Here is a 57,671-nt window from a genome sequence, read left to right as displayed (position 1 = left end):
TCATCTATGGTAATGCTTCCAACATAATGTAATTCTGCTTGGGTAATCTTTACCCTGTGGATTTTAGATTTTAAAACCTGAATGTGCATGTGGGGAAATTTTGCGCGAATTTAATCAAATATGGAAATGTTGTCGATCAACCTGACGTCACCGAAGTAAGCCGCAGTACAGATTGACACATTTTTCTCTTCTCCTATATCCTCTAATACGTAAAAGGAATCAGAAGTTACCAATTCAAAATATTCCAATTTCGCTTTTGGCTCAGATTCAAACATCTGGTTGATCTTTTTCCGGATGCTTAACCACGGGCTACCACCCAAAAGTTCTGATTTTGCAAAAAATAATGTTTTCGAAATTATTCGGGCTGCTTGTCTCGACTCAGTATTCAGTCTCAGGTTCCTTGAGGACAGGGCTACACCATCTTCTTCTCGCACGGTCGGAATAACATTGATTTTGACATCGAATGAAAGGTCGTGGACCAGCCTTTTGATGATCGCCACTTGCTGTAAATCCTTCTGACCGAAGTAGGCTTGATGGGGTTTAACAATATTTAACAGTTTGGAAACGACTATTCCCACTCCATTAAAATGACCTGGACGAAAGGATCCTTCCAATATTTTATCCAAATGTCCAAAATCTATGGAAAGCATAGGATTTGAAGGATATATCTCCAAGGTATCCGGCATAAAAAGGTAATTTACCCCGGATTTATTCAATAATTCCAAGTCTTTATCCAATGTTTTGGGATATTTTTCAAAGTCCTGCTGGTTGTTGAATTGAGTAGGGTTGACAAAAATCGATACTACCACAATATCGGAATATTGTTTTGCGATTTTGACTAATTCCAAATGACCTTGATGTAAAGCACCCATGGTGGGCACCAAACCAATGGTTTTATTGCTGTTACGGAAAATTTGAAGGTTATTGTTTACCTCTTCTTTGGTCCCAAGGATATACACTATTGTTGTACTTTGCGAATGTAAAATAGAGGCAAAACTATATTATTCCTTAGAAATACAATGGATTTACCGCTTTTTTTTGTATCTTTGTGCGTTTATTATCACTCATCTAAACACAACAAGGTATGTCCAAACTCCGTATTCTCTACGTTGCAAGTGAAATCAATCCGTTTTTACAGACTTCTGAGGTGGCAAATTTCGTAAGGGCATTGCCCCAGGCGATGCAGGAAATGGGGATGGAAATCCGTATTCTTGTGCCGAGATTTGGACTCATCAATGAAAGGAAGAACAGATTGCATGAAGTAGTGAGGCTGTCAGGGATCAACATTGCCGTAGGGGAAGAAGAGAAACCTTTGATCATCAAGGTTGCCTCCATACCGAATGCCAAGCTTCAGGTTTATTTCATCGACAATGAAGACTACTTCCAGAGAAAAAGCGTGTTTCATGACAAGCATGAAAAATTCTATGAAGACAATGACGAAAGGGCAATTTTCTTTTGCAAAGGCGTCATAGAAACAGTGAAAAAATTAGGTTGGGCTCCTGATGTGGTACATTGCAATGATTGGATGACGAGTCTGATCCCCATGTACCTCAAAACTACCTACAAAAACGAGCCTCTCTTTAAGGATACAAAATCGGTTTTTGCTATTTACAATACCGGATTTACCCATAAATTTGGCGACGATTTGTTTGAGAAAGTCAAAATGGTGGATATCGATGACGCCATTCTTGCACCCCTCAAATCCAAAGATTACGAAGGCTTCCTAAAAATAGGAATGGAATATGCCGACGTAGTCATCAAAAGTGAAGACATATCCGAAAACCTCAGCAAACTCATCGAGGAGTGCTCTAAAGAAAAACAGTGTGAGATTAACAACGAAGAAGAGAAACTTTTTGAAAGTTATTACAACATCTATAATGACTTGGCCGGCTAAGCTGTCCGCTGTATTATTCATTGTTCTTACCATTGCAACTTCCTGTGAGGATCCTTCCAATATAGGTTTGGAGCTGGATCCGGAAAACAATCAGATAGGGGTATTCTACCAAGAAATATCCCTGTCTGCTTCTGTAGTGCTACAAGATTCCCTGAGTACCACCAACAGCGGTGTGTTAATTTATGGAAATGAAGAAAGTGATTTCTTTGGAAAAACAGAAAGCATAGGATATACCCGACTATTCTTCAACAGAGATATAGCCAGGCCCAAAGAAAACGCAGTGCTGGATTCGGTCAGGTTTCTGATTAGCATGCGGGAAGTTCTTACCGCTGACACCATCAATCCGAAAACCATCAATATCCACCTACTCACAGAGCAAATCCGTGATGTTGATTATTATAATTTTAGTAGCGTAGCCTATGAACCTACTCCTTCTTTCAGTGCATCATTTAATTTTACCAATAGACAGGATACCATCGTATCTACCAAAATCGATAATGCACTGACCCAAGAAATCTTTGCAGAGTTGAAAAACGGCAGGTATTTTCAGGATATCTTTTCATTCCGTGAGTTTTTGCCCGGCCTTGCTTTCAAAGCCGAAGAAGGTGAAAATGTAGGTTTTAGTACTGTGATAGGGAATAACACGGGATTCATTTTTTATTTCAAAAACGAAGGAGATACTATATCTCGAGCATATCCTATCGCGACTGGGATCAATTTTAACTTAGCCAGACATTTCAGCCAAGTCATCAACGATCCTACAGGCACACCGACTGAGGTTGTTACAAAACCCACAACCTCATATGATTTAGGCCAATTTGCAGGTGGCAAATCGACATTTGGAATGTATGTGAAATTAGACATGAGTCCATTAGATGAATTTTTGGATACATTGGTCAATGCAAATTTCAACCAAGTGACATTAGAAATGGGCCCCTTGGTCAACTATTCTCCTAATAGGCTACCCCCACAATTTCACATGATGTTTTTCACGAATGAAACCAATGAGGTTCTATTTAGGACTGATGGACTTCCGATGGCGGTTCAACCCGATGGAAGGCTTCAAGTAGACCCTATTACTTCAGAACCTAGTTTTTCTCAAACTGACCTGCCTGCTTTATTGACTTTCGTCAAGGACGAAAAGAATTACAAGCAGTTTATTACTTCGCACATGAATGCAGTTTATAGAAAGAAAATGGTTAGAAGAGACTTCCTTTTATACCCCGGTGTCTCAACTCAGGACAGAAGTATTATTCAATCATTGAGAGATTATGTTATTGACCAAAACACTATCAAACTGAAAATCTTTTATTCAAGAAGCAGATCTCTGTAGAGTAACCTATTTTAAAGAAGTGTAGATAAAAGTTGCTTTATTTTGTAAAAGTGTATTTTTTTAGCTTTAATTTTTACGATAATTCTAAAAAGTATACATTTGGAATGTTAAATTTTTATCTATGTGTGGAATCGTAGCTTATGTGGGGCAACAAGAAGCCCTGCCAATCATCATCAAAGGACTTAAAAGACTGGAATACCGCGGCTATGACAGCGCAGGGGTAGCCCTTCTCAACAAAGACGGCCTGAGTATTTACAAAAAAAAGGGCAAGGTATCAGAATTGGAAAACCATCTTGGTTCTTTCCAAAACCTGAATTCAAAAATCGGTATAGGACATACACGTTGGGCCACCCACGGTGAACCCAATGATGTCAATGCCCATCCCCATTATTCATCCAATGAAAAATTTGCAATGATCCATAATGGCATCATTGAAAATTATGATGTCTTGAAAACAGACCTGATTAACAAGGGGTACAAATTCCAAAGTGAAACTGATTCTGAGGTATTTATCAAATTCATTGAGGATATCTATTTTAATAATTCTTGCAGCCTTGAAGAGGCTGTGAGATTGGCGTTGCACAAAGTAGTCGGTGCTTACGCCATCGTGATCATGAACATTGAAGAACCTGACACGCTGATTGCAGCAAGAAAGGGTTCCCCGCTTGTGATCGGCGTTGGCGAGAACGAGTATTTTTTGGCTTCAGATGCCACTCCCATCATAGAATACACCAATCAGGTGGTCTATTTGGATGATTATGAAATTGCAGTCATCCGTGACAACAAACTTCAGATCAAGACCATTGAGAACGTCGAAACCAATCCGTATATCAATCAATTGGAAATGGAACTCGAAGCCATCGAAAAAGGCGGATATGAGCATTTCATGTTGAAAGAAATCAACGAGCAACCAAGGTCTATTGCCGATTGTATGCGGGGAAGGTTGGATGCCAAAAACGGCAGGTTGGTACTTGGTGGCCTGAGGGATTACATGAATAAGTTCCAAAATGCCGATAGGATCATCATTACTGCCTGCGGAACTTCATGGCATGCGGGTTTGGTAGCCGAATATCTCTTTGAGGAATTTGCAAGAATCCCTGTGGAAGTGGAATACGCTTCTGAATTCAGGTATAGAAATCCTGTTATTTCAGAAAAAGATTTTGTCATTGCCATTTCCCAATCAGGGGAGACGGCTGATACTTTGGCTGCCATCGAGTTGGCCAAATCCAAAGGAGCGACCATCTTCGGAGTATGTAATGTCGTAGGATCTTCGATCCCGAGAGCAACCCACGCGGGTTCGTACACCCACGCGGGTCCTGAAATCGGAGTAGCCTCCACCAAGGCATTTACTGCACAGATATCGGTATTGACCATGATGGCCTTGAAATTGGGATACCAAAGAGGCACTTTGTCCGAAACGAGGTACATGCATTTGTTAAATGAATTGGCAACCATTCCATCCAAAGTCGAAAAAGCACTGAAACTTGATGCAAAGATCAAAGTCATTGCAGCCGAGTACAAAGATTCCCGCAACTTCCTGTATTTGGGAAGAGGGTATAACTTCCCGGTAGCTTTGGAAGGTGCTTTAAAACTAAAAGAAATTTCTTACATCCATGCTGAAGGTTATCCTGCGGCGGAGATGAAACATGGCCCTATTGCCTTGATAGATGCAGAAATGCCGGTAGTATTCATTGCGACCAAAGATAGCTCTTACGAAAAAGTAGTTAGCAACATCCAGGAAGTAAAAGCCCGAAAAGGCAAAATCATCGCAGTAGTAACCGAAGGCGATACGACAGTAAGGGGTCTCGCTGACCACGTGATTGAAATCCCTGAGACAGAAGAAGCCTTTGTTCCTTTGATTGCAGTAGTTCCTTTGCAGCAACTTTCCTACCACATCGCAGTCATGAGAGGCTGTAATGTCGATCAGCCGAGGAATTTGGCAAAGTCGGTGACGGTGGAGTAAATGGGTTAATGGTTAGGGGTGGAAGGGTAAAAAAAAGTTGACAGGTATGAGGTGAAAGGTGAGTTCAGATTACCTCTTTAGATTTTGGTAAAAAAATTGATTTAAACCATGAAACTGCCCTTAGGTAATTCCGAAGGGCAGTTTTTTTTAGGACATTGACAAATCCATTTTTGGAAAATTTCTTTAAAAATTTAACCTCTATTTCAATAAAATAAATAGATCATATTTATTGAACCACAAAAAAACAAAAGCCCGATCTTTGTATCCTTTGTTCCTTTGTGGTTGATTCTTTTTTTCTTGAGATTTGCTTATTAATCAATTACCATTTTTTGGAAATTTTGTATTCTTATTCTCTTTGTTCCCTTTTGTTCCTTTGTGGTTTAATCTTTTACCTAGGATGCATCATGTTCTTTTTTCTTTTTTTCTTCTGCGTACTTGCGTGAGGTATATTTTTTACCGCAAAAGAATGGATGGTTTTGCAATGGGAGGCAAATGATTTTGAACTTCCCTGTTTTTGGCCGAAACTCTAAAAACTCTCTTCTCCTTGGTTCGGCCAAAAACCGGAATCGTATTTTTTGTCTTTATCCCCGAGTTGCTTTCCTTACTCGGGGTTATGATTATGTGATCCCTTCAGGATCATATCCCCCGCAGATGATAGTGCCTCCCAAACCATTATTCATTCAGCAATTTTAATTCCCATGCTTTTTTCCCTTTCCCTTTGTGTACTTGCGTGAGGTATATTTTTTACCGCAAAAGAATGGATGGTTTTGCAATGGGAGGCAAATGATTTTGAGCTTCCCTGTTTTTGGCGGAAACTCTAAAAACTCTCTTCTCCTTGGTTCGGCCAAAAACCGGAATCGTATTTTTTGTCTTTATCCCCGAGTTGCGTTCCTTACTCGGGGTTATGATTATGTGATCCCTTCAGGATCATATCCCCCGCCGATGATAGTGACTCCGAAACCATTATTCATTCAGCAATTTTAATTCCCATACTTTTTTCCCTTTCCCTTTGTGTACTTGCGTGAGGTATATTTTTTACCGCAAAAGAATGGAAGGTTTTGCAATGGGAGGCAAATGATTTTGAGCTTCCCTGTTTTTGGCGGAAACTCTAAAAACTCTCTTCTCCTTGGTTCGGCCAAAAACCGGAATCGTATTTTTTGTCTTTATCCCCGAGTTGCGTTCCTTACTCGGGGTTATGATTATGTGATCCCTTCAGGATCATATCCCCCGTCGATAATAGTACCTCCCAAACCATTATTCATTCAGCATTTTTAATTCCCTTCTTTTTTTCCTCTGCGTCTCTGCGTGAATTAAAAAATCCCTGTGTATAATCAAACCAAGCTTTTACACGAGGGGTATTTGAACAAATAAGGAAGCGTTGCATTTTGTGAACGAATTGGCAAAAAATAAAATTTCTTCCTTATTTTCATTTCCGCCTTCAAAACCACCTTCCAATGAAAAAAATACAAAGCCTTTTCCTGTTTTTCCTTTTGTCCACCCTCTCTGTTTTTGGACAAAAAAGTCCTGCCGGAACCGCAGACATCTCCCTTCAATATTACCTCCCTTCCGGATTTACTTACAATGAAAAAATTCCAAAGCCAAAAGACATTTTGGGGTTTGAAGTCGGCGAATGGAATGCAGGGTACGATCAGGTCATCCGGTATTTTGAAAAACTTGCAGAGAGCTCTCCCCGGGTAAAGTTTGAAACCATCGGCTACACGTATGAAAAGCGACCCCAAATCATGCTGACGATCACCTCTCCCGAAAACCTCGCCAACATTGATAAAATCAAAACAGACAGACAGCAACTCCGCGACCCCAATGCCAAGATTGATTTTGACAAAATGCCCTTGGTCATGGCTGCAGGATATTCTGTCCATGGCAATGAAGCAAGCGCAATAAATTCCTCGATTTTGGCGGCCTACCATTTTGCAGCCGCTAATGAAATCGAGGCAGATCTGAAAAATATCATTGTCTTAATAGATCCCGCACTGAATCCTGACGGAAGCAACCGATATTCCTCTTGGGTCAATACCCACAGGTCTTACAACCTCAACGGCGATCCTGCCAACCGTGAACACAGCGAAGCTTGGCCGGGAGGAAGGGGAAACCATTATTGGTTTGACCTCAACAGGGATTGGTTGCTCGTGCAGCATCCCGAATCACAAAACAGGGTCGCTAAATTTCAGGAATGGCTTCCCAATATTTACTTGGATTACCATGAAATGGGCACCAACAATACTTTCTTTTTTCAACCGGGAATCCCAAGCCGAGACCACCCGCTGACTCCAAAGAAAAATATAGAACTGACTGAAAAAATTGCCCAATACCATGCCAAGGCCATGGATGAGATGGGTTCGCTTTACCATTCGAGGGAAAGTTTTGATGAGTATTATTTTGGCTATGGCTCCACTTATCCGGATATCCAGGGTTCTATCGGGATCTTGTTTGAACAGGCTTCTTCAAGAGGTCACTTGCAGGAAAGTATCTACGGTCCGCTGCCTTTTTCCTTTACAATCAGAAATCAGTTCCGCACAAGCGTGAGTTCCTTTGAGGCAGCCAAAAACATGCGGGGAGAAATCAACAAGTTCATGCAGGATTTCTATGCTGAATCCTTGAAAGAATCTGCCGTGGACACCAACAAGGCGTATATCTTTGGTGATACCGCAGATGCCGCGCGAGGTTTCCATTTGGCTGAAATGATCCAACAGCATCAGATCGATGTCTACTCCCTCAACCAAAACATCACTGTCAACGGTGTCCCTTTTGAGAAAGAAAAAGCGTACATCGTCCCACTCAATCAGCCACAATACAAGCTAATCAAAGCGATCTTCGAAACCCGAAATACATTTCAGGACAGCCTTTTCTACGATGTCTCCGCCTGGACATTACCGATGTCCTTTAACCTTGACTACACCGCGCTGAGTAGCAAAATCATGAATCTTGCTGACGTCACACTTCTCGAAGAGGGTTTTGGCAAAAAAGTCGGAACCCTGATCGGTGAAAAAAACGCCTATGCCTACGCCTTTGAATGGGCAGATTATTATGCGCCAAAGGCTGCTTACAAGTTGATGGATGAAGGATTTTTGGTTCGCCTGACCCATGAACCGATCACCCTTGCTGACGGAAAGTTACTGAAAAGAGGAAGTATTCTAGTCAGTTCCCAAAGGGATGCAAACGAAGATTCTTCGCCCAAACTCCTTGCTTCCTTAGCTTCCCTCGCTGCCGAAACGGGAATCACCGTCTACGGCATCAGCACCGGATATACCGCAGGTATCAATATCGGTTCACCAAGCATAGATGTACTGAAGAAGCCTGAAGTCGCCATCTTGGTCGGTACAGGTGTTGCAAGCGGAGAAGCCGGTGAAATGTGGCATTTGATGGACCAAAGATTTGACATGCCGATAACCCTTCTGCCTGTAGAAAGACTTCGGAATACAGACCTCAACAGGTACAATGTCATTATCATGCCTAATGGCAATTATTCAAGTTGGGGAAAATCCGAAGCCGAAGAAATCAAATCATGGGCAAGTGCCGGAAATACTTTGATCGCCCGGGGATCAGCCATGACTTGGCTCAACAGCAATGAGCTGGTTTCTTTTACTTTCAAAAAAGACCCGAAGGAAGAGGAGAAAAAGCCTGACCTACCCTATGCCGACTATACCAAAAATACCGGCGCCAGGATGACAAGCGGGACGATTTTCCATGCAAAGCTAGATGTGACCCATCCAATTGGTTACGGATATGGCAAGGCTGAACTTTTCACTTTCCGAAACAGCAACCAGGTGCTCGAACCGGGAAAAAATCCTTACTCCAATCCCATGGTCTATACCGACAAGCCTTTGGCAAGTGGCTATGTCCATCCCGAAAACCTCGAATTGGTAAGAAACAGCAGCGCCATTCAGATCAAGCGCCTCGGCAGGGGACGTGTCATCGGCATGGTGGACAATCCCAACTTCAGGGCGATATGGTACGGAACCAACAAGCTTTTCCTCAATGCCATATTCTTTGGGCAGGTGATCGAAGGCGGGACTGCGGATTGATCTATAAATATCCAACCCTCCAAGCGTTGAAAACTTTCCAAGGGTTCAGAACCCTTGGAGGGTTTCTTCTACCCAAGTGTTTTCAAGAAATCCTTTTTGTAAACCAAAGGAGTCACACCGATCCTTTCTTTGAACTGCCTGTTGAAATTGGAAAGGGTATTGAAACCGCTCTCATAACAGATTTCACTGATATTGGCGTCCATCTCATGGAGCAGTTTGCAGGCATGCCCGATCCTGACATCGGTGAGAAACTCAGAAAATGATTTGTTCATCCTCGAAGAAAAGTACCTGCTAAAGGCACTTTCAGTCATATTGGCCATGGAGGCAACCTCCTCAAGCAGGATTTTTTGGCGGAAATTTTCCATCACATACTCATATACCTTGCTCATTCGGTCCTTTTCCGATTCTTTGTTGGTATTGATGTAGCCGGCCTGAGTGATCGGATGGCAATCGGAGGATTCGGACAGGACCCTCAGGATTTCCAGCAATTTCAGGATGCTGTCAATTCCTTTTGATTCCGTCAATTTCTCAAATTGAGGGCGGAGTAATTCATTGGTCTTTCCGCTTATTTCCAATCCCCTTTCTGATTTTTGGAGCAGGGTCTTGATGCCTTCAAACTCCTCCTTGTCATGAATGGCATTCCCCAAAAAGTCCTTGCCAAAGTACACCACAATCCCTTTGGTCATAAGACCACTTTCTTTTTCAAAGTACTGCGGATCGTTCCGCCATAAATGCGGGAGATTTGGACCGGTAAAAACCATGTCAAATTCACGGAAAGGCTTCATTTGATCGCCGATAAACCTTGTCCCTTTTCCCTCCAAAACAAGGAAAAGCTGGTACTCATTGTGAAAGTGCCAATGTTTGTCAAAATTGGGTGCAACAAGCGCTTTGGCGACGAAAGCTTTGTCCTCAGGAATCCTTGATTTTTGAAGTGCCTGTTTCATGATTAGTCAATTATGCCATAATTATACATGAAAATAAATTTTTTGAGCAAAATAAAGTCATAATCAGCAAAAAAAAAGGAAGATTGCCATTTGATAAATACGGAATTTGAATCTTCCAATAAACCCTAAATTCCTCTAAATAAAACTATCCATGAGATATTCTCATTTACTCCTCCTACTTCTCCTCTTCTCTGTCATCAGTTGTGGCAAAAAGTCCAATTTACCGGAGCTTCCCACAGGGCCAAGAAGAGCAGAAATCCTCTTCCTCGGACATGACAGCAAGCATCATGATTCGGAGAAACTGATGCCTTATCTGGCAAGACCTCTTTTCCAAAAAGGCATCAACCTCACTTACACCTCAGATCCCAATGACCTTAACCTGGACAACCTGAATCAGTATGACGGGATCATGATCTATGCCAACCACGACAGTATCACTTCAGATCAGGAAACTGCGCTAAAGAAATATGTGGAAAGCGGCAAGGGCTTTATTCCCCTCCACAGTGCCTCTTTCTGTTTCCAGAATTCTGATTGGTATGTCGAAGCCGTTGGCGGACAGTTCCAATCGCATGGAACGGGGGATTTCACTGTCGATATCATTGCTGCTGAGCATCCTGTGATGCAGGGCGTAGAAGTATTTGAAACATGGGATGAAACCTATATCCATACCCGGATCAATCCCGACATGACTGTCCTGATGGAAAGAGAAGAAAACGGACACCGCGAGCCTTGGACTTGGGTGAGAAATCAAGGAAAAGGACGTGTATTTTACACAGCATATGGACACAATGAGCGCACTTGGTCTCAGCCAAACTTCCATACCCTTGTCGCCAATGGCGTACTTTGGGCGATAGGAGATGATGTAGCCAAGCAGGTGGCTGATTTCAAAATCCCTCAACCGGTTTTTGAAGATGCCGTCATTCCAAACTACGAAAACAAAGACCCAGCACCGAGATACCAACATCCGCTTTCTCCAGAAGAATCTATGAAATTGATTCAGATTCCGGTAGGATTTGAATTGCAGCTATTCGCTTCTGAGCCTCAGATCGTCAATCCTATGGCGATGTGTTGGGACGAAAAAGGAAGGTTGTATGTGATCGAGACGGAAGATTATCCTAATGAAGTGCGCACCGAAGGCGGAAATGACCGCATCAAAATCCTCGAAGATACTGACGGCGACGGCAAAGCAGATAAAGTAACCGTCTTTGCCGATGGATTGAACATCCCTACAAGCATCATGGCCATAAACGGAGGTATCCTCATCTCCATGGCTCCGGATTTTGTATTCTTAAAAGATACAGATGGTGACGACAAAGCCGACTTAAGAGAAGTATTGATCACAGGTTGGGGCAAAAGTGATACGCATGCTGGACCTTCCAACCTCAAGTATGGTTATGACAATAACATTTGGGGTGTTTTGGGTTATTCCGGTTTTCAGGGAACTGTGGGCGGAAAGGAATTCAATTTCTCCCAAGGTATCTATAGATTCGCTCCTGATGCTTCCAACTTTGAGTTTTTAGGCTCTACAAGCAACAATACATGGGGCCTTGGATTCTCAGAAGATTTTAATGTATTCATCTCCACTGCCAACGGTCAGCACTCTGCCTACTTGGCCATGACCAACAAAAACGTCAAGAGACCTATCGCAGGCGGGATGAACAATACCGTCTTTGGTATTGACAGCCACTACGACATGCCGCACCTGACGCAGTTTTTGAGACAGGTCGATTATCATGGCGGCTATACCGCTGCTGCAGGACACAACTTCTACACAGCAAGAACTTTCCCTAAATCCTATTGGAACAGGGTGGCTTTTGTAGCCGAACCTACAGGAAGGGTGCTTCATAATGCCATCATCACCAAAGATGGTTCAGGTTTCAAAGAAAAAAACGGCTTCAATATCCTGGCAAGTTCAGACGAATGGTTCTCTCCAGTGCATGCAGAAGTCGGACCAGATGGTTCTCTTTGGATTGCAGATTGGTACAACTTTATCATACAGCACAATCCAACTCCAAAAGGATTTGACAACGGTGCCGGAAATGCCTACATCAACCCGATGCGGGATGCCAAGCATGGCAGGATTTACCGGTTGGTGTACAGAGGCGCACCGGAATACAAGGGCTTCTCCATTGATCCGACCAAAAATTCAGACCTGATCGCAGGTCTGAAAAGCGACAACATGTTTTGGAGAATGACTGCCCAGAGGCTCATCGTCGAAACCCAAAACAAATCCATCATCGGTGACCTCTACAAGCTGATCGAAAATACCTCAGTGGATGAAATCGGTCTCAATACCGCTGCCAACCACGCCCTTTGGGCATTGCATGGCCTCGGCGCCCTGAGCGGTGATGACGCCAATGCCATCAAGATTGTCGGCAAAGCATTGTCGCATCCTTCTGCAGGTGTGAGGAAAAATGCCATTGAAGTTCTTCCAAAAACCAATGAAACTTTCGCCCTGATCCAATCCAACAAGGTCCATCAGGATCCTGACCTCAATGTAAGAAAAGCCGCTTTCCTAGCCTTATCAGAGATTCCTGCATCTACCGAAGTCAGCAACCTGATCTATGAAGCGAGTCAGGACGAAGCCAACGGCAAAGACGCCTACCTTCCTCAAGTGATTTTCTCCGGGGTACTTGCCCATCCAAGTTATTTTGAGCAAAACCTTGCCACGCTTTTCCCTGAAGAAAAAGTAGATTCTCTCTACACCCTGACAGAAAAACTGACCAAGAGTCTTGTCGTCGAGCAATACAATCTCGACAGAAGGGCAGCGATCGTCTATCCTCCTAATGTCAGCAACAAAGAAATCCATATCGTCACCGAATTGGCAGAAGGAAACGAACCGCTTGAAGGAGTCATTGCCGCCCAAGGAAACAAGATGAACGGCTATTCCCTTTTTGTAAAAAAATCTACTTTGAACTGGGTGGTAAAACAAAACGGCAAAACCTTTAAAATCACCGCTGCTAACCTGCCAAAAGACCTGTTTAAGGTAGAAGCCAAGCTTCTTCAGGGCGGAGAAATGACTTTGCAGATCAATGACAATCCGATCGCTAAAGCAAAAGCGCCTTCCCTATTCACCGCCCCATTGACTCCGGACAGAATCCGTGTTGGCAATGACATGGGTGGAGAAAATCAGGTGGGAGACTATGAAGGCGCATCTTGGCTAAGGGGAAGAATGGGTAGAGACAGCTTCCTCAGCCTCAAAGACCCTAACTTCAACCTGCAGGAATATTTGGCCAAAGGTCCTGAAAAAGCCGCAGCTCCGGTATCAAGGGAAAATGCCATGGTAGTGAAGATCGGCGTCATTCCCCATGAAATGAAGTACAATGTGACGAGCTTCAAGGTGAAAGCCGGTCAGCAAGTTATCATTGACTTCGAAAACAAAGATTTCATGCAGCATAACCTGATCGTTGCCAAGATTGGTTCGCTCGAAACGGTAGGAAAAGCCGCTGACGAAATGGCAAGAGATCCAAAAGGAATCGAAAAAAATTACGTTCCAAACATCCCGGAGATCATCATAGCTTCCAAGCTTGTAGATCCTGAAGGGCTCGAATCCATTATCTTTACCGCTCCAACGGAGAAAGGAGAATATCCCTTTATCTGTACTGTACCGGGACATTGGCGCATCATGAATGGTAAAATGATCGTCGAGTAAAAACAGGATATTATGGCAATAAATGCAACTTTTGGTGTCAGCACCTGGCTTTGGACATCGCCTTTCCAAAAAAATACAATTGGATTATTCTCAAAAATCAAAGAAATGGGCTTCGATGCGGTAGAAATACCCGTCGAAAACCCGGATCTGATAGACATCCCCACGGTTAGGGAAGCTCTTGCAGAATTCAGCCTGCAACCCATCATCTGTGGGGCTTTTGGGCCGACAAGGGACCTGACACATGATGATCCGAGTTTTCACAAGACAAGCTTTGATTACCTGCAAAGATGCTTTGAGATCAGTTCGGCACTCGGTGCACATTTCGTAGCCGGGCCGATGTACTCTGCGGTGGGAAAAGCAAGACTTGTCTCTCCCGAGCAGCGAAAGATAGAGTGGGACCGCGCCGTAAACAACCTCCACAAAGTCTGTCAGATGGCCGAGTCCATGGGACAGGAGATCGCTTTGGAAGCTTTGAACAGGTTCGAAACTGACCTCATCAATACCACGAAGGAACTCATGCAGCTCATCGCGGATATCAACCATCCTGCTGCCAAAGTGCTCTTGGATGGCTTTCACATGAGCATTGAAGAATCCAATCTGGAGGAGGCCGTCAGACATGTAGGCGACAAATTGCTCCACGTGCAGGTTTCCGAAAACCACCGCGGCATTCCCGGAACAGGTCAGACAAGCTGGTTTTCCTTCAAGAGGGGATTGGCTGCCGTCAACTACACGGGAGTGATTTCGATAGAGAGTTTTACACCAAATGTACAGGAACTTGCCGGTGCAGTCTGTATCTGGAAGCCCCTTGCCCCAAGTCAAGATGAATTTGCTTCCCGCGGACTTCACTTCCTCAAGGACTGGCTTTCCGGCAAACAATTCACACACTAGGGAGGTCTTCACCACAGAGCACACAGGGGGCACGGAGCTGGAGGTCGTGAAAAGAGATGTTAAGGCAACGCCAATTCCTCTTACCATTAACCAAATACTTGTACTGAGCGCAGTCGAAGTAACCATAAACCTAATTGCCAACAACAAACAACTAACCACATAGCACACAGAGCGCACATAGCTGGAGGTTGTGAAAAGATGTTTTGATGCTTCGCCAAATCCATTTACTTCTTACCTTTCACCATAAACTTAATAACCTTTAACCATAAAAGCCATGAGCCATAAACAAATCAACATCGCCATCGTCGGACTGGGTTTTGGGGCGGAATTCATCCCCATTTACCAGAAGCATCCGCTTGCCAATATGTATGCCATCTGCCAAAGAAACGAAGACAAACTCAATGAAATCGGAGAAGCCTTTGGCGTAGCGAAGCGCTACACCGATTACGATGAGCTCCTCAAAGATCCAAACATAGACGCTGTCCATATCAATACGCCGATCCAAGCCCATGCCGAGCAATCTCTGAAAGCCTTAAGAGCCGGCAAGCATGTCGCCTGCACGGTGCCTATGGCCACGACCGTGGAAGAGTGCCGTCAGATCGTCGAAGCCTGTGAGGAAACAGGGCTGACGTACATGATGATGGAGACGGTGATTTATTCCCGTGAATTCCTTTTTGTCAAGGAGATGTATGAGAAAGGGGAATTGGGAAAGATCCAGTTTCTGAGAGCAAGCCACCAACAGGAGATGGCCGGTTGGCCGGGATACTGGGAAGGGCTGCCGCCGATGCACTACGCGACGCACTGTGTGGGACCGGTCTTGGCACTGCCAAAAGCACAGGCCGAATACGTGTCCTGTTTTGGTTCGGGAAGGATAGACGAAAACCTCATCCCAAAATACGGTTCTCCCTTTGCCATCGAGACCTGCCATATCAAACTCAAAGACTCTGACCTCTCCGCAGAAGTCACCCGCTCGCTCTTCAACACGGCGAGACAATACCGCGAAAGCTTCGATGTCTATGGTTCCAAAAAGTCATTTGAATGGACACTGATCGAGCATGAAGACTCCGTCATCCATACCGGAGAAGTCCCTGAGCGTGTCAAAATCCCTGATTATGCCCACCTGCTACCGAAGGAAATCGCTTCTTTTACCACCGCAGGGGTATATGATTCGGATGACAATCAACACCTTTCCTTTATCCAAGGGGCGGGACACGGCGGTTCGCATCCGCACCTCGTGCATGAGTTCCTGACCGCCCTGCACGAAGGAAGGGCACCCTATCCTGATGCAAGACAGTCCGCCAACATCACCTGCGTGGGCATCCTTGCCCATGAGTCCGCGATGGCCGGAGGACAGATTATGAAGCTGCCCGACTTTACCCTCCGGTAAGCCTATTCCCTACAACCTATATCTCTCAAACCCTAAGAACCACTGCGAAAGCGGTGGTTTTTTTGTATTAAATTCAAATTGAGGGATGAAGGAATCAGTTACCAAACCGATTAAAATTCCTAATTTAGGATATCAAAATATAAACATTATGTCAGTATCTGAACTCAAATTGGAGATAATCAATAAAGTAACCTCCATTTCTGATGAAAAAATCCTTGAAGACATCATCAGATTGATCAATCAAGAATCTGCTATGGACCAAACTTACAAGCTAACTGAAGAGGAACGTGACGCAGTCCAAATGGGGCTTGAGGATGTTGCTGATGGGAATTTGCATTCTTCTGAATCTGCGAAAAATATGCTTGAGGAATGGTTAAAGAAATAGTCTAGACCCGCAAGTCAATTGAAGACAGATACAAAATCTATCTTTATTGGGCAAAAAGAAATAAATCAGAGGTATTCAGCAAAAAATTGGAATTGCTTTTTAATCAGACAGCTATGCTCGTATCTCAATTCCCTGATATCGGAGTTGTAACTGATTTTCCCGATGTTAGGGTAAAAATTATCAAAGATTTCAAAATGTTTTACCTCAATCATCCCGATAAAATCGTGATACTTCGGGTTTGGGATACAAGACAAAATCCAAAAAAGTTAAAGATGTAGGAACGTACTTTTCAAATAAAAAAGATCATGAAGCTGCCTGACTTCACCCTCAGGTAAGCCAATCCCCTAACAACCTATATCTCTCCAACCACAAGAACCACTGCGAAAGCGGTGGTTTTTTTTGTGGGGTTTTGGGTAGGACTTTATCAAATAAAAAGCTCGGAGGATGGATTGGATATTTAGGAGATTAGTTTTATGTTTAAATAATTGAAAAATAACAACAATATTGTTGATTCTATCCCAAATCGGGTAGAAATGAACAAGTCTTGTTAATATAAAAGTGTGGTGTGCAATCTTTAAGACAGAAAATTCATCCTAAAATAAAAGCAATTGATAACAACTGAGAAAATCAAAAACGAATTTGAATATGTTTCAGATTCTGAAAATGGAGGTTTTTATAGTGGAACATGGCCTATTGACAGTCAACCTCATGAGATTAAATTATTCTTTATGTCGAAGAATAAATCCTTATCTAATAGTCAACTGGAAAGCTTTCAGCTTTTTCTTAAAAATAAGGAAAAGATAAAAAAAGATACTGAAGCATTTATTATAAAGGATCTAAGTAAACAAAATCATAAAGACACAAATAAATTAATAAATGGAACTTTTACTTTCGACATAGTCACAATTTTTGAAAGCGGAAAAGAATACGACACTGAAATCATTTGCTCAAAGAATTATAAAGGATTCTTATCCAAAAAGAGAATTGACTACGTAATTGCATTGACAAATGGAGAGATATTAGAAATAATTGGGATGAATAAATAACTACCCTCCCCTCTAGGTGTATTTTAGCGCTTGATGCTTGTACTGGGTGGAATTTGCCTACCCTGTTTCTGGCCCAAAGCTAATTCCGATAGCTACCGGAACCAAAGGGATCATTTCCAGATGCTTTGTCAAACCCTTTTATTTTTTTCCAATTTGTAATTGGAATCATTGATCATCCGTCATGCTTTTTTTTGGGGAGAATTCTGCCGATGGCTAGTCCTAAACCACTTTAAAAGACATTTAAAACCAAATCTATATTTTTGTATCTTTGAATTATGAATTACCAAGACTATATAGAGATAAGATCAGATAAGCGATTTGGGAAACCTTGCCTCAAAGGAAGTAGAATATCAGTATATGATGTATTGAATTGGCTTGCAAATGGAATGAGTAAACAAGAAATCATGGAAGATTTTGAAGAGATCAATGAAGAAATGATAAATGCATGCCTTGCTTTTGCCGCTGATAAAGAACATAAACTGAAGATTGCTTCTTGAAACTTCTATTTGATCAAAATATCTCTCCAAAGATTGTTAAACAACTTGGGAAAGACTTTCCGGACTCAAGACAAGTTCGGCATGTTGGCTTAGAGGATGCATCCGATATTGTAATCTTTGATTATGCAAAAAATAATGGATACACTAGCGTGACTTTTGACTCAGATTTTGTGGATTTAAATATCATCAAAGGTATACCTCCGAAAATAATCTGGTTAAAAACAGGAAATTTGGCCACTAGATCAATCTCGGAACTACTTAAAAGAAACTTGCCAGCCCTACATAAATTTTTAGAATCAAGGGAAGAAGAAATTTTGGAAATCATTCAAAGTAACTTTTAATTCCCCCTAGTTTGGCCAGGATTTTATTTAGAGTTTTCTTTTTCAATATAGATTCTAAAAATCCTTCAAGCGATCTTTGTCTTCAACAATCCATATGGGTGTAGTTCTTGGTGTAAGCCACATATGTATGAATCTACCCCCTCTAGCTGTAGTTTAGCGATTGATGCTAGAACTGGGTGGAATTTGCCTACCCTACACCCTTTCTGAGTGTAGTTTGACTTTTGATGGTGAATCTAGGTGTAGTTTGAAACTACACCTTTTTATTTTAAGGAATTTGTAATTCCATTTTCCCTAGAACTGGGTGGAATTCGTAATTCCACCCATTTATCCTTACCTATTTGCAATTGGAATCATTGACCATCCCTCTGGATTCAATTGAGATAATGAATTACATCCCGATAGCTCTCCGCGGGATCAAAATGATAGAAAGGCGTAATTACAAATCACGCCTAGCGCTTAAGATAAATTACACTATCCTAACAAGACTAACCTATATCTCTCAAACCCTAAGAACCACTGCGAAAGCGGTGGTTTTTTTGTGGGGTTTTGGGTAGGACTTTATCAAATAAAAAGCTCGGAGGATGGATTGGATATTTAGGATATTAGTTTTATGTTTAGACAATGGGAAAATAGACGCCACAGTGGCGAGAAGCATTCCAATTTAGAGTGATAGACGCCATTTTACAGTGGAGAGAATGGATGTAGCAAATAATAAAGACCATGAAAGCAGGAAAACTTATTTTAATAGTCATTTTTAATCTATTTATCAGTCTGACAGCTTGTGATAATCAAGTGATTGAAGAGATAGATCCGAATGCTAAATTACCACCGATTCCAAACCAGATCAACGGCCCTTTTATTATTGAAGGAGCTGATATCCTAAAAAATGGCCTGCCCATTACATATAAAGGCGTAAACGCTATGCAGTCGTTTGGATTAGAAAACCCGGATTTGTTGGAAGAATGGAATATTGAAATTAGCCGAGAGTTTATTGGAAATTTACGAGAGCAACCTATTAATGGTAGCCCAATTCTAGCTAGTGATAATAAATGGTACCATCCATTACAGAGTATCGTTGACCAGAATCGCTCCAAAAACATTATCACTATTCTTTGCCCATTTGGATGGGTAGATAACAACGGTCAACAAATTTTATTCACAGGACTTAATCCTTCATCACAGCCTTTCTATGAGGCTTACAAAATAAAAATGAAGCAGATAGCTGAACATTTTAAAGACCAGACTGATGTATGGATTCAAGTATGGAATGAACCCTATCATTGGGACAATAAAAATGGATATAACCATGAACTTTGGCTAAAAGATATGGAGACAATGGTAGATAATCTACGTTGGGTTAGCGGATTTCATAATATCATTGTAGTACCTGGCAATGAACAGGGGCAATCTGAAAATGCCATTATTTATCAAGGTGAAAAGCTGATTGAAAACAGGTTTAATATTCTTTTCGATATACATGCCTATGGAAAATGGCTAGTAAATACCAACGAAAATCAACTAATCTCAAGAATGGCAAACCTAAAAAATATGGATATGCCGTTTATAATTGGTGAAGTTGGCATTCAAAGTGTTGGTGGTGTGATGGAAGTAAGCCATTTTCTAAGTGCTGCACGTGCTGTTGATATATCCGTTATGGCTTGGCTTTGGAATCGGAACACTCAATACAATAATGCCCTGATGAACGAAAATGGCCAACCAAACTCTACCGCAACAAACAACTACTGGGGAGAAACCTTCAAAGAATTTCTAGAGAGTGATTACTAGCTTCAACAGCGTATAAGTGGCTGTATTGGGTAAAGTGGTAAATCGAATGTCCAGGCATCTAAGAAACCCTTTTTGAGTGTAGTTTGATTTTTGATGGTGAATCAAGGTGAAGGTATGAAACTACAGCTTTTAATTTCCACCAATTTGTAATTGGGTCGCCCATCCCGGCAGTAGTAAATCGCCTGACGATGCGCATAGGGGGGATTTGTAATTCCACCCTTTACCCTGTCCATCCACGGCAATTGTCGGGATGCAATTGGATTCAAATCAAAAACCTCAAATTGAAAGGCAATTCTATTTTCTTGAATTACATCCGGACAGCTGTAAGGGATCATTTCATTAGAAGGCGCAATTACAAATTCACCTAGCAAGGGCTCTGTAAATGAGAAATAAGCCGGATTCAAGGGTCAAAACCTCTAAGCTTTCTATCTTTAGGTATATTTACCTTGAATAAATTAAAAATCAACAAAGAGTTTTTCACATTAGGAGGGTTAGCCCGCATAGTCCAAAAAAAAACAAAATCAATTAAAAATGACCTCCTGTAAAAATTGCACAAACATCACAGCTGATAACTTTTGTTCTTCCTGTGGAAATCCAGCAAATCTTAAAAGGATTGACAGGTTCTACATTTTCCACGAAATCTACCAGATATTCCTTTTTGAGAAAGGGTTTTTTTATAATCTAAAAGAACTTTCAATACATCCAGGTGACAGCATCAAACAATTTATTCATGACAATAGGTCAAGGCACATGAAGCCTGTTCCTTATCTCATATTGACATCAATAATTTTTACTTTAGTTTCTCATTTTTTCAAAGCTAATGAAAAGTACGACAGGCGTTTTGAAAGTTCAAGAAACATCGACATCCTATTTCAATGGATCAACGATAACCATGGGTATGCAAATATTATAATGGGAATTATTACAGCCTTCTTTGTTTACCTATTTTTCAGAAAATACCAATACAATTTTTTTGAGATTATCGTACTTCTTTGTTTCATAGTGGGACAGGGAATGCTTTTGCTGACATTGGTTTCGTGTTTTTACAAAATAACGGACCCACTCGTTCATGCACTTTTAATGTCTTTTATCGTATTTATTTATGCTGCATGGACAATTGGGCAGTTTTTTGAGAGAAACAAAGTCGGAAATTATTTAAAAGGCCTTCTGGCCTATTTTTTAGGCTATCTTTTTTTCTACCTTTTAGTTGTAGCTGTTGGGTTGTTAATTGATATGACAACTACCGGAAACATTTGAGGAGTTAATTGGGATTCAAAACAGTCCTTTTGCGGGGTTTTTGTAGCGGAGTATTTCCTCGCCTCGGAGACGAACTCACTCGTCTTTTTGGTAAGCTGATTCACCTAAGTGGGGCAATTTTCAGTAATAATTATAGATAAATTAAGAGTTATGCATTCCTTTCTAACATAACTTAACATGCCTGAAATTTCCCATTCCATTAAATTTGGGGATGAAATCGAGCATGAGGGGAACCTCAAACTTAGGGAGGATTTTAAAAAATGCGAAGATTCTCCCGAAAGTCGGGACAGGCTATGTGACCTATGAAAACAAATTATAAACACATAAAATATTTTACATGCCTGATTCTTGTTGCAGCATTGATTGGTTGCGCAAAAGACAAAAACACAGATCAATCCATTTCAACAAATTATAAATTTGAAATTACGGATTCAATCAGAGTCAATCACCTGAAAGAATTGACATTAATTGATATGGAAGACGGAATGTTCTTGGCAAAAGAAGAGGGGCTTTCAACCTACATTATTTTTGACAAATCCGGTACCATCATCTCTCCTATTGAGCTCAAAACAGACGGGCCAAATGCGATAAACATGGTCTATTCAGGAGGTTTTTTTGATGGGAAATTTACAATAATGGATTTACATAAGGGATTGATCCAGTTTTCAAATGAAGGAGAGATAATCAATACTATCCCAATACCAGAGGATTATCTGTATATGCATCCGTACAATAGACCTGCCTTTAGATTGGGGAATAAAATAGCATACTACCGTCCTGAGAGAGATCTAAAAGATTGGGAAGACCAAGAGAAATTCTATCGAAAATATTACAATGAACCACTGCTCGAAGTTTTTGATCCCATTACAAAAGAGGTAGCGCTGAAAATGGAAATCCCCGAAACTTCAATCTACAAAGACGGCAATTTTCATTTCTTATATCATCCTAAAATCATAAAAAAAGGAAAACTCTGGTATATATTCCTGATGGCTGAAATGAAGTTTTATGTCTATGAGGAACAGGACGAAGAGCTGATTTTTAAAGAAAGTGTCAGTCTGAATGTGAAAGATCAAATCCCTTTTCCACAAGCCAATTTACAAAACACACAAGAATTATTTTCCAAGCTGGAAATGGTAGTCCCATCCATGATAGAACAACTTTATGTGATCGAAGACAAAATCATTCTTATTTACAAAAAAGGAGCTAACGAAAATATCGTGAAGAATTATGACAGGGAAAACCAAGCTGAGTGGATGGATTTCTTAGGATCCTTACCATTATATGCCGCAGTTTTTGATTCAGATTACAAATTGCTCCAAGACGATATTGAATTGCCATCAGGAACAATCTCAACCCCTATTGTAAACAAAGAGGGACAAATTTTTTTCCAAAAAAATCAAAGGCTTCTTGGGGAAGAAGATTGGAATACATACTATTTATTAAAGCTAAATGATGGAAACAAAACTGATTGATCGTTTCAGTTTGGGGGAGATATCCAATTCTACATCTAGGTGGGGCAATAAAAAGCTCAATATATCCTAAAATCAATCTTGTAAACGATTCCCTTTCCAGTCCGTCAAATTAGGCTTGTGAAGTTCATGCCACCTTTCTACAAAAGAGTCAATATTGTTCAGGTCTTTTTCAATTCTGTTATTTAATTTTCTTATTTCCCTATCATAACCTGTCTTGGTGTGATAAGACCGTATTTTATGCCCTCCAAACATAAAATGATAATCTAAAAGAGGCACTCCTTTTATATCATCACTTCTCAATCGCATTTTTGTTAAACTATTTGGAGGCAAATGATACTGAAGGCCGTCAACTCCCTGTAATTGCTGTAAAAACCTCAAATCGGGTGATAGTTTGAATATGTTTAAGTATACTTTTATCCACTTATCTCCTTTTGATATATGTGTTTCAACAATTTCTAATATTGAATCTTTTCGCGCTCTACATAATTCATAAGTAAAATCACCTAAATTATTTTTACCAAACCACGCTGTTGAAAATGGAGATTGCTCAAATCCGTTCTTTTTTAGTGCCGGGAAACATTTATCATGGAATATTCTATTCCTGATTAAGAGCAGTTCTTTTTCTGATGCTTTGTAAAATAATCTCATCTATTGTTTCTTTTGGGTGACAATAATAAACATCACCTGGGTTTATTTTAGAAAAAAAAGGTGAGGTCAAAAACCCCACCTCTTCACTTTTTTTGACAGTACATTCTACTTAAACATATCCGCTTTTCTATACGCTGGAATCAATGCTGTTTCTCACTCCTCTTTTGTGACTATCTTCTTTGCGCCAATGGCGTCTTTGCGGGCTTCATTTTTCTTTTTATCTCCGTGCCTTGGCTATTTTTTCCTTTCTCTCCGTGCTCTCAGTATGCGCTGCGGTGATTTTTTACTTAAACATATCCGCTTTTCTGTAAGCTGCAATCAGGGCCAGTTCACCTTCTTTTCCGGGAATGGCATTGCCGTGTTCCATTCCGCAGACGCCTTTGAATCCTTTGGCATCGATGTGCTTGAAGACATTCAGGTAATTGATTTCACCTGTTCCCGGTTCTTTTCGTCCCGGATTGTCCCCGATCTGAATATAGGCTATCTCATCCCAACAGGCATCCATCATCGCGATCAGGTTGCCTTCGTTGCGCTGCATGTGATAGGCATCATAGAGGATTTTGCAGGAAGGACTGTCGACCGCCTTGCAGATGGCGTGGGTTTGATCAGAAAACCTCAGAAATAGCTCCGGGGTATCACTTAATGGCTCCAAAACCATCACCAATCCACTTGGTTCCATGACCTCAGCGCCGCGCTTCAGTGCTTCGATGACATGAGAGGTTTGGATTCCCATGGGCAGTTTTCTTTCAAAAAAGCCCGGAACAACCGTCGCCCATTTGGCATTGACACGCTTGGAGGCCTCCACGGATTTTTTGCAGGTAGCGACAAAGTTGTCTATGAACTCTTGCTTGCCCGAAGCGAGGGAAATCTTCCAGTTGTCACCCCCGTCTACCACAAAAACCCCCATGCGCATGTTGAGCCTTTCGAGGGTTTTGCCAATGAGATTTTGGTCTTCAACAGGACGTCCAAGCAGTCCATTGTCCTCCAAAGACCGGAATCCCTGATCGGCCATGAATTCCAATTGGGATACTAGTCCGTCTCCGGCGTGGGCTTTGAACATCCCGAAGTGGGGAGCATAATCTAGATTAAATGGCTTTCCGGCTGCATTGCTTTTTGCAAAGGAAGAAAGACTTGTGCCACCGGCGAGAGCAGCTACTGCAGATCCCAAACTGATATTTCTAACAAAATTTCTCCTTTTCATATCAGATTACTTTTGTTTTGCCCGGAATCGCAAAAGGGTAATAGCCGTCCGCATTTGGCAGGACTTTCGGCATCGCATCCCAAGCCAAAGTATTTGGCATCAGATTGACATCAGAATTAAGGGCCTCATCCCACGTGACAACTTTACCAGAATAGGTTGAATTTCTGCCAAGAATAGCCGTCATCGTACTTTTTGCGGCATTTTCTGCGTCGGCAAATTTGTATTCTCCCTTCACAATGGCAGCGAAAAGTTCATCATGCTCCACTTGATATGGATTTGGATTATTCTCTCTATTGTGTGAATAAATCGCGTTTCCTTTATAATCTGAAATATTCCCATGGTTTCCGGCACTTAAAAAGACTTTGCCTTTTGTGCCTTGGAAGGATTCATCAACCCTATTGGCTGCTCCAGGAAAGTGGCGGCATTCGCTGAAGATAACCGTTCCGTCAGCATAAGTGAAGGTGATGCTGTGGTGGTCAAAGATTTCGCCATGCTCCTTACCTGTCCGGACCTGACGGCCTCCTGTACCGTAAGCCGACACAGGGTAGCTGTTTTTTACCCAATTGGCCACATCGATATTATGGACGTGCTGCTCGTTGATATGGTCACCGCACAGCCAATTGAAGTAGTACCAATTCCTCATCTGGTATTCCATCTCGGTTTGACCCGCTTGGCGTGGATTGACCCATACACCTCCGTCATTCCAAAAAACCTGCCCACCGACTATGTCACCGATGGCGCCGTCATGAAGACGCTTGATGGTTTCTCTGTAATTGTCCTGATAATGTCTTTGAAGACCTACCACGACATTGAGTTTTTTCTTTTTGGCTTCTTCGGCTGCTGCAAGCACTTTGCGGATACCGACTGCATCGACGGCTACCGGCTTCTCCATAAAAACCTGCTTTCCTTGCCTTACTGCTTCCTCAAAATGGTCCGGTCTGAATCCCGGAGGTGAAGCCAATATCACTACATCGGCCAATTTGATCGCTTCTTTGTAACCTTCGAAGCCTACAAACTTCCTGTCTTCAGGAACATCGACTTTGTCTTTTCCATATTTTTCGAAAATCGGAGTATAGCTTTTATCAATTCTGTCTCTGAAAGCATCTGCCATCGCGACGAGTTTGATATTGTGTCCTGTGTCAAAGGCCTGAAAAACGGCCCCCGTTCCCCTGCCTCCACAGCCGATGACGGCAAGTTTGATTTGATCCGTTCCTGAAGCATAAGCCCCCGGCATGCCAAAAGGCTGAAGTATCATTCCTCCGGCAAGGATTGCGGAAGTTTTGATAAAGTCCCTGCGTTGATTTTGGTTATTCATGAGTGTATTGTTTTATGGTTCTTTTTTTTATTCATTTTCAAAAGCCTTCTTGCCACTAACCATGTAAAACTCGGTTGGAAAATCGATTTAAGCTGCTCCGCCACAGCGGACAGGTATGGTCTGGCGACTGTGGACTGATTAATAATCTGTAATCGGAGCCCTGTCATAATATGCCATGATCTCTGCTTGACTTGGCGGGTTGAGTGGTCTAACCACCCTCAAACCAAGGAACGGAGCTTCAGGAAACCACCATTGGCTTTTGGGAATCTGGGGATCTATCCTCTTCCATTCTGCCTTTGATGCCGTTCTTTTGGCTGTGCGCAGGTCTGCAGGAGGACTGTTATAATGCCCGCCGCGAATCGCTCCGGGATATAGTTTTTTGATTTCAATGGTAGGATCTTTCACTTGCTTATCCTTCCTGCTCTGGTAGGTATCCGCTGCATATTGATCTGATGTCCATTCCATTACATTGCCGAGAATATCATACAATCCCCATGGATTTGGCTTTTTTTGCCCAATATTGTGGGTTATGTTTCCACTGTTGGCAGCGTACCAAGCGTATTGATCCAGGAGTTTTTCATCCTCTCCAAAAAAATACATGCTCTTTGAACCTGCCCTTGCGGCATATTCCCATTCAGCCTCAGTAGGCAATCTATAGAAAATCCCTGTTTTGAGATACAGCCACTTACAGAACTGAATCGCACCATAATTGGTCATGCCGATGGCCGGTTTGCCTTCTTTGCCCATGCCTGCCGTCATATCCAAGTATGGAATGCTTGGCCGGCTGAGACCGTCTACCTGTGCAGGAAGTTCTTTTTCTGCAATGGCGATCTCATAATTTTTATCCAAAAAGAGTTCGAATATGTCCCAGGTAATCTCATGCGTTCCCATCCAAAAGGGAGAAATCTCTACCTCATGGACCGGACTTTCATCCGGCAAGGTTCCTTCGCTTCCCATCATGAATTTGCCTCCTTGGATCGGGACCATTCCGAAACTTTGACCCGAATCAGGAATCTTTTGGGAATAGGGAGTAAAAGCTTCTTGCTCGAATGACTTCCATGAGGCAATTGTCACCAATACGGCGGAAACGAACATTACCAGGAAGCCACTTCTTTTCAAAATATGATTCATATCATCGGTTTATTTGAGATTGTTAAGCTAATTATCGGATTCAAAAGAAATTGATGGATTGGTTTTTTGTCTAAGGTCATTTGCTTTCTCCTGTCGGTAATTCGACTTCTTCTCCCCAAACATATTTGGCAAACCATTGCCAGTTGTGCCAAGTGGCTGCCAATCTTTCCTTGGGTTTGGTGATGCCATGTCCAAAACCTTTGTACACCACCAATTCTGCAGGCACATTTTGATCCCTTAATCCCTGAAGTAATTCATAGGCATTTGGAATCGGTACCCTTTGGTCAAATTCTCCATGTTGGATCAATGTAGGGGTTTTTGCTTTTTTGATGTTGGTCATGGGGGAAGTTTTGCGGTAAATTTCCTCATTGTCCCAAGGATTGGCTTTGAGATATTGGATGGTGAATGGATGGATATCCGTGTTGACATAGTAGGTCATCCAATTGGAAATTCCGGCACCGACACTCACTGCTTTGAACCTGTCAGTATTGGTAGTCAAAAATGCCGAAATATACCCTCCCTGACTCCATCCCATGACACCCATTTTTGTTGTATCGATCAGATTGCTAGCACTCAGGTAATCCACCCCACTCAGGACATCCCAAGCATCTCCCACTCCGAGATTTTCAACATTGAGAGATCTAAATGCCTCTCCGTATCCTGCCGAACCACGGTAATTGGGTTGGAGCACAAGGCAGCCTTTGTTCAGCCATTGGACAATCGGATAGACATACCCGGGAACAGGGGATGGTGTATCTATCCCCGTTGGTCCGCCATGAATCACCACCATCAAAGGATATTTTTTGGTGGGATCGTAGTCTACAGGTTTGTGCAGAACACCTTCTATCAGGGCACCGTCTTTGCTTCTCCAGACCACCACTTCACTTTGGGAAACCTTCCAATTTTCAATCTGCTTTGTCAGGTTGGTGACTTTTTTTGCAGCAGGTTTTTGGATGTTGCTTACCCAGATTTCATTGAGTTGGTTTCCGTTGCGGGCATTAACGACTAATTTTTCTCCTGATTGGGAAAAAGAAACCCCAGTCACAATCTCAGGGAATCCTTTTATAACAGTAAATGAACCGTCTTTGGGTTCAATCCTATAGAGATGTCTCTGGGTCTTTTGCCAAAAAAGTCCATAAATCCCTTTGGGATTCCAAGTCAATCCGGATGGATTTTCATCAAGATTTGATGCAATCTGCCTGCTATTTTTGGATCCCACATCAATGACAAAAATTTTCGAATTGGAATAAAAATTAGAAACAGTATCAGCCACATGGCTTGTGTATAGCACCTGTTTGGAATCCGGAGACCAATCTTCCAATCTGTCCGAACTTGGGTTACTGACCAAAAGCTGGGTTTCCATTTTATCTAGATCCAACACGGATATGTCGGATTTGGAACTTGAATTGATCAGGGGATTAGGCTGATGGGTAAAGGCTATTTTTTTCCCATCGGGTGAAATTTTGAAGGCATTGACATTGAAATTCCCTTCAGTCAGTCTTTTTGGCTTGGCTATCGTGATGCAGCCGCTTGCAGTTTTGAGGGAATCGGCAGTTTCATAGCAGGGCAACTCAGATGGATTGGGCTGATCTGGATCAAATGGGATTTCCCAGATATGCGTCAGAGAATAATCTCGGTCATCCAATGAAAATGCTCCATATCTTTTTTCAATCTGTTTTTTTGAAGGATCATCTTTATCCCTTTTTGCAAAAACTATCCTTTTTCCTTCAGGGTGCCATTGGAAGGCACTCACACCTTCCTCGTCTTCAGTGATTGCGATTGACTCTCCGCCATTTAATCGGATCGCATGGATTTGCGTTTTATTTCCTTTGTCAGCCAAAAAAGCCAGCCACTTGCCATCGGGTGAGAATGCCGGAGCAAAACTGCTGTTATTGGGATTGTTGGTAACCTGAAATGGTTCGCTGCCATTTTTAATCATCCATATTTCTGTGTCAAACCTATTGTCTTTCCAGTCAGAAGTCTGTTGGGTAAAGGCCACCAATTCCCCGCTCGGAGACATCACCACCGCACCTACACTTCTGAGAGAGATTACCTCTTCAAAAGTCGGGTTCTTTTTCTCTGTTTGGGCCGAAACCTGAACAGTGAAAGGAAGAACAAAAGCTGCCAAAAGGAAATATTTCATATAATTCGTGTGGTTAAGGATCCGAAAAGATTGAAAGAATTTCAATTTAACATTTGGAACCAGAATTTCATACCAAATTTTGATTGCCGATTTTTTAACATCCCAATAAATCTAGATTGATGTTTTTACATATAATTAACATTTATGGTATTTTATTAAATATAATGTATTTTTTTAGCTATTTTATTGAATTAATTTTAATGTAATGGATGTTTTACTAACTTTGATTCATCAAGAAAGACAAATGGTCATCTTACACATTGTAGGGTGTTGAAATTGGCAGACAAGCCCTCCGGTCTCGGGGGTAGGGATTACAGCATAAAGCAAACATGGAGCTCGTGTTTTGCCTAACTGCCCTGTGGAGGTTCGAATCCTTCTCCTACAGCATAGATCACAAAATAAGAATGAGGGCAAAAGGCAATCAAAAAATTGAAAACTTTATATTGTAGGGTGTTGAAACTGGCAGACAAGCCCTCCTTTCTCGGGGGTAAGGATCTCAGGATAAAGCAAACATGGAGCTCGTGTTTCGCCTAACTGCCTTGTGGAGGTTCGAATCCTTCTCCTACAGCTGGTTATTTTGGGTTTATTGTTAATTGACTAAAGCTGTGAGCACGTATTCACAGCTTTTTTATTTTTATAGCAATCGGAATTATTTACCACAGAGTGCACCGAGTCGACGGAGCTGGAGGGAGCAAAGAATAAATGTCGTCATTCGTAAATCGTAATTCCCAATTTAAATTGTACTTACTACATTCCACCTCCCACCTTTTTTCTCTGTGGACTCTGAAGCCTCTGTGGTGAAAATTTTTTTTACCGCAAGGAGCGCGAGGGTTTCGCAATGGTCGCAAACGGAGAAGGGTAAATTGACCACAGAGATCACTGAGAACTCAGAGAAAATCGCAGCAGATTTTTGCTTTTTCCAAAGCATTATTCATTTAAATTCCTTCTGCGCCAATATTTGTGTCTCCGCAAACATTCCTCATTTCTCCCTTTTCCTCTGAGCCCTCAGAGAGCTCTGTGGTGAAAATTTTTTTCACCGCAGGGAGCGCAAAGGTTTCGCAATGGTCGCAAAGGGAGAATCGGCGTGAATAATAATTTACCGCAGAGCTCAAGTTGGGCGCAGAGTTTCTTTTCTCTCTTTTTCTCCGTGTCCTTTGTGGGCTCTGTGGTGATTTTTTTTACTCTGCGGTGATTTTCATTTTACTCCAAATATTGAGAAATCAAAGATCAGTAGGCGTGACCTTCGAGGCAATAAACGCAGGGCGGAAAGAGGCAAAAAAAGTGATCGCAAAGACCGAAATACTCGTCCAGAAAAAATCCGACCAAATCATCTTGACAGGATATGCGTCCACAATCGAAGACGATATCCCCAAAGTGACCAAGCCAAACCGGTCCTGAACCCAACAAATCAAAAACCCTAGAACCAATCCGATGATGGCCCCGCTCAACCCAATGATGGCGCCTTGTTTCAGATAGATTTTTTGGATCAGGCTTTCTTTGGCACCCATCGCAAATAAGATGGCATTGTCTTTTTTCTTTTCAATGGCGAGCATCGACAATGAGAAGAATATATTGAAGGAGGCGACGGCCAAGATGAAACTTAGCGTCAGAAATACAAAAAGCTTTTCAATTTTGATCGTCCGGAGGATTTGGGCATGTTGCTCATCGGTATCTTTGACGGTAAAGGCATCTCCCAAAAAGGAAATCAATCTGGATTTGACGTTTTGAATGTTTTCTCCTTCTTTCACTTTCACTTCTAGGGCAGTTCTTTTTTGGCCGTAATTGAGCAGGTCACTTACGAATCCTATCGGAGCCAAGATGTAGTTGTCGTCAAATTCCTTTTCAATACTAAAAAAAGCGCCGGGCTTTAAAATCCCTTTATTGTACAACTGACTTGGATCAATGGAACCGGCACTTCTCGGTGCTTTTGGGTAAAAAACCTGAAGCAAATCCATGTCATTGTTCAGATCAACAGATAGGAAAAACCCAACTCCTCTGCCCATAATGGCTTTGGGCTGGTTTTCGGTTCCCAAACTGAGATTCCCCCAGGTAAAGCCCTTTTCGAAACGTCCTTGGTCCATGTAATTGTCAGAAACGCCCTTCAACCGCGCAAGGTGCTGGTAATCCCGGTATTTGAACAAGGCATTGTCCTCGATCACTTCTGTCAAAACCTCCACCCCTTCAATCTTGGAGATGGATTCGAGCCATTCCGTTTCGGCTAAAAATGATTTACCCAACTTGGATTCTATCTTCAGCTCTGCATCAAAAGAAGCATACAAACCCCTGACGAGTTCCTCCAAGCCGTTGAAAACCGACAAAACGATCACCAAGGCCATGGTTCCGACTGCCACCCCGATCATCGAAATACGGGAAAGCACCGTGATAAAGTTCCGTTTCTTTTTGCTACGGAAATAACGATAGGCTATAAAAAAGGAGAGGTTCAAGGATCTTACAAAAGTTAATTATTCTTCTTCATCCTCGTCACTAGCTTCTGGAATATCCAGTGCCCCGATCACTTTGTCCATATGCTGTGCATAGGTCGCTGAATCATCAATAAAAAAAGCAAGCTCCGGTACAATTCTTACTGATTTTCCGATTCTGTTTCCCAGATGTTTTCTGATCTCACTTTTTTTATCGTTTAATATTTCAAAGACAGCACGGTCCTTGTCCACCAAAAAACTGAGGTAAATTCTTGCCACGCTCAAATCCGGGCTGATAATCACCCTCGAAACTGTAATGAAGGCAGTTCCGATGATATGCTTTGCTTCTTTTTGAAAAATTCCACCCAATTCCTTTTGGATAAGTTTATTGAATTTCTGTTGTCTTTTACTTTCCATATCTCTAATTATTGTGACAAATTTAGTGAATTAAATGCGGAACACTTAATTTCGACCCTGCAGTTTGTCCAATCCTTAGAAATAGCTCCATTTTGTTAAGTTTTTTTAGAATTAATGACCCATTTAGATTAGTCGCCATCTTGGGGATTATGCTGTTGATGAGTACCCTGTATATTTGGGTAGTGGATATTCCCATCCTTCAGCCAGAGATGATATGGATGCTTTTGGGGGAGAGAATGGCGGACGGCAAGCACATGTATATCGATATCATTGATGATACGGGCCCTTTATCCGCCGGGGTATATTGGGTGGTTCACTTGTTGTTTGGCAAGTCAGTCTTGGCCTATAAAGTATTTGCTTCTTTCATTGTACTGTTTCAGGTAGTATATGTAAATTACCTATTTATCAGGTATAAATCCTTTGAAGACAATACCTATATCCCGGCATTTGTGATGGCGGTTTTATTTTACATTTCTTTTGATTTGGTGACTTTGTCCCCGGCTTTGATGGGCAGCTCTTTTATAGTGCTTGCCTTGGGACAGTTGTTTTCGCAGACAGTATTACAAAAAGAGGGTTCTGATGCCGTATTGTTGGTTGGGATTTTTGGGGGTATAGCCGCTTGTTTTCATTTTCCTCTAGCGACCTTTCTTCCATTTTTGTTGGTTTCGGGTATCATTGTGAGCGGTTTTTCCTTCCAACAGATTATCGTCTCTCTCATCGCCTATGCGCTGCCTTTTATCTTTTGTGCTTTATATTATTTTTGGATTGATGGCTTTGAGGCTTTCTTCTATGAGTTTATCATCGCGCCTAGGCTGATCGAAAGTTATGCCCATATTTCTTACAGGGATTTGGCTTTGCTTTTTGCCCTGCCTTTGTTTTTGTCAGTTATGGGATTCTTTGTCGGCTTTATTGTCAAGTCCCAGACTGTCAACCAACAGAAACAGCTTCAGCTCAATCTTATCTTTTCCATTTTTGCGGTCTCTTCACTTTTATTGACTAACAGGCGGACACCCTACCAATTTATTGTCATTCTACCTGCTTTGACGTATTTTATTTCTCTGCTTTTGGTCGTTTACAAAAAAGGCATTGCCGTCAAAATTCTGACAGGGATATTTGTTTTTGGGCTTCCTGCAATCGGGATTGGCTGGACTTTGCTCCAAATTAGTTCAGGAAAAATCTATTCCTATGCTGTCAAAATTGAAGATAAACACATGATTTCTAGAGGTAAGCGAATATTGGTTTTAGGGGAAGATTTAGGGTACTACAATGAATCTTCAATTTCTACACCCTACCTTCATTACAGACTTTCCAAAAATGTACTTTTGTACCAGGATGATCTGGAAAATACGGTTGAAGTATATAACAATTTTCTTGAGGAAAGACCGGAAATTGTCATTGATGAGGAAGGAGTTTTTGCTTCCCTTTTGAAAAGGATTCCGATTCTCTCCCAGCAATATGAAAAACAGGGGACGAGCTATTTTCTCAAAAAGTAATGGCTCATTTTTTATTCTACAATAAAACCAAAGTTTTTATGCGTTGAATCATTTTCGAAAAAATTCCATTTTGAGGAATACCATAAAATACTTATCCTAAATTCGGCATATGGAAAATCTACCCGCATGCCCAGCTTGCAAATCAGAATATACTTATGAATCGGATGGAAAATTCGTTTGCCCTGAATGTGCATTTGAATGGGAAGCTGAGGTCGAAGAGGTCGAAGAGGTATTGGTAGTAAAAGATTCCAACGGAGCCACATTGGCAAATGGGGATTCGGTAACCATCATCAAAAACCTACCTGTCAAAGATGCCGCGCATCCTATCAAGGCCAGCACAAAAGTGAAAAACATTAGATTGGTGGAAGGTGACCACAATATCGACTGCAAAATCGAGGGCTTTGGATCGATGGCCCTCAAATCAGAATTTGTCAAAAAAGCCTGATTTTTCAGTAATGAATAACGGATTATTTCCGAAATGCTTTATTTGAGTTGAAGATTTCGATAAGCGATCTAATTACTTTGGATTTCCACCATCAATACTTATAAAGCAAATTCCCATGAGGGAGTTTTCCTTAATATTAATTCAATTTTTCTCTCAATCCCTTCAATAAACACATCTGATTTTTGGCCCGGTGGAGGTTTTGCTCTTCATAATGGATGGTGTAGTAGATATTTCCGTTCAGGTAATCTGCCAAAAACCTAAATCCCATAATGCAGGTCATCATCAGTCCGCCAAAGGGAAGTGAATAGATTTCATCTTCTGTAAATGCACCTTTGCCCACTTCTAAAAATCCTACTAAAAGAGCTTCATATTTGGTGAAGTCTACCCTGATTTTTTCCCAATCCTTAGAACTTTCGCCTTCGGTGCAGGCCACAGTCCGGACCAAATCCCCAAAATCATAATAGACATACCCAGCCATCAATGTATCAAGGTCAATGACTGCATTGACTTTGGAAAAGTCCTCAGCAAAAATCAAGTTGTTGATTTTGGTGTCGCTGTGAGTCAATCGCAAGGGCAATTTTTCTTTCCACCTGAGATATTGATCCACTAGGTCCTTTTGTGCCAAATAGAATTCGACCAACTCTTTCAAATCCCCAACAATATCTCTTTTTGTGTTTTTCAATGCTTCCAACAATTGGTTGTACCGGAGTTCTAGGTCATGAAATCCCGGAATTGCTTCCTGAAATTCCTTTGCCGGAATATGGATTCCTGCTTTGATAAACTGGGCGAATGCCTTTGCAGCAAGATAAGCTTGGTGGGGATTCTCAATCTCATTGACGCATCTGCCTGCTACAAATGGAGAAATTCTGAAATATGTCCCTTCAATTAATGTAAACAATTCCCCGGCCAAGTTTGGGATCGGCAAAGGTAAAATATAAGGCAGGTCCTCACTGTCAATTTGTTCTATCAACAAAGACTGATTATGGGAAATCCTCTCGGGATATTTGAAAACGAGGTTGTTGAAGCGTTGGAGGATGAGTTTTTCTTCTCCTGATTCAATCAAAAAAGTCTGATGGATATGGCCATCTCCAAATGGCCTTATGAGTGATGGATGGATTTCCAAACCGTATTGTGTATTGAGAGCAGGTAACCAAGAAAAAGGGGACATGTCAGAAATTCAAGTTCAGCCGCAAAAGTAAGTTTTTGGAATCAATTCGGCATAGAATTCTTTTCTTTCCAAATATTGGAATTTGAAGTTTGTGAAATATGGCTGCTTTTAGTTCAGTGTTAATTGATATAATAGCTACAAATCATGATTACTTCCTTTTTCTGTCTTTTTCCTTTTTGGGGAAACTCACCTATAATTTGTCCCAAACGATATTTTTTAACATTGAAAATCCTACCTTTTGCAAATCTTGAGATATTATTTACATTAGTGAAATTTATTAAAGAAGTTTGGAGTAGTAAATTAAAAAAATCAATAAACTCAGCTTAATTACAAGCCACTCTAACCCAATTACCTATGAATATTTCCTTTATTGACTGGGCAATCATCGCTGCCTTTTTTATTGTTTCGATGTTGATAGGTGTGTTTGCCTCTAGAACAGCCGGAGCATCAGCCAAGGAATTCTTCCTTTCGGGAAGAAATATGCCCTGGTGGCTTTTAGGCGTATCTATGGTAGCCACAACCTTCTCAGCAGACACACCCAATCTGGTGACTGACATTGTAAGAAAACAAGGGGTGTCAGGCAACTGGGTTTGGTGGGCATTTTTGCTGACAGGGATGCTGACAGTGTTTGTCTATGCCAAGCTTTGGAGAAGGTCTGAATTGACCACCGACCTTGAATTCTATGAAATGAGGTATAGTGGCAAGCCCGCTGCTTTCCTGAGGGCATTTAGGGCAATTTATTTAGGTGTGTTTTTCAATGTGGTGATCATGGCGACTGTTTCACTCGCTGCTATCAAAATCGGAGGGGTTATGCTGGGTTTGAGTCCTTACGAGACCTTGCTTCTAGCTTCTTTAGTGACGGTTATTTACAGTTCCTTGGGAGGATTGAAAGGTGTCTTGCTTACTGATTTTTTCCAGTTTTTCATTGCCATGGCAGGATCTATTGGTGCGGCATTCTATATTCTTGATATGCCCGAAATCGGCTCTTTGAATAATTTGTTGACCCATCCAAATGTGGCCGACAAGCTCAATTTCCTTCCTGATTTCAATGATTGGAACCTCATCATTCCATTGCTGATCATGCCTATTGCCATTCAATGGTGGGCTACTTGGTATCCTGGTGCTGAGCCTGGAGGTGGGGGTTACATTGCCCAAAGGATGCTTTCTGCCAAGGATGAGAAGAATGCCATCGGCGCTACTTTGTTTTTCAACATCGCCCATTATGCCATGAGACCTTGGCCATGGATCATTGTGGCTCTTTCTTCCTTGATCATTTTCCCACAGATTTCTGATTTGGGAGTGGCTTTTCCAAACATTCCTGCTGACAAATTGGGTGATGACTTGGCTTATTCAGCCATGCTGACTTTTCTGCCGACAGGTTTGATTGGGATTGTATTGGCCTCTTTGATCGCCGCAGTAATGTCCACTCTTTCGACCCACCTCAATTGGGGCTCATCCTACGTGGTGAATGATTTTTACCTGAGGTTTTTGAAACCAACTGCAACCGACAAAGAACTTGTCATGGTGGGTAGAATTTCCACTGTTCTCCTGATGGTATTTGCAGCTATCCTTGCTTTGGCATTATCCAATGCCTTGGAAGCGTTCAATATTTTACTTCAGATCGGAGCCGGTACAGGTTTGATATTTATTCTTCGTTGGTTTTGGTGGAGGATCAATGCCTACACAGAGATTTTCGCGATGTTGATTTCATTCATTGTGGCGATATTCTTTGAGGTGATTAATCCTAAAGTTGGTTGGATTTTAATTCCCGAAAACCAAGCCTACCTCAAATTGCTTTACGGAGTAGGAATCACCACCGTAGGTTGGGTGTTGGTTACATTATTTACCAAGCCTGAAAATGATGAAATCTTATTGTCATTTTACAGAAAAGTAAGACCGGCTTCTTTTGGATGGAAAAAACTTTTGGACCGATATCCAAATGAAAAACAAGAACAGGGACAGTTGCCGATGGAAATCGGATTGATGCTCGTCGGGTCTGTGATGGTCTATGCCGCCTTGTTTGCAGTAGGTTTCTGGATTTATGGAAATGTATTGCCAGCAAGTATCGCGACTGTGGTTGCCATTATTGGAGGTGCCATCATTCTCAAAAGCTGGAAGAAACTTACTTTCTAACCCCGCTTCTTCCAAGTTAAAAAAGCCATCCAATTTAAACAAATTGGATGGTTTTATTTTTTGAACTCTAGCGTGTTGATCAAATGGATCATATCGACTTTGATGTATTCGATAGCCGGGGCAAGGGAATCATTTTTCATCGCTGTATTGAAATACAAAGCCCCTCTCAAAAAATTCCGGGTCGAATCTGTCACGAAAAACTGAAACTGTGTTGGCACTTCCCCGGACAGTTCGGCTACTACGCCCGTATATCCTTTTGGTGTGACCATCATAGATTCTTCTATGCCATAAGCTTTGATCTGATGCTTTGCGGTAAGATTGATGGCATCATTGACAACTGTCTTGATGTCTTTGCCATCTGTGTCCAAAGCCAAATAGGTCAGGTGGACTTTTCCCCCCAAAGACTTATAATTGATATTTATCCATGATTTCTCAGCAAGATTAAAAGAATCCGGCTCCACAAATGCATTGACAGAATGCTCAAAAGAATAAGGTACATCATTCTTTAATGCTGTGAAGCCCCTTTCAGGGAGGTCTATACGGTTATAGCCTTTAGGTTTTGGAAGGTAATCCGAACCACAACTTACAAGGACAAAAAGTATAAGCAACAGAATAAAATTTCTTATTTCCATATTTCAAATTTATCAAAATCGTTTGATATGAGGGGAGGAAATGGGATATTTATACTAAACTTAACTAGCCAAAGAATATGAAAATACAAAACAGCGTACTCGTAATTGCTACAGTTTTGATGGCATTTTTTTCCTTTCAATCCATTTCCCTCGCTCAAACAAATATGGAGGAATTTTTAAACAAATGGGAAAATGGGAAGCAATTCACCTTAGAAGTGGTAGACAAAATGCCGGAAAACCTGTATGATTACAAGCCTGAGGCTTCTGCGATGAGTTTCAATGAGCAGGTTAGCCATCTTTCTACGGTCATCGTAGGGATCAGTCAAAGGTTTTTAAAAGGAACAGATTCAGGAATTGACCTTAATGCCAAACCCAAGAATAAAGCAGAACTCAGAGCCTTTGTAGAGAAATGCTATGACTTTGCCAACATGACCTTTAAAAATCTCAGCATGGCTGACCTTGATGAGAAAGTTGAGATTTTTGGGACAACAGCTACCAGAAGGGAAGTAATTTCCCTGATGGATGACCATTGTACGCACCATCGAGGAGCAGCAGTATCCTATATCCGTGCCAATGGCATCGAGCCACCAAGGTACAGGGGTATGGGAATGTGATTTAAACCCTTTGAAACCGCATTTTAAATGGTGAGAGGTAAGAAGTAAGAGGTTCCACACCTCTTACATCTTACTTTTTTTTGTTTACCTTACCCAATCAGTTTTTTCTGCCGCAGGTTTTCTTTTTCCGATCGGCCAGTTTTCGGTGGCAGGCTTAGCAATGTAGAAAAATCCCATCAGCATGTCCTCTTCTTCCAAGCCAAACCAAGGCTTAGCCTCCGGCCAAAACGTTGGCCCCCCTGTCCCCCAAAACGCTGCCAAACCATGGGCAGAGGCCGAAAGGTACATGTTCTGAACCGCCATGGCTACTGCTGCTATTTCCTCCATCACAGGAAGACCTGCTTTGGGATCATGTTTCATTTTGATGGCGATGATATGGGAAGCTTTCAATGGGTTTTCTTTGAACCTCATGTAGGCAGCTTCGTTGAAAGTCCCATTTTTGGTTGTTCTTTCTTTGTATAACTCAGACTGATAGTCAGCAAATTTTTGTCTTCCCTCTCCTGCAAATACAATGAAACTCCAAGGTTCTGTCAATTTGTGGGTTGGCGCCCAAGTGGCATTTTCCAAAATCTCCTCGATGACTGCGTCATCCACAGGGTCATTTTCTTTGAATTGGGCAAAAAACATGGACCTACGTCCACGGATTATTTTATTGACTTCGGTGATATTGAAATCCGGCTTTTCCATAAAGGTTATTTTTGATTGATACTGTCAGGTTTGTAAATGCTAAATAAAGAAAAATGGTTTCCTTTTTTGCTAAATTGTGATTTAAACCTTGGGTAATAATGAAAAATGGAAGTGTGTTCCTTTGCGAGTAAACCTATTCTTACTCATTGGAGAGGGATCCCGATAGCTCGGGACGAAGTCGGGAGACCGATGTACGGTCAATTAAGTCCTCAGACAAGAATTATAATAGATTTCCTATCTACGGGTATCATTGTGTACTTACATATAATGAAATATTGCATCACGAGAACGATTTTGAAATGAGAAAACTTGCAAGTATCCAACGAATTAAAGCCTTGGAACCTATAGAAGGTGCGGATTCGATTGATAAGGCTACAGTTTTAGGCTGGCAATTAGTGGTCAAAAAAGGGGAGTTCCAAGTTGGGGATTTAGCAGTTTATTGTGAAATAGACAGCCTCTTGCCCGATAGACCTGAATTTGAATTTTTGAAACCAAGAGGCATGCGTATCAGGACTATCAGATTGCGGGGGCAGGTTTCCCAAGGAATTTGCCTTCCACTTACTATTTTGCCTGACCACATCGAACCGCAGGAGGACTTGGACGTAACCGAAATCCTTGAAATTACAAAATATGAGCCTCCGATTCCTGCCTATCTGAGCGGGAAAGTAAAAGGTAAATTTCCTTCTTTTATCCCAAAAACTGACGAAACCAGGGTTCAGGTTCTGCAAAAAGTCCTGGATAAATACCAAGGGGTATCTTGCTACATCAGCGAAAAACTTGATGGAAGTTCGGCTACTTATTTTATCAAAGACAATGAATTCGGCGTTTGCAGCAGAAACATGGAACTGTATGAGGATGAAGAAAACAGCTTTTGGAAGGTGGCAAGGGAATTGGATATCGAGAATAAATTAAGAAGCATCCATAAAAACATCGCCATTCAGGGTGAACTGATAGGCGAAGGTATTCAGGACAACAGACTCAGACTAAGGGGGCAGACGGTCCGAATTTTCAATGCATTTGATATCGACAAGTTTGAATACCTACCCTACCGGGGGCTAATTGAATTGATGGAAAAACTGGATTTGCCCATTGTTCCAATCATGGAAACTGATTATAAATTAGAGAACGACATTGAGGCCATCGTCAAAAAAGCCACTGTGAAAAGTATGATCTGCAAAGATGTATGGGCAGAAGGCATCGTCATCCGACCTCATCTTGAAAAGTTTGATTTGCTATTGTCTATTGAAAGTTTCAACACAGGCCGTGTGAGTTTCAAAGCTATAAATCCGGAATTTTTACTCAAGTATGGGGAATGAGTGGGTACAAGCCAATTCTATCAATACAGAAAGAAAATTCCAATTGGATCATTGTATTTCACGATCACTTCTTAACCGCAATAATTATCCCGGTGGCCCAATTAAGTTGGGAGAATGTCAGGTCAGCTCTTTCTTCCAATTTCTTGAAAAAGTTGTCGGCTTTTTCTGCATGGCCTTCAGGCCAGTTTGGTTGAGGCAACATATCATCCACGAGATATAAACCTCCGGGATTGAGCATATTCAAAACTTCTTCCAAAAGCAGGTATTTACCATGCCAGGTATCTGCAAAAATGTAATCAAAGCGCATTTCTAAATTGCCAAGAACCCAATCCTCCCCATCGCTAAGAACAAGGGATAGTCGGGAATCTTTTCCAACATGCGTTTTTGCAATATTCAATACTGCTTCATCATTGTCAACAGAAATCAAAGTGCTTTTTTGATCCATACCATCCAAGATCCAGGAAGTGGAAAGTCCTGTTCCCGTTCCGAGTTCAAGAAATTTTCCTGATGGTTTAGACGCTGACAACGTTCTCAGCAGCGAACAAGTCAGCAAGTCTGATGGCATCGTGAAGCCAAGTTCTTTGGTAGCCAGATCAATCGCAAAATAAGCCTCAGGGATGTTTTGGATGTTGTGGTCAGTCATTTTGGTATTAATTTTTTTAATTCCTTTCTATTATTTCCCCATAAATTCCCGGATATCCTTCACCAATTTTTCAAAATCCGGCCGGTGGTTGTACACCATATGGCCTCCTTCGTAATAAAACATTTGTACCCTTTCCATCGGGATATCATGCCTGGCAAAAGTGTATTCTGCATCCAAAAATGGTGTGATCAGGTCATAATAACCATTGGCCACCATGACTTTCAAGTCTTTGTTGCGGCGCATGGATTCGCCGAGACTCCTGGCGACATTGACATAAGAAGGTTCCCAATAAGAACCCTCAGGAACAGGCCTCCAATTCCATTTGCCACCAATACTGCCGTTGGAGGTCAGGTAAGGCCGGTCCACTTTGATTTGTAATGTCTTGGCGAAATAATCCTGCAGGGCAGCAGTGTAAGCCGCATCAATTCCATAGCTCGAAGGATCGCCCAAGGTCGGGGAGGCTGCAGTTTGGTCGCCTTCTTCTCCGAGATACCTTCCATCAAGCGTACCGATGGTTTTTCCTTCCTTGCGGAGCAATTCCTTCTTGAATCTATCTGTAAGGATTCTGTTGTCGGAAAGAAGGACATATTCCTTTTCCAGTCCCAAAAAGTAGGATATTCTTTGAGCAATTTTTTCTTTTTCCTCGAATGTAGATTGGTTCCCTTTGTACAATGCCGGCAAATATTCATTATAGGCAAATGCCCGTGCTTCCGTTACAAAATCTTCCAGTTTTTTACCTTGACCAGCTTTACCATGGTACCAAGCAGTGGCAGCCATGGTGGGAAAATAGGTGAAATAGGATGCGATATTGTCATGAACTGAAGTCGAACCCTGATAATCCAATGCCTGTGAAATCAGAATCAAACCATTCAAGGCCATAGTCTGTCCTCCTCTTTCCAAAGCTGCTGTGACTGCAGCAGCGCGGGTGGTACCATAGCTTTCCCCTGCAATGTATTTTGGAGATTGCCACCTTTGATGCTTTGTGATCCATAGTCGGATAAATTGCGCAATAGACTTGGCGTCTTCCGTCAAACCCCAAAAATCTTCTACCTTACCTTTACCAATCACCTTGCTGAAGCCTGTTCCCACCGGATCGATAAACACCATGTCTGAGATGTCCAACAAAGCCAAATCATTGTTGACCATATTGAATGGGGCTGCCCCATCATCAGTTTTTGCCTCTGAATCTACTTTGACTATTTTGGGTCCAAAAACACCCATGTGGAGCCAAACAGATGCTGAACCCGGGCCTCCGTTGAAGATAAAGGTAACCGGACGTTTGCTTGGGTCAGGTTCAGATTTGATGTAAGATGTGGACCAAAGTGCGGCAACCGATTCACCTTCGGCATTCTTCAGAAATGTCTCCCCCGAGATGGCCTTGTAGCTGATAGCTTTCCCATGAAAAGTCCCTTGATGCGATGTTTCAAAGGCCATTGGATCGGGGATGGGTACAGTTTTTTCGGCTTCTTGGGAAAAGCCTATTGAAAAATTGAAAAATAGTAGAGGAAAGAGTAATTTTTTCATGGATACTTTTTTTTAAGATATAAGAATTTAAATCAAGGGATTGTGTTTCAAAGACATTATATAACGGCATTTCAATATACAGTTTTATCCTGCTTCTGGAGAAGCAGGATAACAGGACTCAACCTTCAAACTTTCAAAACTTTTTAACCTTTTAATTACCAACCTCCGCTTCCGCCTCAATCTCCACCAAATATCCTTCTCCGACCAATTTTGCTTCCACCAAAGTATTGGCAGGTTGGATGTCTGCAAACCGCTGTCCGTGGGCCCTAGCCACAGCTTCCCAATCATTGATATTGTTCACAAAAATCCTGGTGCGGATCACATCTTCCATTTTTCCACCAAGCGAAGTGATTGCCGCTTCGATTTTGTCCAATACAAAATGCGCCTGGGCTCCTGCATCATTTCCGCCAATCATGCGATGCCCATGGGTGGCAGTGGTGCCGGAAACAGAAATCCTGTTGCCCCGTCTCGTCGCACGGCTATATCCGGCCATGCCTTCCCATACTGTTCCGCTGAATACCTGTAGACTGCCGTTGGCACCGGGATGAACTTCATAAGGTTTGGGAAAAGAATCAAGATGGTGGCTGAGGTCACCGGAAGCAGTGAGAAAAGGAGGTTTTCTATATTCGTCTCCACAATCACCGGGGATCTGAGTCAACATCGATTGTGCCTCTCGAATAGTGGTTTTGTCGTTTTCCGATAGCGAAAAGGAAAATAGTTTCATCGTTTCCTCCACATGGGCACTTTGTCCCAATCTGGCACCGATGATGACTCCACCTACCTGAGGTTGCTCGAGGATGAATTTGGTGGCTACATTGGCAATCGAAACTTGGTGTTTTTCAGCTATTCTGGATACGGACTCCAGGAGATTTTGGAATTTTGCCCAACCTCCTGCCGCATCAATGAATCTCTTGTACTTCATCTGAGACCAGGTCGCTTCGTTTTCCAAAAGTGGTTCTGTTTTTCCCAACCATTTTTCTGAAAGAAATCCACCTGCCAAGGTTCCAAAGGCCAGGATTTTCACGCCATATTCCTGACAGACTTTTGCCATTTCTCCCGAAGCCCTTTGGTCGATCAGGGAGTGACAAATCTGGTTGGATACAATCGGGATCCCCGATGCGCAAGCTATCCTCAAGTGTGCCGAATCAAAATTGGTCAAGCCGATATGCTTGATCAATCCCTCCTCCTTCAATTCATTCAGCCAAAACAGTTGGTCCAGCCAGGTCGGGTCAGGGTAACTCCAGGCATGGAACTGCATAAGATCAATCTGCTTGGTCTGAAGTCGGTCAAGAGAAATCCGGATGGCAGCACGTGTTTCTTGCAAGCTTGATTTACCCGGTTTTGGAACCCACTTTGTCAATAGCAGGGCTTTTTTGCCGAGAGGATGCGTGTTTTTGAAAGTTCCTGCTATAATTTCAGCCGAGCCATAATGGTCGGCCATATCAAAAGTAGTCAGCCCAACTTCCATATAAGGCGCCATGGCAAGGGACGTGACATTCGGGTCAAGGACAGTGCCGTCCTTTTCCATATCGGCGATCTGCCAAAGCCCTGTCAGCACTTTGGAAATCCGCAGATCAGGAGCCAATTCGGTGTATAAATCATTCATTTTGTTCATATTAGGGCAATTTTTCAAATAAAGATTTGGTGTCTATCCCTTTGTTTTTCAATTGATTAAATTTAAAAAAGAATATAAGGGAAGCCATACCCATGACAATCAACCAAATAAGAGTCGAATGAAAATACCAGGCTTCTACGTTGGTGTTGAGGTCCTTCCAAGTGTGGATCGACAAGAAAAAGAGCAGAACTGATGTCCCCGCCCAACCCAATGCCATCCTGGTTTTTTTATTCTTTATGATTTTGATATCTGATGCCAATGAGGGATTTACTTTGTCAATAGTCAATAAAGTCACACACATCAACAGAAAATTTACCATCATGGAGGTCACCATGATATCAATGCCCAAAAAGAAATCTCCAGCAAAATGACTTCCCAATATCCCAATACTTGCCATGACCCCGCTGAGGATGACTGCGGCATATGGGGTGTGGAAATGCGGGTGGATTTTAGTGAAATATTTGGGAAAAATACCATCCTCTGCCCAAGCAAACATCAGCCTAGAAACGGAAAGAAGCATAGCAGGAAGGTCATTGATCAAAGCGATCGCCGCTCCTGCGACAATCACCACTGTCAAACCTGATGGAAGCAAGTAGCCCATCAAACCCGGTGCTGTGATGTCTTTTTGCAAAGCTTCTTCAGCTACAAAAGACCAAGGGACTGCATGATAGACTGCCCTTGTAAATAAAATATAATAACCGCCTACAATGACAATGGTCAGTGCAATCGCCAATGGGAGTCTTTTGGTGGGATTCTTGGCCTCTCCTCCCGCCTGTGCAATGCTGTCAAATCCAATAAAACTTGCAAACAGCAAAGCCCCTGCAGAAAGGAAAGTTGGTAAATGGAATTCTGTTCCCATTGAAGGTGAAATTACCCTTCCTTCATTCTCCAATATGGATTGTGCAAAATCTATTTGTGTAAATGAAAGACCAGCTGCGATTACTACTCCGCCCATGATAAACATCAGGATCATCAAAGGAATAACGGTCTTTTCGTACAGACTTGCACCTCGGATATTGACCCAAACAAAGATCCATACCAAAACCAAAGCTAAGTTCACCCTGATAAGTCCGGTTTCCAATAGTGCTGCCAATGAAGTCCATTCCAATGCTGTAGCGATATCCCTCAAGAAAGGAACTGTCACATAAGCCACCACACCGATGACTATAGACAGTCCAAACCATTGAGAAAAGCTCGCTACAAAACCTAAATAAGGATTAAGACCCCGGCTGGCATAGACATAACTTCCCCCTGCCCTTGGCATGGCTGTAGCAAGAAGGCTGTAGGCAAAGGCAGCCAAAAGTGCGGGAATCGCAGCGAAAATAAAGGCAGGCAATACATAAGGCCCGATACCCGGAACATGCCGCTGAATCATAAAAGGTACCACATTGATAGAGGCGCCGAGCATCGAACATACTCCTGTAGCCACTAAGCCCATCAACCCAAGCTGCCTGCTAAGTGTTGGTCTTGTCATAACAAAATACTTTGAGATTTACCCATCGGACCAAATTTCAATATATTTCCCGCATTTCAAAATCCGGAATTTTGGGAGGGCATATACGGTTTTAATTGCTTTGTGGTGACTTTGAATTTTTTTGTAAAGTAGATGATCAAGGGCACAAAAATCACAGTGGGCAATAACCATGCAATAAAGATTGGGTCTGTTTGCCAGTTTTGAACCAAAAATGCTGTCACTGTCGCGATGAAGGCTCCTACCATCCTGCTGATATGTCTGCTGAGAAACCATCCTTTGGGATAGGTTGACAGTTTCTTGGAGTGGTTCAGGTCTGTAATCAGCATGGAAATCAGGATCGCACTGAAAATCAAAAATACAGGTAGAATACCTCCGATATTTCCCCAACCAAGACGGATTAAATAGCCTGTGGGAATCAGCACTGTGATAAATCCCAGGATGATAAAAAGGTAATCCATAGACCCGAAAGTCAATTTGGAATTTCTCCAAAACTGCAAAAAACGGTACCCTGTAAGCGTCATGTAGGTACTAAACCCGCCTACCATCAACAAAAATAAGTTTCCTTTGGGGATGGCTATCCCAAAAGCGGTTATCCCGATCCCAACCATCGACCAATAGTAAACTTTGCCTGAACCATTATGGAGTTTACCACCTTTTTGGAATATGATGGCCAAGACTCCTGAAAGCAAAGCAATTGATCCAAAAAATACATGACTCAGGGTAAATATTTCAAGGTACTGTTTCATGTGGCTTTTTTAATTTTTGAAAAACACTGAAGTTGAAAGCTAATATTTTAACTATTAATCAGATATCCAAACTGTATCCATATCAATACCCAAATCTTAACTCTAATTATTTTTATACTGAAAATTATTCTGTATTTTTCGTGCTAGTTTTATTGCAAAAAACTGTCTTGGTTGACGGATTTGTTCCGTTGATTGATTTTGAACCTATGAAAGTATCCCCGGATAAACCTTTTCAAATCATATATTCCTTATTCAGTCACGAGTTCCTTGGACTGTTATTCGAATCCTTTGTGGTTCAACTGGATGAAAAGGGAAGGCTTTCGTTTGCCCACCAGAATATTTCGCATGTTAACGCAATTGAGTTTTCTTCAGGCCTTAATGAGACAGACTTTAAGTTGATCAAGTGGATGGATGACATGCAGCAAGAAGCCATTGTCAAAAAATTCGACACCAAGAAACTTAAACCGAAAGAATACCTGAGGAAAATCTATGACCCAAAGACAGAAAATAAGGTCGTTCAGGAAATAATTGAACACAAGCTTGAAGGTTTGAGGGCCAAAGTTCTGGAAAACCTGAAAGGGAAGCGTTTTTTTGAGATGGGAAATGATGGTAATCCAATCTGGAGAGAAATCAATATCATGCCGGAAAAGGCTGCAGTACTTTTTCATTTTAGGAGAAATGAGGACAATACACACTATTTCCCTACCATCAAATACCGGGATGCCCCTCTAGAATGGCAATACCGTAATGCCTACCTCATCTGCCACGAACCTGCTTGGTTGGTGGTTGACTACAATTTATACAGTTTTAAAAAAGGGGTGGATGGTAAAAAACTCCAACCTTTTCTCAACAAAAAGTTCATCGTAATCCCCAGAAAGGTCGAAGACCAGTACTACAAAAAATTTGTAACCCAACTTGTCGCTTCCTTTGATGTGTATGCCAAAGGCTTTGATATCAAAGTGGAAAAGTCAATGCCAAAAGCTGTTTTGAGTTTGAGTGACCTGCCTTCAAATCCGAAGATTGATCTTTTTGGAAACAAGTTGGAAGAAGAAGAGGAAGAAAAAATCGTTTTTGACCTACAGTTCCAATACGGTGACTATGCTTTCCGATCTGAAGAAAAAGCATCTAATAATGTAGAGCTTGAACATATTGGAGACAATTATATTTTTCACAAAGTAATTAGAGACCTTGAGAAAGAAAAATCATATGGAGATTACCTCAAAGACCTTGGCCTCCCTGTCAAGCATGCGAGGTATTCTACCTGCAAGTCCAAGGCATTTGGATGGATCAACGCCTATAAAGACAACTTGGAGGAAATGGGGATTCGTATCCAGCAGGCCCCTACCCAAAAAGGGAAAAGATATTTTATAGGGCATGCCAATATTTCTGTGGAAGTCAAAGAAAACATTGATTGGTTTGATGTCCATGCAGTGATAAGATTTGGTTCCTTTGAAATCCCTTTCAATAAGCTTAGGAGACTTTTGCTTCAGGGTAAAACAGAATTTGAATTGCCAAATGGAGAAATAGCGGTCATTCCCAATTCATGGTTTGTCAATTATTCCGAGATGTTTGCATTCATGGAGGAGCATGAGCATGATTCATCCCAGCAATCTCTAGTACTCAAAAAACACCATATTGCCTTAGCCCAAGAGCTTCAAACGGGGAATCTTCTCCAACTTAAACTAAGTCAAAAACTTGAAAAGCTACGAAATTTCAACCAAATAGAGGATTATGATTTGCCCGTGACTTTCAAAGGGATTCTCAGACCGTACCAAAAAGCAGGATATAATTGGATGCGTTTTCTGAACGAGTTTCGGTTTGGGGGTTGCTTGGCCGATGACATGGGTTTAGGAAAAACCGTACAAACACTGGCGCTTTTGGCGCATGAAAAAGAGCAAAATCCGGAAGCCACTTCTTTGCTGGTGATGCCGACTTCCTTGATTTACAACTGGGAGTTGGAAGCAAGGAAGTTTACCTCAAAGCTGAAAATCCTTACCTATACGGGTAGCCAAAGAATCAAAGACACCAGCCGCTTTGTAAAATATGACTTGGTGCTCACTTCCTATGGGATTACAAGAATGGATATAGATATGTTGAAAGGATTCTATTTCAACTACGTCATCTTGGATGAATCCCAAGCCATCAAAAACCCAAGCAGCATCATCGCCAAAGCAGTAAATGAGCTGACCTGTAGGCAGAGGTTGATTCTAACCGGCACTCCCGTAGAGAATGGAACCATGGACCTTTGGTCACAAATGAACTTTATCAACAGAGGACTTTTGGGTAATCAAAATATGTTCAAAAAACAGTTTTTATTGCCGATTGAAAAAAAGAATGACCAAGATAAAGCCGCCAAACTGCATGCCATGATCAAACCCTTTATCCTCCGAAGGTTAAAAAGCCAAGTAGCGACTGACCTGCCTGAGAAAGTTATCAATGTGAAATATTCGACGATGACCCCAGAACAGGAAAAGGCTTATGAGCAAGTGAAAAGCTACTATAGGGAAAAGATCGTCAAAGAAATGTCGGTTCCTGGAATGAAAAACCAGCAATTTGCTTTGTTGAGGGGATTGACCCAACTGAGGCAATTGGCAAACCATCCGCGCTTGACGGACAAAGACTATACCGGAGATTCGGGAAAAATGGAAGATGTAACGCACATGATCGAATCAACGGTCAGTGAAGGACATAAAGTATTGGTATTCAGTCAGTTTGTTAGACATCTTGCTATCATCAGAGAATACCTTGAAAAAGAGAACATCAAATACGCCTACCTAGATGGTACTACCAAAGACAGGCAAGCGCAAGTGGAGTCTTTCCAGCAAAATGATGAGGTGAAAATTTTCCTGATCTCGCTAAAAGCGGGAGGTGTAGGCTTGAACCTGACCAAGGCAGAATATGTATTTTTGCTGGATCCTTGGTGGAATCCTGCTGTGGAAGCCCAAGCCATAGACAGGGCCCACCGAATCGGTCAGGAAAACAAAGTCATCATTTATAAATTTATTAGCCGAAATACGGTTGAAGAAAAAATAATGGCCTTGCAGGAAAGAAAGATGGCACTCGCAGGAGAACTGATCAGTACAGAAGAAAGCTTTATAAAGAGCCTTAGCAAAGAAGATGTTGAGGCATTATTAGATTGATAAACCACACACACTCGCAAAAAAATGAAAAAAGCAATTTTGATAATTCAATGCAAAGATCAGAAAGGCATCGTAGCAAGCGTTTCTGAATTTTTATACTCCTATCAGGGAAATATCCTTGAGATAGACCAACATGTGGACGGTGAAGTCGGGATGTTTTTTATGAGGGTATCCTGGGAATTGGAAACCTTTGGACTGAAAAGAGAAGAAATCGAACCGATTTTTGAAGCCAAAGTCGGGAAGAAATTCGATATGGAATTTGAGTTGTTTTTCAACTACCGAAAGCCAAGGATGGCAGTTTTTGTATCCAAGCTTTCTCATTGTTTGATAGATATTTTGAGTAGGCATTATTCAGGCCAGTTTGATGTAGAAATACCAGTAGTGATATCCAACCACGCTGACCACAAAAAGGTGGTGGAAGCTTTTGGCATTCCTTTCCATTATTTTGCAGTAGACAAGGCAAACAGGATGGATGTGGAAGAAAAGCAGTTGGAATTGCTGAATCAATACCGAACTGATTTTGTGGTTTTGGCCCGGTACATGCAGATCTTAAGCGAGGATTTTATCCGAAATTACCCCAACAAAATCATCAATATCCACCATTCATTCTTGCCGGCTTTTGTCGGTGCTAAGCCTTACCATGCGGCCTACGAGCGTGGGGTCAAAATCATTGGGGCCACAGCACACTATGTCACCGAAGAATTGGATGCAGGTCCGATAATCGAACAGGAGGTAGCCCGTGTACGTCACCATAACTCCCCGGCTGACTTGGTGCAGATCGGTCAGGATGTAGAAAAAGTGGTTCTTTCCAAAGCCATCAAATACCACCTGGAAAGGAAAGTTTTGGCTTACCGAAACAAGACGATTATATTTTATTGATAAGCAGACCTTTTCCAAAGTTTTTGAACTTTGGAAAAGTTTTTAAATTCTTAAATAACCCCAAAAGAATATTGGCATTTGGACACAAGACCTTTTCCAATGGACACGAGACCTTTTCCAAAGTTTTTGAACTTTGGAAAAGTTTTTTAAAACCATCAAATACCCCTTAAGAAAAGAACATATTGGTGCCCCGGTAAAAGATGATTTCTCTATTATTTTTGAAAGCAGACCTTTTCCAAAGTTTTTGAACTTTGGAAAAGTTTTTAAATCTATTGGATACCACTTGGAAAGGAAAGTTTTGGCGTACCGAAACAAGACGATTATATTTTATTGATAAGTAGACCTTTTCCAAAGTTTTTGAACTTTGGAAAAGTTTTTAAATCTATTGGATACCACCTGGAAAGGAAAGTTTTGGCGTACCGAAACAAGACGATTATATTTTATTGATAAGCAGACCTTTTCCAAAGTTTTTGAACTTTGGAAAAGTTTTTGAACTTTGGAAAAGTTTTTGAACTTTGGAAAAGTTTTTTAAAACCATCAAATACCCCTTAAGAAAAGAACATATTGGTGCCCCGGTAAAAGATGATTTCTCTATTATTTTTGAAAGCAGACCTTTTCCAAAGTTTTTGAACTTTGGAAAAGATTTTAAATTCTTAAATAACCCCAAAAGAATATTGGCATTTGAACAAAAGACCTTTTCCAATGGACACAAGACCTTTTCCAATGGACACGAGACCTTTTCCAAAGTTTTGAACTTTGGAAAAGTTTTTTAAAACCATCGAATACCACCTTGAAAGGAAAATATCCAAACATTTTAAATAAATCCTTGTTGGAAAGGTGTCTGTTTTGTCAGATATCTACCTTGACATGGCCTTTTTTGACAAAAAAGTAAAAAACCCTGACTTTGGGAAAGAAAAGTCCTTCAGGGATTTTTTCGACAGCCATTATTCTCTTGTATATCGGAGATTATATTCCCTTTTGGGAAATTCTCAGCTTTCTGAAGAACTGTGTCAGGACATCTTTGTGAGCCTTTGGCAAAGGAGATTTGAATTGCCCGCCATTGCAAATTGGAACAGTTACCTACTGAAATCCGCCACCTTCAAAGCCATAGACTACCGAAGAAAAAGAAAGGATATCCTGAAATTTACAGAAGACCTTGATGCTGAGGGAATCATTGCCGAAGTCGAAGATCCCAAAGATGAAGACATCATATTACAGCTGCTTGATAAAGAAATTGCAGCACTCCCCGATCGGTGTCAGGTGATCTTCAAGCTCAGCCGCTATGAGCAAATGAGCCATGCCGAGATCGCCAAAACTCTGGATATCAGTCCAAAAACGGTAGAAAACCAAATCGGTAAAGCCCTCAAAATTTTAAGAAAAAACCTCCTTCCACAACTATTTTTCGGATTGCTGCAAATTTTTCATTAGCAGGATGGGGGTTTTGAAGCCACTTCTCGACTTATAGGGAAAGAAGCAACTAATGGAACCTACAGACGAACAGCTAGCAAGATGGCTCGAAAGACCGAGTCAGGATGATATTCAGGATTTGAATGAATGGCTTGACAAAAGTCCCGAGAATATCCAAAAATGGGAGAGCTACCAACTGCTTTGGCAAAATTCGGCAAAGTTGGCTTCCAGGATGCCTCTACCTGACCGGGAAAGGATTTGGTCAGGAATTGAAGCTGAAATCGGGGAAAAGAAGACTTTTGCTATTCCTGCCTTTTTCAAATATGCTGCTGCCGCTGCCATCTTCCTGACGATTTCTGTATCCATTTGGCTTTCGACTTCATCCAAGCAGGAACATTACATCGCGAACAACGGGCCTTTGGAAATTTGGCTGTCCGATAGTTCCCGCGTGGTATTGAAAGAGGGGGCCGAATTGAAAGTTTCCAATACCTATTTGGTGGATGAGCGAACGGTCGTTTTGCAAGGCGACGCATTTTTTGAAGTAAAAAGAAATGAGGAAAAACCATTTTTGGTCCAAACCGAATCCCATTTTGTTAAGGTTTTGGGGACATCCTTTTTGGTCCAAACGCCTCAGACGGAAGAAGCCACCGTTTCTGTTTTCTCCGGGAAAGTTGAATTTGGTCTCCCTTCAGGTCAAAGCAGGATACTGACAAAGGACATGTCACTGACCATTTTGGGCGATCAGTTCATAGAAAAGGAAAAAAGCGCCAATGACCTTGCTTGGTGGACAGGAGAACTGAAGTATGACAATGCGCCTTTGTCTCAGTTTGTCGCCGACATGGCATATAATTTTGGCATTGAGGTAAAGGTCTCGGCTACTTCTTTGATGGGCTGTGGACTCACGGCCAAGTTTGAAGGATTGACTCCCGATGAGATGGTGCAGGCTGTTGCCATGACCTTCGGAAGCGAACTGCAGCAATCCTCCCAATCAGGTGTGGTCATGCAAGGTGGAAATTGTGAAACGGGAGGTGGCTCATGGTAAAGTTATTCTTGATTTTTCTCCTCTGTTTTTTGTCTTTTTGGGCCAAAGCGCAGGAACGGATAAGTTTGAATGGAACCTATTCCTCCGAGCAACTCATCGAAAGTATCGAGCAGCAGACTCCTTTTCGGTTTGTCTACCAAAGCCAAATCCTCCCAAAAGGAAAGGTTGTGGAATTAAATTTTGAGGAAGCTAAACTTGAAGAAATCCTTGATTTTTGGACAGCTACCCTACAATTGGAGTATAAGATTCAGGGGAATCTGATCTTATTGTCACCTGCCGCTTCCGCACGAAGAATCCTTAGCGGCTATGTGACCAATCAGGGTGATGGAGAAAAGCTCATCGGTGCCAACATTCAGGTCTTGGGTACAGGAATTGGAATTACCACCAATGAATATGGGTACTTCGCATTATCCATTCCACAGGGCAACTACAAGGTAAAGATTTCTTATATGGGTTTTCAGACCCTGACCGAAGAGGTTGCTTTATTCCAGGACATCGCACGGAATTTCCAGCTTCAAATTGCCAATGTGCTATTGGACGAGGTTTCTGTAGTCTCGGTGGAAGACAAGGTGGAGGAAATTCAGATGAGCACCTTCAAGGTAAATATGGCCTTGGTCCGAAAGCTGCCTGCAATCGGCGGAGAGGTCGACCCGCTACGGATTCTTCAACTGCTTCCAGGCGTACAGTTTGGTACCGAGGGCACTTCGGGATTCAATGTACGTGGAGGTTCTCAGGATCAAAATCTGATCCTCTTGGACGGCGTGCCCATGTACAATGTCTCCCATCTTTTTGGTTTTCTCTCGGTCTTCAATGCCGATGCGATCCAAAACATGGATTTGACCAAAGGAGCTTTTCCGGCCCGATATGGAGGAAGGCTTTCCTCAGTCTTGGACATCAGCATGAAAGAAGGCAGTAAGGAAAGGATTTCGGGAAATGTCGGACTCAGCACTTTTGCCTCGAAGTTCATTTTGGAAGGGCCGATGGCGGGGGAGAAAATGACCTTTATGGTTTCGGCCCGGAGAAGCTTTTTGGATCCCATTTTGGTTCCTATTACCAGAAGGCAAAAAATCGGAAATGGTGCTAGCGGAGGCCAAAGTAATTATTCCTTCTACGATATCAATGCCAAGGTCAACTATACCATTTCTGCCAAGGACCGAATCTACCTGAGCATTTATCAGGGAAATGACCGCTACAGGGACAATACAAAAAGGACAAGCTCCTTCGGAAACTCAAGGGTAGAAAGTGAACAAGATGTCAAACTTGGATGGGGTAATCAGGTGGCCTCTTTACGATGGAACCATGTCTTTCAACCAACCCTTTTTTCCAATGTCAATCTTTTTACAAGCAGGTATCAGTTGAATACCGTTTCGGATAACAATGTAGAAATCAGATCAGGCAGCGGCCGGATTTTCAGTGAGGACTTTTTTGACCAACAGTCCTCCATCCGGGATTTTGGGGGTAAAATTGATTTCAGCTATTTCCCAAATCCAACCCACTTTGTGAAATTTGGCGGACTTCTACTCAGACATCGATTTGTAAATCAGTTTCAGTCCAACTTCTCCATCACCCGCAACAACCAACGGGAGGAGGATTCTTCCAGCTTAAAGGAAGAGAATAATGCATGGGAAGGGTTTGTTTTTGTGGAAGACGAGATAACGATCAATCGACAGTTGGGCGTCAATGTCGGTATCCATGCCAGTAATTTTTGGTCGGGTGGGGTAAGTTATCCTTCCATTCAGCCCAGGGCTTCCTTTAGATGGGCAATCAATGAATCAAACGCCATCAAAGGAGGGTTTGCAAAAATGACCCAATACCTCCACCTGCTGACCAATAGCGGTATCGGGCTGCCAACTGATCTTTGGCTAGGTTCTAGTCCAGAGATAGGCCCACAAAATGCCAATCAGTGGTCATTGGGGTATACCAAAACGTTTTCCAGAGGGCTTGATTTTACGGTAGAAGGCTTCCATAAGAAAATGGAAGGCCTCTTGGATTTCAAAGATGGGGTGACATTTTTTATGAATACGGGAAGCACCAATGAAAAGGTGACCACCGGGGATGGATTGGCCAAAGGGGTGGAAATGATGCTTCAAAAGCAGGTAGGGAAAACGCAGGGTTGGATATCCTACACTTGGTCAAAATCGGATCGGATTTTCCAAGAAATCAATAATGGGGAACCATTCCCATTCATTTTCGACAGAAGACATGATTTTTCAGCCTTGATCAATCAGCAAGTCGGTAAACGATGGAATTTAAGTGCCACTTGGATTTACTTGACAGGAAGGGCGGTGACATTGCCTGTATCGACCTTTGTTGAAAATGTAGTGATTCCAGGCGATAGGACTACTCCCAATGCAGACCTCATTGAATACAGTACCCGAAATGCTTATCGCTTCAAGCCCTATCATAGATTGGATATTTCTGCCAATTACGAAAAAACAACCTCCTGGGGTGGACACCGCTTTTCAGTCAGTGTGTACAATCTATACAATCGTCAAAATACCTTCTTCCTATCCCAAGATCCTGGAGCAGCATCTGATGGATCCATTCTACTTATAGACAATCCCTTATTTCCACTTATCCCCGGTTTTTCTTATGGAATATTCTTCTAATGTCATCCGAAATTTAGCAGCCCTAGGGTTGCTTTATGCGACCAGTTCCTGTCTATCTCAGTCTCCTTCCCCAATTGAAATTATTGATTTCCAAAAGAAATTGGTAGTCAATGGTCATATCAGCCCTGATGTACCATTGTTGATATCTGTGACCAATAACATCCAATTTACCACTACCATGTCAGCCTTGCAGAATATTCCGGATGCCAGAGTAGAACTTTGGGAAGGAAACAGAAAGTTGGAAGAAGGTACGTTCCAACCTTCAGAAACTTTCAGGGCCTTTTTTGCATTTGAGTCCGTGCCTGAGGCAGGTAAGTCCTATTCGCTTAAAGTCAATGCTGCCGGATACCCTGCTGTGGAAACCACGGATCGGGTCCCTGAGAATGCAGCAGAGGCACCCACATTCCGAATCCTCTCCATCGACAGGGTCAATGGCCTAATCGCTGTAGAAGTGGATTTAGAGCTTTTGGATGAAAAAAATTACTTCCATTTACTGTTTTTTGTCAGGACAAAGGGATTTGATGACGTTCAACAAGTCAAGGTGGTGTTGGACAACGAAGGATTGTTAAATGTCGATAACAATGGCGTGGCCTTCGAAGGAGGACTAAATTCAGGGATTATGTATAATCCCGACGTATTTGGATCAAAAAGCAACAAGCGAATCATCGTGTTGGAATATTTATCGGTTATCTTCTTACCCGATACTCAATATGAATTAAGTGCAGAAATACGGACCATCAGCAAAAGCTACTATGACTATTATGTCGCTGTAATCCAGCAAAAATATTATGGTGACTACCCGTTTGTTACCTCAATTAGGATTCCTAACAATGTGCAAGGTGGCTTGGGTAACTTCTCCGCCCACACAGCCAGAAAATCAGGATGGTTGGATTTGAGATAGAGGATGAATACTTCTATTAAATTGATCTGACTTTAATCATTTGCGATTTTTGATTTACGATTAACTACCCACTGAGGTTAGAGTGATGTGAATTGGAGAGATTTCTTTTTGCCTTGGCCTAGGTCGGCACTAAAGATCCAATATATAACCGGGACACCTTAATAGGTTCTTATTGGTGGTAAACTTAAGAAACCCAACAAACCCTAACCCTAAAATTTGGGAAGAGAACATAAACAGCCCGGTAACATTGGTTTTAAATCAACTTATTTAACAAACGTTTAGTTAAAAAATCTAAAACTAGTTTTTCGGAAAAAAAAAAGTTTTCTGACATTTGAAATACAAACTTTAAAATTCTTTTAACATGAAAACAAACCAATTATTTCTTCTCCTTTTCTTTTTGGGTTTTGCACCCACAGTCTCTTTAGCCCAGGTAGAAAATCCGAAAATACAATACTCGATCGGAGGCGGCTTTTCTGTTGATAGAAGCAACATGCTTTGGGGTTTGAATATGACCAATCAGATCAATTATAGGTTAGGGAAAAGAACTTCCCTAAATGCAGGAATTTCATTTTATCAATCTCTCGGAAATCTGGAAAATAAGGAAGTCTTCCCGGGTCAAAAAAGTAAGGACCAATCTTCTGGTATTTTTATAACTCCCATGCTTAAATATGATATCCTCCAGCGTGATTCCGGATTTAAATTGGCTTTTGCCGCCGGCCCATCCCTTCAGTTGGGTGGACAATCAATTCTTTTCAAAGATAATTTCACTGATCCTGAAAACCCTAATTCGTTTGTTTTCCACAATAAATACCAGCGCATAGGCCTGATGATGGAACTTGAAGCTGAGTGGAAAACAAAAAATCCGAATGTTAGAAATGCAGCCAGTATTTCAGCTTATGGAGCAGACAATGATTTTCCTTTATTTATCAATGTCAATTATAAAGTGCGATTTAATTTCGGAAAGGTAACTACTCAGGTTCTATTTAATTAACCGGAATTCAAGTTTTTTAATTGGTAACTGCTTTTGGGTTTAGCCTGTGT

Annotated in this window: 46 protein-coding genes (1 of these 46 running past the window's edge); 28 read left to right on the top strand and 18 right to left on the bottom strand. The window is 41.8% G+C overall.

Annotated elements, in window-relative coordinates; genetic code table 11:
- Together panD and panC are read right to left on the bottom strand one after the other, a co-directional pair.
- Window positions 1-89, bottom strand: the start of a protein-coding gene (panD, locus tag MMU07_RS13145; protein ID WP_241126337.1) for an aspartate 1-decarboxylase. 259 nt of this gene lie to the left of the window's left edge; only the first 89 of its 348 coding nucleotides appear in the window; its start codon is at window positions 87-89; its stop codon lies beyond the left edge, outside the window.
- Between the two features lie 21 nt (window positions 90-110).
- Window positions 111-959 (bottom strand): pantoate--beta-alanine ligase, encoded by an 849-nt coding sequence (panC, locus tag MMU07_RS13140; RefSeq protein ID WP_241126336.1) that lies wholly within the window; start codon window positions 957-959, stop codon window positions 111-113.
- A 125-nt stretch (window positions 960-1,084) separates the two neighbouring features.
- Between panC and MMU07_RS13135 the strand changes: the two genes are divergently transcribed.
- From MMU07_RS13135 to MMU07_RS13120, 4 genes are all read left to right on the top strand, one after another.
- Window positions 1,085-1,894 (top strand): glycogen/starch synthase, encoded by an 810-nt coding sequence (locus tag MMU07_RS13135; RefSeq protein ID WP_113926273.1) that lies wholly within the window; start codon window positions 1,085-1,087, stop codon window positions 1,892-1,894.
- Window positions 1,878-3,227, top strand: coding sequence for a DUF4270 domain-containing protein (locus tag MMU07_RS13130; RefSeq protein WP_241126335.1), 1,350 nt, complete (start codon window positions 1,878-1,880; stop codon window positions 3,225-3,227). Before MMU07_RS13135 ends, MMU07_RS13130 begins: the two co-directional genes overlap by 17 nt.
- A gap of 121 nt (window positions 3,228-3,348) precedes the next feature.
- Window positions 3,349-5,190: a glutamine--fructose-6-phosphate transaminase (isomerizing) gene (gene glmS, locus MMU07_RS13125; protein ID WP_241126334.1), complete on the top strand. Its 1,842-nt coding sequence runs from the start codon at window positions 3,349-3,351 to the stop codon at window positions 5,188-5,190.
- A 1,454-nt stretch (window positions 5,191-6,644) separates the two neighbouring features.
- On the top strand, window positions 6,645-9,233 hold the full coding sequence (locus tag MMU07_RS13120; RefSeq protein WP_241126333.1) for a M14 family zinc carboxypeptidase: 2,589 nt from the start codon (window positions 6,645-6,647) through the stop codon (window positions 9,231-9,233).
- 68 nt (window positions 9,234-9,301) lie between these two features.
- Here the strand turns inward: MMU07_RS13120 and MMU07_RS13115 are convergent, their stop codons facing one another.
- Entirely contained in the window at window positions 9,302-10,177 is an 876-nt protein-coding gene (locus MMU07_RS13115; RefSeq protein ID WP_241126332.1) for an AraC family transcriptional regulator, read from the bottom strand.
- A 151-nt stretch (window positions 10,178-10,328) separates the two neighbouring features.
- Between MMU07_RS13115 and MMU07_RS13110 the strand changes: the two genes are divergently transcribed.
- From MMU07_RS13110 to MMU07_RS13060, 12 genes are all read left to right on the top strand, one after another.
- Window positions 10,329-13,829, top strand: a complete 3,501-nt coding sequence (locus tag MMU07_RS13110) for a PVC-type heme-binding CxxCH protein (RefSeq protein ID WP_241126331.1) — start codon at window positions 10,329-10,331, stop codon at window positions 13,827-13,829.
- Window positions 13,830-13,841: 12 nt separating this feature from the next.
- Entirely contained in the window at window positions 13,842-14,717 is an 876-nt protein-coding gene (locus tag MMU07_RS13105; RefSeq protein WP_241126330.1) for a sugar phosphate isomerase/epimerase family protein, read from the top strand.
- Window positions 14,718-14,991: 274 nt separating this feature from the next.
- Complete coding sequence (locus tag MMU07_RS13100; RefSeq protein WP_241126329.1) at window positions 14,992-16,104, top strand: Gfo/Idh/MocA family protein; 1,113 nt, start codon at window positions 14,992-14,994, stop codon at window positions 16,102-16,104.
- 148 nt (window positions 16,105-16,252) lie between these two features.
- Window positions 16,253-16,489 (top strand): hypothetical protein, encoded by a 237-nt coding sequence (locus MMU07_RS13095; RefSeq protein ID WP_241126328.1) that lies wholly within the window; start codon window positions 16,253-16,255, stop codon window positions 16,487-16,489.
- Window positions 16,490-16,506: 17 nt separating this feature from the next.
- Entirely contained in the window at window positions 16,507-16,767 is a 261-nt protein-coding gene (locus MMU07_RS13090; RefSeq protein ID WP_336246194.1) for a type II toxin-antitoxin system RelE/ParE family toxin, read from the top strand.
- A 330-nt stretch (window positions 16,768-17,097) separates the two neighbouring features.
- Window positions 17,098-17,535 carry a hypothetical protein gene (locus MMU07_RS13085; RefSeq protein WP_241126327.1) on the top strand — a complete coding sequence of 146 codons (438 nt, stop codon included), beginning with the start codon at window positions 17,098-17,100 and terminating at the stop codon, window positions 17,533-17,535.
- A 275-nt stretch (window positions 17,536-17,810) separates the two neighbouring features.
- Window positions 17,811-18,032, top strand: coding sequence for a DUF433 domain-containing protein (locus tag MMU07_RS13080; protein WP_241126326.1), 222 nt, complete (start codon window positions 17,811-17,813; stop codon window positions 18,030-18,032).
- Window positions 18,029-18,373, top strand: coding sequence for a DUF5615 family PIN-like protein (locus tag MMU07_RS13075; RefSeq protein ID WP_241126325.1), 345 nt, complete (start codon window positions 18,029-18,031; stop codon window positions 18,371-18,373). The genes MMU07_RS13080 and MMU07_RS13075 overlap by 4 nt, the downstream gene beginning before the upstream one ends.
- A gap of 720 nt (window positions 18,374-19,093) precedes the next feature.
- Window positions 19,094-20,158 (top strand): glycoside hydrolase family 5 protein, encoded by a 1,065-nt coding sequence (locus MMU07_RS13070; protein ID WP_241126324.1) that lies wholly within the window; start codon window positions 19,094-19,096, stop codon window positions 20,156-20,158.
- Between the two features lie 531 nt (window positions 20,159-20,689).
- On the top strand, window positions 20,690-21,415 hold the full coding sequence (locus MMU07_RS13065) for a DUF3667 domain-containing protein (RefSeq protein ID WP_241126323.1): 726 nt from the start codon (window positions 20,690-20,692) through the stop codon (window positions 21,413-21,415).
- A 177-nt stretch (window positions 21,416-21,592) separates the two neighbouring features.
- Window positions 21,593-21,721, top strand: coding sequence for a hypothetical protein (locus MMU07_RS21715; RefSeq protein ID WP_255737412.1), 129 nt, complete (start codon window positions 21,593-21,595; stop codon window positions 21,719-21,721).
- A complete protein-coding gene (locus MMU07_RS13060) occupies window positions 21,718-22,887 on the top strand; it encodes a hypothetical protein (protein ID WP_241126322.1) in 1,170 nt (389 codons plus the stop codon). The genes MMU07_RS21715 and MMU07_RS13060 overlap by 4 nt, the downstream gene beginning before the upstream one ends.
- 72 nt (window positions 22,888-22,959) lie before the next feature.
- Here MMU07_RS13060 and MMU07_RS13055 read toward each other — a convergent pair whose 3' ends face one another.
- The 7 genes from MMU07_RS13055 to rbfA form a co-directional block, all read right to left on the bottom strand.
- The gene (locus MMU07_RS13055) at window positions 22,960-23,535 is read right to left on the bottom strand and encodes a hypothetical protein (RefSeq protein WP_241126321.1); all 576 of its coding nucleotides are present in this window, start codon (window positions 23,533-23,535) and stop codon (window positions 22,960-22,962) included.
- 283 nt (window positions 23,536-23,818) lie between these two features.
- Window positions 23,819-24,736 (bottom strand): hydroxypyruvate isomerase family protein, encoded by a 918-nt coding sequence (locus MMU07_RS13050; protein ID WP_241126320.1) that lies wholly within the window; start codon window positions 24,734-24,736, stop codon window positions 23,819-23,821.
- 1 nt (window position 24,737) lies between these two features.
- The gene (locus MMU07_RS13045) at window positions 24,738-26,051 is read right to left on the bottom strand and encodes a Gfo/Idh/MocA family protein (RefSeq protein WP_241126319.1); all 1,314 of its coding nucleotides are present in this window, start codon (window positions 26,049-26,051) and stop codon (window positions 24,738-24,740) included.
- 138 nt (window positions 26,052-26,189) lie between these two features.
- The gene (locus MMU07_RS13040) at window positions 26,190-27,182 is read right to left on the bottom strand and encodes a formylglycine-generating enzyme family protein (protein WP_241126318.1); all 993 of its coding nucleotides are present in this window, start codon (window positions 27,180-27,182) and stop codon (window positions 26,190-26,192) included.
- A gap of 76 nt (window positions 27,183-27,258) precedes the next feature.
- On the bottom strand, window positions 27,259-29,325 hold the full coding sequence (locus tag MMU07_RS13035) for a S9 family peptidase (protein WP_241126317.1): 2,067 nt from the start codon (window positions 29,323-29,325) through the stop codon (window positions 27,259-27,261).
- A gap of 1,220 nt (window positions 29,326-30,545) precedes the next feature.
- Window positions 30,546-31,769 carry an ABC transporter permease gene (locus tag MMU07_RS13030; protein WP_241126316.1) on the bottom strand — a complete coding sequence of 408 codons (1,224 nt, stop codon included), beginning with the start codon at window positions 31,767-31,769 and terminating at the stop codon, window positions 30,546-30,548.
- A gap of 18 nt (window positions 31,770-31,787) precedes the next feature.
- Window positions 31,788-32,162 carry a 30S ribosome-binding factor RbfA gene (rbfA, locus tag MMU07_RS13025; protein ID WP_241126315.1) on the bottom strand — a complete coding sequence of 125 codons (375 nt, stop codon included), beginning with the start codon at window positions 32,160-32,162 and terminating at the stop codon, window positions 31,788-31,790.
- 158 nt (window positions 32,163-32,320) lie between these two features.
- On the opposite strand from rbfA, the gene MMU07_RS13020 reads away from it, so the two are divergent.
- The gene (locus tag MMU07_RS13020) at window positions 32,321-33,655 is read left to right on the top strand and encodes a hypothetical protein (RefSeq protein ID WP_241126314.1); all 1,335 of its coding nucleotides are present in this window, start codon (window positions 32,321-32,323) and stop codon (window positions 33,653-33,655) included.
- A 109-nt stretch (window positions 33,656-33,764) separates the two neighbouring features.
- Entirely contained in the window at window positions 33,765-34,100 is a 336-nt protein-coding gene (locus tag MMU07_RS13015; protein ID WP_241126313.1) for a zinc ribbon domain-containing protein YjdM, read from the top strand.
- 136 nt (window positions 34,101-34,236) lie between these two features.
- On the opposite strand, the gene MMU07_RS13010 is transcribed toward MMU07_RS13015, so the two are convergent.
- Complete coding sequence (locus MMU07_RS13010) at window positions 34,237-35,268, bottom strand: phosphotransferase enzyme family protein (protein ID WP_241126312.1); 1,032 nt, start codon at window positions 35,266-35,268, stop codon at window positions 34,237-34,239.
- A gap of 354 nt (window positions 35,269-35,622) precedes the next feature.
- Between MMU07_RS13010 and MMU07_RS13005 the strand changes: the two genes are divergently transcribed.
- Window positions 35,623-37,401: a sodium:solute symporter family protein gene (locus tag MMU07_RS13005; RefSeq protein ID WP_241126311.1), complete on the top strand. Its 1,779-nt coding sequence runs from the start codon at window positions 35,623-35,625 to the stop codon at window positions 37,399-37,401.
- Between the two features lie 53 nt (window positions 37,402-37,454).
- Here the strand turns inward: MMU07_RS13005 and gldD are convergent, their stop codons facing one another.
- Entirely contained in the window at window positions 37,455-38,033 is a 579-nt protein-coding gene (gldD, locus tag MMU07_RS13000; protein ID WP_241126310.1) for a gliding motility lipoprotein GldD, read from the bottom strand.
- Window positions 38,034-38,110: 77 nt separating this feature from the next.
- Here gldD and MMU07_RS12995 point away from each other — a divergent pair, with 77 nt between their 5' ends.
- The gene (locus tag MMU07_RS12995) at window positions 38,111-38,647 is read left to right on the top strand and encodes a DinB family protein (protein ID WP_241126309.1); all 537 of its coding nucleotides are present in this window, start codon (window positions 38,111-38,113) and stop codon (window positions 38,645-38,647) included.
- A gap of 84 nt (window positions 38,648-38,731) precedes the next feature.
- On the opposite strand, the gene MMU07_RS12990 is transcribed toward MMU07_RS12995, so the two are convergent.
- Window positions 38,732-39,334 (bottom strand): nitroreductase family protein, encoded by a 603-nt coding sequence (locus tag MMU07_RS12990; RefSeq protein ID WP_241126308.1) that lies wholly within the window; start codon window positions 39,332-39,334, stop codon window positions 38,732-38,734.
- A 299-nt stretch (window positions 39,335-39,633) separates the two neighbouring features.
- Between MMU07_RS12990 and MMU07_RS12985 the strand changes: the two genes are divergently transcribed.
- Window positions 39,634-40,650 (top strand): RNA ligase (ATP), encoded by a 1,017-nt coding sequence (locus MMU07_RS12985; RefSeq protein ID WP_241126307.1) that lies wholly within the window; start codon window positions 39,634-39,636, stop codon window positions 40,648-40,650.
- Between the two features lie 64 nt (window positions 40,651-40,714).
- On the opposite strand, the gene MMU07_RS12980 is transcribed toward MMU07_RS12985, so the two are convergent.
- The 5 genes from MMU07_RS12980 to MMU07_RS12960 all read right to left on the bottom strand — a co-directional run bounded on the left by MMU07_RS12980 (window position 40,715) and on the right by MMU07_RS12960 (window position 46,652).
- Window positions 40,715-41,293: an O-methyltransferase gene (locus tag MMU07_RS12980; RefSeq protein ID WP_241126306.1), complete on the bottom strand. Its 579-nt coding sequence runs from the start codon at window positions 41,291-41,293 to the stop codon at window positions 40,715-40,717.
- Between the two features lie 30 nt (window positions 41,294-41,323).
- Window positions 41,324-42,817, bottom strand: a complete 1,494-nt coding sequence (locus MMU07_RS12975) for a S10 family peptidase (RefSeq protein WP_241126305.1) — start codon at window positions 42,815-42,817, stop codon at window positions 41,324-41,326.
- A 151-nt stretch (window positions 42,818-42,968) separates the two neighbouring features.
- Window positions 42,969-44,432 carry an aldo/keto reductase gene (locus tag MMU07_RS12970; RefSeq protein ID WP_241126304.1) on the bottom strand — a complete coding sequence of 488 codons (1,464 nt, stop codon included), beginning with the start codon at window positions 44,430-44,432 and terminating at the stop codon, window positions 42,969-42,971.
- A 1-nt stretch (window position 44,433) separates the two neighbouring features.
- On the bottom strand, window positions 44,434-45,906 hold the full coding sequence (locus MMU07_RS12965) for an APC family permease (protein ID WP_241126303.1): 1,473 nt from the start codon (window positions 45,904-45,906) through the stop codon (window positions 44,434-44,436).
- 56 nt (window positions 45,907-45,962) lie between these two features.
- The gene (locus MMU07_RS12960) at window positions 45,963-46,652 is read right to left on the bottom strand and encodes a hypothetical protein (RefSeq protein WP_241126302.1); all 690 of its coding nucleotides are present in this window, start codon (window positions 46,650-46,652) and stop codon (window positions 45,963-45,965) included.
- Between the two features lie 206 nt (window positions 46,653-46,858).
- Here MMU07_RS12960 and MMU07_RS12955 point away from each other — a divergent pair, with 206 nt between their 5' ends.
- The 7 genes from MMU07_RS12955 (at window position 46,859) to MMU07_RS12925 (ending at window position 57,621) form a co-directional block, all read left to right on the top strand.
- On the top strand, window positions 46,859-49,792 hold the full coding sequence (locus MMU07_RS12955; RefSeq protein WP_241126378.1) for a DEAD/DEAH box helicase: 2,934 nt from the start codon (window positions 46,859-46,861) through the stop codon (window positions 49,790-49,792).
- Window positions 49,793-49,816: 24 nt separating this feature from the next.
- Window positions 49,817-50,671 (top strand): formyltetrahydrofolate deformylase, encoded by an 855-nt coding sequence (gene purU / locus MMU07_RS12950; protein ID WP_241126301.1) that lies wholly within the window; start codon window positions 49,817-49,819, stop codon window positions 50,669-50,671.
- A gap of 837 nt (window positions 50,672-51,508) precedes the next feature.
- On the top strand, window positions 51,509-52,099 hold the full coding sequence (locus tag MMU07_RS12945; protein ID WP_241126300.1) for an RNA polymerase sigma factor: 591 nt from the start codon (window positions 51,509-51,511) through the stop codon (window positions 52,097-52,099).
- Window positions 52,100-52,151: 52 nt separating this feature from the next.
- Window positions 52,152-53,120, top strand: coding sequence for a FecR family protein (locus MMU07_RS12940; protein WP_241126299.1), 969 nt, complete (start codon window positions 52,152-52,154; stop codon window positions 53,118-53,120).
- Window positions 53,114-55,729, top strand: coding sequence for a TonB-dependent receptor (locus MMU07_RS12935; RefSeq protein WP_241126298.1), 2,616 nt, complete (start codon window positions 53,114-53,116; stop codon window positions 55,727-55,729). Before MMU07_RS12940 ends, MMU07_RS12935 begins: the two co-directional genes overlap by 7 nt.
- Window positions 55,713-56,630 (top strand): DUF4249 domain-containing protein, encoded by a 918-nt coding sequence (locus tag MMU07_RS12930; RefSeq protein WP_241126297.1) that lies wholly within the window; start codon window positions 55,713-55,715, stop codon window positions 56,628-56,630. The genes MMU07_RS12935 and MMU07_RS12930 overlap by 17 nt, the downstream gene beginning before the upstream one ends.
- A gap of 361 nt (window positions 56,631-56,991) precedes the next feature.
- Window positions 56,992-57,621 (top strand): outer membrane beta-barrel protein, encoded by a 630-nt coding sequence (locus MMU07_RS12925; protein WP_241126296.1) that lies wholly within the window; start codon window positions 56,992-56,994, stop codon window positions 57,619-57,621.
- The last annotated feature ends 50 nt before the right edge of the window (window positions 57,622-57,671 follow it).

Origin of the sequence: Cognataquiflexum nitidum, assembly GCF_022538055.1 — a bacterium.
Classification (GTDB): Bacteria; Bacteroidota; Bacteroidia; order Cytophagales; family Cyclobacteriaceae; genus Cognataquiflexum; species Cognataquiflexum nitidum.
Note: the sequence above shows the minus strand (reverse complement) of the source record. Positions and strands in the feature narration are given on the sequence as shown.

Excerpts from the sequence above, each read along its gene's own strand:
- MMU07_RS13045 (WP_241126319.1), bottom strand. The coding sequence starts at position 26,051 with ATGAATAACCAAAATCAACGCAGGGACTTTATCAAAACTTCCGCAATC.
- MMU07_RS12930 (WP_241126297.1), top strand. The coding sequence starts at position 55,713 with ATGGAATATTCTTCTAATGTCATCCGAAATTTAGCAGCCCTAGGGTTG.
- MMU07_RS13095 (WP_241126328.1), top strand. The coding sequence starts at position 16,253 with ATGTCAGTATCTGAACTCAAATTGGAGATAATCAATAAAGTAACCTCC.
- MMU07_RS12960 (WP_241126302.1), bottom strand. The coding sequence starts at position 46,652 with ATGAAACAGTACCTTGAAATATTTACCCTGAGTCATGTATTTTTTGGA.
- MMU07_RS12925 (WP_241126296.1), top strand. The coding sequence starts at position 56,992 with ATGAAAACAAACCAATTATTTCTTCTCCTTTTCTTTTTGGGTTTTGCA.
- MMU07_RS13060 (WP_241126322.1), top strand. The coding sequence starts at position 21,718 with ATGAAAACAAATTATAAACACATAAAATATTTTACATGCCTGATTCTT.
- MMU07_RS13020 (WP_241126314.1), top strand. The coding sequence starts at position 32,321 with ATGAGTACCCTGTATATTTGGGTAGTGGATATTCCCATCCTTCAGCCA.
- MMU07_RS12985 (WP_241126307.1), top strand. The coding sequence starts at position 39,634 with ATGAGAAAACTTGCAAGTATCCAACGAATTAAAGCCTTGGAACCTATA.
- MMU07_RS13115 (WP_241126332.1), bottom strand. The coding sequence starts at position 10,177 with ATGAAACAGGCACTTCAAAAATCAAGGATTCCTGAGGACAAAGCTTTC.
- glmS (WP_241126334.1), top strand. The coding sequence starts at position 3,349 with ATGTGTGGAATCGTAGCTTATGTGGGGCAACAAGAAGCCCTGCCAATC.
- MMU07_RS13100 (WP_241126329.1), top strand. The coding sequence starts at position 14,992 with ATGAGCCATAAACAAATCAACATCGCCATCGTCGGACTGGGTTTTGGG.
- MMU07_RS21715 (WP_255737412.1), top strand. The coding sequence starts at position 21,593 with ATGCCTGAAATTTCCCATTCCATTAAATTTGGGGATGAAATCGAGCAT.
- MMU07_RS13135 (WP_113926273.1), top strand. The coding sequence starts at position 1,085 with ATGTCCAAACTCCGTATTCTCTACGTTGCAAGTGAAATCAATCCGTTT.
- MMU07_RS13130 (WP_241126335.1), top strand. The coding sequence starts at position 1,878 with ATGACTTGGCCGGCTAAGCTGTCCGCTGTATTATTCATTGTTCTTACC.
- MMU07_RS13015 (WP_241126313.1), top strand. The coding sequence starts at position 33,765 with ATGGAAAATCTACCCGCATGCCCAGCTTGCAAATCAGAATATACTTAT.
- MMU07_RS13080 (WP_241126326.1), top strand. The coding sequence starts at position 17,811 with ATGAATTACCAAGACTATATAGAGATAAGATCAGATAAGCGATTTGGG.
- MMU07_RS12970 (WP_241126304.1), bottom strand. The coding sequence starts at position 44,432 with ATGAACAAAATGAATGATTTATACACCGAATTGGCTCCTGATCTGCGG.
- MMU07_RS12965 (WP_241126303.1), bottom strand. The coding sequence starts at position 45,906 with ATGACAAGACCAACACTTAGCAGGCAGCTTGGGTTGATGGGCTTAGTG.
- MMU07_RS12935 (WP_241126298.1), top strand. The coding sequence starts at position 53,114 with ATGGTAAAGTTATTCTTGATTTTTCTCCTCTGTTTTTTGTCTTTTTGG.
- MMU07_RS13040 (WP_241126318.1), bottom strand. The coding sequence starts at position 27,182 with ATGAATCATATTTTGAAAAGAAGTGGCTTCCTGGTAATGTTCGTTTCC.
- MMU07_RS12940 (WP_241126299.1), top strand. The coding sequence starts at position 52,152 with ATGGAACCTACAGACGAACAGCTAGCAAGATGGCTCGAAAGACCGAGT.
- MMU07_RS12955 (WP_241126378.1), top strand. The coding sequence starts at position 46,859 with ATGAAAGTATCCCCGGATAAACCTTTTCAAATCATATATTCCTTATTC.
- MMU07_RS13120 (WP_241126333.1), top strand. The coding sequence starts at position 6,645 with ATGAAAAAAATACAAAGCCTTTTCCTGTTTTTCCTTTTGTCCACCCTC.
- MMU07_RS13050 (WP_241126320.1), bottom strand. The coding sequence starts at position 24,736 with ATGAAAAGGAGAAATTTTGTTAGAAATATCAGTTTGGGATCTGCAGTA.
- rbfA (WP_241126315.1), bottom strand. The coding sequence starts at position 32,162 with ATGGAAAGTAAAAGACAACAGAAATTCAATAAACTTATCCAAAAGGAA.
- purU (WP_241126301.1), top strand. The coding sequence starts at position 49,817 with ATGAAAAAAGCAATTTTGATAATTCAATGCAAAGATCAGAAAGGCATC.
- MMU07_RS13110 (WP_241126331.1), top strand. The coding sequence starts at position 10,329 with ATGAGATATTCTCATTTACTCCTCCTACTTCTCCTCTTCTCTGTCATC.
- MMU07_RS12980 (WP_241126306.1), bottom strand. The coding sequence starts at position 41,293 with ATGACTGACCACAACATCCAAAACATCCCTGAGGCTTATTTTGCGATT.
- MMU07_RS13105 (WP_241126330.1), top strand. The coding sequence starts at position 13,842 with ATGGCAATAAATGCAACTTTTGGTGTCAGCACCTGGCTTTGGACATCG.
- MMU07_RS13055 (WP_241126321.1), bottom strand. The coding sequence starts at position 23,535 with ATGAGATTATTTTACAAAGCATCAGAAAAAGAACTGCTCTTAATCAGG.
- MMU07_RS13005 (WP_241126311.1), top strand. The coding sequence starts at position 35,623 with ATGAATATTTCCTTTATTGACTGGGCAATCATCGCTGCCTTTTTTATT.
- MMU07_RS13010 (WP_241126312.1), bottom strand. The coding sequence starts at position 35,268 with ATGTCCCCTTTTTCTTGGTTACCTGCTCTCAATACACAATACGGTTTG.
- MMU07_RS13065 (WP_241126323.1), top strand. The coding sequence starts at position 20,690 with ATGACCTCCTGTAAAAATTGCACAAACATCACAGCTGATAACTTTTGT.
- MMU07_RS12995 (WP_241126309.1), top strand. The coding sequence starts at position 38,111 with ATGAAAATACAAAACAGCGTACTCGTAATTGCTACAGTTTTGATGGCA.
- gldD (WP_241126310.1), bottom strand. The coding sequence starts at position 38,033 with ATGGAAATAAGAAATTTTATTCTGTTGCTTATACTTTTTGTCCTTGTA.
- MMU07_RS12975 (WP_241126305.1), bottom strand. The coding sequence starts at position 42,817 with ATGAAAAAATTACTCTTTCCTCTACTATTTTTCAATTTTTCAATAGGC.
- MMU07_RS12990 (WP_241126308.1), bottom strand. The coding sequence starts at position 39,334 with ATGGAAAAGCCGGATTTCAATATCACCGAAGTCAATAAAATAATCCGT.
- MMU07_RS13070 (WP_241126324.1), top strand. The coding sequence starts at position 19,094 with ATGAAAGCAGGAAAACTTATTTTAATAGTCATTTTTAATCTATTTATC.
- MMU07_RS13035 (WP_241126317.1), bottom strand. The coding sequence starts at position 29,325 with ATGAAATATTTCCTTTTGGCAGCTTTTGTTCTTCCTTTCACTGTTCAG.